The sequence below is a fragment of the Vibrio sp. LB10LO1 genome, assembly GCF_010092875.1.
GTDB classification, from domain to species: domain Bacteria; phylum Pseudomonadota; class Gammaproteobacteria; order Enterobacterales; family Vibrionaceae; genus Vibrio; species Vibrio campbellii.
Genome location: NZ_JAADJW010000019.1, coordinates 1 through 57,321, shown reverse-complemented (window position 1 = coordinate 57,321; position 57,321 = coordinate 1). Strand labels below are relative to the sequence as shown.

Genomic DNA, 57,321 nt, shown 5'->3' with positions numbered 1-57,321 from the left:
GATTGGTGGAAAGAGTCACAGTTGGTCCCTGAGTTCAGCCGTATCATCGCCCCATTCTTCGAGCATTTAAAAGCAACATCAAGTTTTCTGTCTGGCACTATCTAGTAGTGCCAGCTACTGTCGCAAATCGAGGATTAGGACATGTGTGGTATTGTTGGAATCGTGGGCACAACGCCTGTAAACCAGTCTATTTATGACGCGTTAACGGTGTTACAGCATCGTGGCCAAGATGCCGCTGGTATTTGTACCATAGAAAGCAATCGTTTTCGTCTGCGTAAGGCGAACGGTTTAGTGAAGGATGTGTTCGAAGCAAGACACATGCAACGCTTACAAGGTGAGGTAGGTATCGGCCATGTTCGTTACCCTACCGCTGGCAGCTCAAGTGCCTCAGAAGCTCAACCTTTCTACGTAAACTCTCCTTTCGGTATTACACTTGCCCACAACGGTAACCTGACTAACGCACACGAAGTTCGTCAGAAACTGTTTGAAAAAGATCGCCGCCACGTTAACACCACTTCAGATTCAGAAGTGCTGCTCAATGTATTGGCTCATGAAATTGACACAGTCAAAGGCAACGTCACTTCAGAAGATGTGTTCCGCGCTGTCACTAACGTGCATCGAACCATCCGTGGTGCATACGCGGTAACGGCAATGATCATCGGTCACGGTATGATTGCATTTCGCGACCCACACGGTATTCGTCCGCTTTGTCTTGGCAAGCGCGAAGTAAATGGCAAAACAGAATACATGGTTGCTTCTGAATCTGTTGCACTTGATGCGGTTGGTTTTGACTTCATGCGTGATGTGGCGCCTGGTGAAGCGATTTATGCGACATTTGACGGTGAGCTTTACACTAAGCAATGTGCAGACAACCCAAAACTGAACCCATGTATTTTTGAGTTCGTTTACTTTGCTCGTCCGGATTCATTCATCGATAAGATTTCGGTTTACAGTGCGCGCGTTGAAATGGGTAAGAAGCTTGGTGAGCGCATCAGTGAAGACTACGCCGATCTCGACATCGATGTGGTTATCCCAATTCCAGAAACCTCTTGCGATATTGCCCTGCAAATTGCTCAAGCGATCGATAAGCCATACCGCCAAGGTTTCGTGAAAAACCGCTACGTAGGCCGTACCTTCATCATGCCTGGTCAACAGCAGCGCAAGAAATCGGTACGTCGTAAGCTGAACGCGATTCGCTCAGAGTTCAAAGGTAAGAACGTACTGCTTGTCGATGACTCTATTGTTCGTGGCACCACATCTGAGCAGATCATCGAGATGGCTCGTGATTCAGGAGCGAACAAAGTGTTTATGGTTTCTGCTGCGCCAGAAGTTCGTTTCCCGAACGTCTACGGCATCGATATGCCGAGTGCGGCAGAGCTGATTGCACATGGTCGTGATAACGATACTATCTGTAAACAAATTGGTGCGGATGCTCTTATCTACCAGCGTCTCGATGACTTAGTTGAGGCAGTAGGTCTTGGCAACCAAGACATCACTCAGTTCGACACTTCGGTATTTAACGGTGAGTACGTAACGGGTGATATTGACCAACAATACCTTGATTTCCTAGACGGTCTTCGCAATGACGATGCGAAAGTACAGCGTGAGATCCAGCAAGACCTAGCGAACCTAGAGCTGCACAATGAAGGCGCTTAAATAGCACTTCTCAAAATATAAAAAACCAGAGCCAAGGCTCTGGTTTTTTGTTTCTATTCGCTTATGTTTCTCAGCTTAGTGAATGTTGTAAGCAATCACAAAGTCGATGAACAAGCGCACTTTCTCTGGTAAGTGATCTTTGTGGTTGTACAGCATGTAGATGTCGCGCGGGTTTGCGCTCCAATCAGGCAGTATACGCACTAGGTCACCACTTTCGATGTACTCTTTGATCATCACGTCAGGCATCAAAGTAATGCCAAGACCTTCTGAACAAGAGCTACGTACTACGTTCAATGCGTTAGCTTGGAAACGTCCGCGTTCTACGTTCACCACAGACTCGCCCTTGCTGTTGATCAGGGTCCACTTGATAAGTGGTGAGCCTTTTAGCAAAGAGTGGTTAGAAAGCTCTTCAGCATGATTTGGCGCTGGGTTTGCGTTCAAGTAATCAGGACTAGCAACCAGGATGTCTTTCACTTCACCGATTTTACGTGCAATCAAGCTTGAATCACGTTGTGGACCAACACGGAAGATCACATCCCACTCAGTAGGATCAAGTTGATCGGCATTGCTTTCCGTTGTCAGTTCGATGTTGATATCTGGGTACTGTTTCATGAACGCATTGAACATTGGCATCATCATGCGCTTTGTCAGGTTGTACGGGGCAGAGATTTTTATCTTGCCCGATGCCCCACGACAGTCATCCGTAATCTCTTCAGCGGTTGAGGTTAGGCGTTGCAACAGTGGTGAGCATTCATGGTAAAAGCGTTCTCCGGCTTCAGTCAGAGAAAGCTTACGCGCATGACGGTTCAGCAATCGAAGATTGACAGAGTCTTCTAGCGCTTGAATGCGTCGGGTGATGGTTGCCACCGGAATCATGGTTTTTCGCGAAGTTGCGGTATAGCTCCCATTTTCGACAACCAATCGAAATAGGTTTAGATCATCTAATTTCATATTTCCAGACACATTAAACTACCGTTTATGGCTAATTTATAATTAACTTTGTGATCAAAGTTTGCTTTAAGTCAACATGTTGCACCATTTGAACACAGCATAGCGCTTTTAGTAAACACTGATAAACCATGGAATATTTGTATAAACGTCAATTTAAGGCTACGGTTTATAACAAGGTGAAAGGGCCTGACGTCTTGCTGCATAACGTTTTGTAAGATGTAAATACAACAAAAATAATAACGTAGAAATTTGTTTTTTGACTGAGCTTTGTGAGGTGCAAAGGTATGTTTAAGACTCACAGTCAAACGGCAATGGTCTCGGCGCAAGAAATGGTCAATCAAAAACTCATCATGTTGGTGGACGATGACCCGATATTTCGTAAAGTGACTAGTGCTTATTTGGAAAGTCAGGGTTTTAAGGTAGTCGAAGCTGAGAATGGCCTTGAGGCGCTTCAACAACTAAGGGAATGCCACCCAGATCTTGTCTTGTGTGACTTATCTATGCCCGTGTTAGACGGGATCGAATTTGTCGAGGAAGTTAGTCTAGAGTATCCGTCGATGCCATTAATCGTCGTTTCTGGGACTGATGAGATGTCAGACGTTGCGAAAGCATTGCGTTTCGGCATCAAAGACTTTTTACCAAAACCAATCGGAAACTATGAACATTTGTCTCAAGCGATAGAAAACACGCTTGAGGATTCAGACTGTCATTTTGCGGAGCAACGCGACTTTTCAAGTCAGTGGTTTCGTGTTGATGACGGTGGGGAAATGCCAGATGAACAAGAACTGCATTGGCATTTAGAGTATTTACAACAAAACCCAAACGCAGCGCGGGACTTGCTTCATGCTCTGCTCCCTGAGAAAGACACGTCGCAGGGTGATTGGAAGTGCTCGTATCGTTTACTTCAATCTACCGATGTCATGCCTTTGGTGTTTGATTATCGATGGTTGATGAACGGTCAATTCGCTTTCTACTTGGTGGATTCAGCCTCGTTAGACAAAGACGGTGTGGCGACTACGCTATTAGTTCGTGCGTTGTTCGATGATTACTTACGTAACTTAAAAAGCTTTAGCGCCGATCTGAAAGACATGGTTGAAATCATCGAAAAGGGCATTCAGTGCTCTGAGTGTGCGGGCGCAGTAGATGCCGTTTTTGGTATTGCGGATCTAGCCTCGGCTTCGGTTTCGATTCTGCCTGCGGGGCTTGATAGTCAGTGGTCTGATGGCCATGAAAATCAACACATAGCAGCTGCAAATAAACTTGGTGATGGAAGTTTGAAAAATTTCATTACAAGAGATTTGCCTCTGAAAACGAACGGGCAACTCTCTATCGGTTGTCTTGGTTCATCGAGCTTTAGTCTTAACATCATTCGATTAAACCGCCTGATGTAACTAGCAATCGCAGCAGCTAATAATCACTGTAAACAAGCAGCTTTTTGAAGCTGCTTTTTTATTGCTTGCCGCAACCACTTAGCGAGCGCACTTTGCTCAATAACCTTACTTTTTACTGGTGTTTAGTATTTGTTGTTTAAGGTATAGTCAGCGCTTAAAACAATAATGACCCATTTATGCAACGATAATTTAACGATGCGTGGGTGGGAGAAGTAAAGTCAACAAGTGAGAAGAAGCAACATGGCAGACAAAGATTTTAAAGAACCTTATAATATTTTTTACTTTCTAGGTTTCATTGCAGTCCTTTTGATCCCAACTTTACCTGCAACGCTAACTTGGATTCGCGTAATGAACGGTTACGCAGGTTTTTAATCGAACGATTGTCTACTGGAGTCCACTATTCGTATTAAGCGTTACTTTTTCAATATTGCTGGTGGACTCTGCATGATGCTCGGCATTGCCGGTATCGTCCTTCCTCTATTACCCACAACACCGTTTATTCTTCTCGCTAGCGCTTGCTTTATGCGTGGTAGCCCTGCGTTTCATCGTTGGTTGCATGATCACAATACATTTGGCCCTATGCTGGAGAATTGGCACAAAAACCGCGCTGTCACGCGCAAGGTAAAACAACGTGGTGCGTTCTTCATCGTGCTGAGTTTCACTGTTTCTATCATTGTTACGCCCATTACTTGGGTGAAAATTGCGCTTTTAGTGATGCTAATCGTTTTACTGAGTTGGTTTATGCGTCTGCCTGTGACTGAGTTGGTTGCTGACAGGGAAGAAAATCACTAAGATTGTAGAGAATAGTGTGCCCGCTCTTCGAGTGGGCGTTTGTATTTTCAGCGTCTGAGACTTCAATTCAATTGAGCTCATAGCGGTGAAAACCTATTGTTTGTTGCCCTCATATATACTGCGATAAGAACAGAGGGTGATGAGCCAATCTAAGTAAATCGGTATTATGACTACAGAAACAATTTCACTGATCAGATCTAGCATCAAAAGCATTCAAGATTACCCAAAACCAGGCATTCTTTTCCGCGACGTAACTAGCCTTCTTGAAGACGCAAAAGCGTACCAAGCAACGATTAACCTATTGGTTGAGCGTTACAAAGACATGGGCTTTACAAAAGTGGTTGGTACAGAAGCGCGTGGTTTCCTATTTGGTGCACCTCTAGCACTTGAACTCGGTGTTGGCTTTGTTCCTGTGCGTAAGCCAGGCAAATTGCCTCGCCCTACAATCGCTCAATCTTACGAGCTTGAGTACGGTGTTGATACGCTAGAAATTCATACTGATGCAATCGTAGAAGGCGATAAAGTATTGGTTGTTGACGATCTGCTAGCAACTGGCGGCACAATTGAAGCAACAACAAAACTGATCCGCCAATTAGGTGGTGAGGTAGAGCACGCTGCATTCGTTATCAACCTACCAGAAATTGGTGGTGATAAGCGCCTAGAGGGTCTAGGTCTGAACGTATACAGCATTTGCGAGTTTGAAGGACACTAATACATTCAATGAGTTATTTAGCTTTAGCGCGAAAATGGCGTCCTAACAAGTTTGATCAAGTCGTCGGGCAGAACCATGTCCTGACGGCTCTAGAGAACGCGTTAGCGCAAAATCGCTTACACCATGCGTACCTATTTAGCGGCACGCGAGGCGTTGGTAAAACGTCGATTGGCCGACTGTTTGCTAAGGGCCTGAACTGTGAAACGGGGATTACTGCTAACCCTTGTGGTGAGTGTGATACCTGTCGTGAGATTGATGAAGGTCGCTTTGTTGACCTATTAGAGATCGATGCAGCTTCTCGTACTAAAGTTGAAGACACTCGTGAACTGTTAGACAACGTTCAATACAAACCTGCTCGTGGACGTTTTAAAGTGTACCTCATCGATGAGGTACACATGCTTTCGCGTCACTCTTTCAATGCGCTGTTAAAAACGTTGGAAGAGCCGCCAGAGTATGTGAAGTTCTTGTTGGCTACGACGGATCCACAAAAATTGCCAGTGACGATTTTGTCGCGCTGTTTGCAGTTTCACCTCAAGCCAATCAGTGTTGATGATATTCATCAGCAACTTGACCATATTCTGGAAAAAGAACAAGTTTCTGCAGAAGCAAGAGCACTTGGCATGATCTCGCACGCTGCAGATGGCAGTATGCGTGATGCACTTAGCCTTACTGACCAAGCTATCGCCCTAGGTAACGGTACGATTCAAACCGATATCGTGAGTCACATGCTTGGAACGATCGATACAGACCAAGCGATTCACTTGCTGGAATCGATCAGCAGTAAGCAGCCGCAACAGGCGATGGACAAAATCCAGCAACTTGCATCAAACGGTGTGGAGTGGGATGGGTTGTTACAACAATTGGCATCGCAGCTTCATCGTGTCGCGATGTACCAAGCTCTGCCATCGACCTTGGATCAGGCTCAACCTGATGCTGAAAAAATCGAATTATTGAGTAAAGCTCTAACGCCACAAGATGTTCAGCTTTACTACCAAATTGCTTTAAAAGGGCGTGAAGATCTGACGTTGTCACCTAATGGTCGCGTCGGCATGGAAATGATTGTATTGCGTATGATGGCATTTCGTCCATCAGCCAGTAACGGTGCAAACGTAATTTCGACATCATCACAGCCACAAGTCGCGCCAGCTGCGAGTACGAGTCAGCCAAAAGCGGCTCCACAGCAGTCATCTCAACAGACATCATCGCAACAGCAACCGGTGTCTCAAGCGCCTGCACAGCAAATGCAAAGTCGCCCGATGACATCGGCACCGCAACAACAAGCCGTATCTCAGCCAACGAGCCAGCCAGCGGCCCATAATCCAGCTACGATGAATGAAGCGCCACAGTACCAACCTGAATATCAGGGTGGCTACGATATGGCACCACAATACGATATGGCTCCGCCGATGAGTGAGAACCCTGTGCCAACGCAGCAAGCTCCTCAACAAGCTCAGCCACAAGAAAGTGCCCCGGCACCAGCTCGCAGTAACTTGAGTGGCCTGCGTCACCAATTGCGTTCACAGCGTCAGGGACAGCAACAGCAACAACAAGCACCTGGACAAAGTGCTGGCCCAAAAAAGTCTAACGCGACATCTGCACAAAAAGAATCGGTTATTGACCGTTTAGCGCAATTGCATGGCAATTCCGCGCAGGTGTCGCCTAAGTCTGCTCCTCAAGCTGAAAAACAAGCTCCAGAGGATGAAGCGTACCGTTGGCGACCAACCAAACCGGTTGAAAAGAAAGCCAATACGCAATTGACACCTACGCAGCTCAAGCAAGCGCTAGAGCACGAAAAGACGCCAGAAATGGCGCAAAAACTGGTTGATGAATCACTAGAGAAAAGCGAGTGGGCGAACCTGATTAGCAAGATGGATACGCCTAAGTTGGTTGAACAACTTGCATTAAACTCGCATTTCAACAAAGAAGGCTCGACAGTTTCGCTACAATTAAGAGGCAGTCAGGCACACTTGAACACCGACAGAGCGCAAAGTGAGCTGCACAGTGCACTGAACCATGTGTTGGGTGAAGAGTGTCATCTGAGTATTGATGTTAGCGAAAGTGGTGAGACGCCACTAGAGTTGAGAGATAGACTCTACCAAGAGAAATTACAGCAAGCGCTGAACAGTTTAGAAAACGATCCACACGTTCAGTTCATCGAACGTCGATTCGCTGCAGAGCTTGATAAAGATAGTGTACGCCCTATCTAAAAATTGAACGGAATGGGGTTGAAAACCCAAAGTGACAACCCCATTAACAGATGCAACACCTAATTAAACCAGAGAGATAAACATGTTTGGTAAAGGCGGTATGGGCAACCTAATGAAGCAAGCCCAGCAAATGCAAGATCGCATGCAAAAGCTTCAAGAAGAAATCGCGAATATGGAAGTAACTGGCGAGTCTGGTGCTGGTCTAGTTAAAGTTACAATCACTGGTAGTCACAGTGTGCGTCGTGTAGAAATCGATGAAAGTCTGATGGAAGACGACAAAGAGATGCTAGAAGATCTTATCGCTGCAGCATTCAACGATGCAGCACGTCGCGTTGAAGAAACTCAAAAAGAGAAAATGGCTTCAGTAACTGGCGGTATGCAACTACCACCAGGCATGAAAATGCCATTCTAATCTGCTGAATTCTAACTAAGCGGATTTTCAATGCGTACCAGTCATATGCTGGAACAATTGATGGAGGCCTTACGTTGTCTACCTGGGGTTGGCCCCAAGTCGGCGCAGCGTATGGCCTTTCATTTGTTACAGCGTGATAGAAAAGGCGGTCTGCAACTGGCAGACGCGCTTAGCCAAGCAATGACAGAAATTGGCCATTGCACCGAGTGTCGTACTTTCACTGAAGAAGAAGTTTGTCATATTTGTACTAACCCAAAACGCCAAGAAAATGGTCAGATTTGTGTGGTAGAAAGTCCGGCAGACATCGCAGCAGTAGAAGCAACGGGTCAATACTCGGGTCGATACTTTGTACTGATGGGACATTTATCGCCGCTGGACGGAATTGGTCCAAGTGATATTGGTCTAGATGTATTGGATTACCGTCTGCGCCGAGGAGATATCTCTGAAGTGATTCTCGCTACCAACCCAACGGTAGAAGGGGAAGCGACGGCTCATTACATCGCAGAACTTTGTAAAGAACACCAAGTGGAGGCAAGCCGCATTGCACACGGTGTACCAGTAGGCGGCGAGCTTGAGCTCGTGGACGGAACAACCTTGTCACACTCCCTTCTGGGTCGACACAAGATTTAATAAAAAAGCCGCTGAATTCAGCGGCTTTTTTGATCTTGAGGTTCGAGAATCAATTAATCGTTTGATTCTGTACCAAGCAGATTTTTGTAGATAAGTGCACCTAGAATACCACCAACGATTGGTGCTACCCAGAATAGCCAAAGCTGAGAAACCGCCCAGTCGCCAACAAATACCGCAACACCAGTACTACGTGCTGGGTTAACCGATGTGTTTGTCACAGGGATGCTGATTAGGTGAATCAGTGTCAAACATAGACCGATAGCGATAGGTGCAAAGCCTTGTGGTGCACGTTTGTCTGTCGCACCCATGATCACGATTAGGAACATCATCGTCATCACAACTTCAGTCACTAAAGCTGCAACCATTGAATATTGGCCTGGAGAATGCGCGCCGTAACCGTTCGCAGCAAAGCCAGAACCAACCACGTCAAAGCCCGCTTGACCAGTTGCGATTACGTAAAGTACGCCACCCGCAATCACACCACCAATCACTTGCGCGATGATGTAAGGCACAACGTCTTTAGTATCAAAGCGACCGCCGGCCCACAAACCGATGGTTACTGCTGGGTTTAGGTGACAACCTGAGATATGGCCAATAGCAAATGCCATTGTAAGTACGGTAAGACCGAACGCCAAAGAAACGCCCAACAGGCCAATGCCCACATCAGGGAAGCCAGCCGCTAACACTGCACTACCACAACCACCAAGCACTAACCAAAAAGTACCAAAAACCTCTGCCATGTATTTATTCATATTGTTTCCTATTGCGGATTTAGATTACCCGCTGAACATAGTAGAGAATTGTCAGAAAAGTGTGAGTTGAAGCACGGAAATTAACCTAAATATAGGTTTGGAGTGATTTTGTCTCAGATATGAAACGGAATGGGTAGGTAAATGAGTTAAAAGGAAAACCTCGGTCATCATCATAAAGATGGATAACCGAGGTGAGAGGAATTGTTCGACTAGTGATGCTAATCGTTAGCTAAATGCGATGAATGGTGAAATACAAAGTAGGATGCCCGTTGCGATGATCAGGTAAAGTGAAGCGCCTTTGTATTTATGTAAAGAAGGCACTTGGTATACCAAGTAAGCTGGGATTAAACAGCCGATCAAACCGAAGATAGGGCTACATACCGAAGTGAAGCTCAACACTGGTAAGTTGAGCACGATTGCTCCCCAAGCCATTAGGATGGCAAATAAGATGATGCCTTTGGTGACGAGTTCGCGATTGATTTGTTCTTCTGGCATCACTTTTTTCAGCGCTAGCATGGCAAGGCCTTGACAAGAATCACGGAAGCCAAGGTAAACACCAAAGAAGGCTGTCATTACAGAAAAGATGTTCAACATCAGGCTAAGCAGTTTAAGTGTGGTGCCGTCCATGCCTTGCGCGACCATCGCAAGCGCAGAGATGTTCTCGTTTGCTGCACGAACTGCTTGTTCATGAGACATCGCCAACGTGAAAGAAATCGCGTAGAAAAACACAGTCACAAATAAAATGCCAAAAGCGATATTCATGGCGCGCATCGCTTTAAAACGGGCAACTTCAATAGACTTCTCTTTTGAACGGTAAGAGATCACCATTGGGCTCAAGCTTTGGATAAACAAGATAGAAGTAAGGGTGAACGGCAGCAGTTCAATCGCATCTTTTAAGCCAGCACCAGCCGTTGGTACCGTACCGATATTAGCTAAATCCCACTTTTCTACCATCATGAAACCCAACAGGGCAACGGTACAAAGCTTAATTAGCACTAAGCCCGTACTGACTTTAAATAAGATCTTTTCGCCACGAGACGCGATCGCCACCAAAGCGCAAACCAATGCTAGACCATACAACGGGTTTTCCGACAACAGCCCCTCAGTGATACCAAAGCTGTGTAGGAAAGAGGCTGAGTCATTATTGATTGCTGTCGAGTATACGAATACCCAAATCACCAACATGATGAAGTAGAGTACGCCTAACAAAGCGCCCCATTTATTACCAAGGTAGCCTGAGATAACCCCCGCATAGTCTTGACACTTAGGAGAGGTGGAAAGCGTGTTAATAAATAGGCGTTGGAACAAGTACATCGCTGGATAACCAATCACCGCGGAGGCAAGAAATACCCAGATGCCAAGTACGCCCACTTTTACTGGAAGAAAAACAATACCAGCACCGATTGCCATGCCGATACTCATGATAACCCAGCCCCAGTCAGTGCTATCAAACTTAGTCGCCGCTTTCCATTCTGTGGCTGTCATTCCGGCTTTAATGTGAGGTGGTTCTTTAGTTATTGGAAGAGTTTGTGTAGGTACAGTAACGCTCATTGTCGTTTTCTCTTTGTTAGTATGAATTTTTCTCAAATCTATTTGAGAAAAAGATTAACAACAATTTTTTTGTGGAAAATTCAGATAAATTTGAGATCTCGGCAAAATTACTCAATAAAATCTGAATTTATATCGATTTGTGTGATCTGTAGTGGTTGTTTTGCTCACATATAGTTGAAATAATGGCTTTGAAACGAAAGCGAAAGCTGAGTTTTATGACTAAAACTAAAAACTATGTGAGGATTAACATGAAAGAATTGATCGCTTCAGAGCACGCTCCTGCCGCAATTGGCCCATATTCACACGGAACCACTTACGGGGATTTGATTTTTACTTCTGGTCAGCTCCCAGTTGATAGCGCGACAGGCAAAGTAGTAGAGGGAGGGATTACTGCTCAAAGTCATCAATCTCTGACGAACTTAAAACATGTGCTTGAAGCGGGTAACGGCAGTTTAGATACGGTTCTAAAAACGACGTGTTACTTGGCAAATATCAGCGACTTTGCGGAATTCAACAAAGTGTATGCCGAGTTTTTCCAAAAAGATTGCCCAGCACGAAGCTGCTTTGCGGTGAAAGATCTTCCGCTAGGTGTTTTGATTGAAGTTGAAGCGATTGCTAGTAAAAAGTAATACGGAGAAAAAGCATGAATCAGCAATGGAACCAATATATCCAAATCATTAAGCAAGTTGTAAAACCTGCCCTCGGATGTACAGAACCCATTGCTGCTGCATATGCGGCAGCAGTTGCAAAGCGTGAGCTTGGATGCCAAACCACGGATACGATTGAAGTTCGTGTCTCAGACAACTTATTTAAAAACTCAATGGGGGTTTACGTTCCCGGTACTGGGAAAATTGGCCTTAAGATCGCGGCGTCAGTTGGCGCGTTAGCGGGAGACCCAAACGCAGCACTGGAAGTTCTCGCTAAAATTAATCAAGACGATGTGACTGCTGCCCAGCAACTTATTGATGAAGAGCGAGTCAGTGTTGCTCGCATTGATACACAAGAATTTATCTTTTGCAGCGTGACCATGAGCGCTGGAGAAGACACAGTCTCGGTGACCATCAGCGGTGGGCACACTAACATCATTCAGATCACTCGAAATGGAGTGGTGACGTTTGATGCCCCGCAGCAGCAACGTGTTGCGACAGGATCGGTATGTGAAGGGGTTGATATCTCCATTAAGCAGATTTACGACTTTGCCCTTCAAGCGCCATTTGATGACATCAAATTCATTCTGCAAGCAGCGGAACTCAACTCTTCCTTAGCGCAAGAGGGTATCGACCGAGGTTACGGTTTAGAAATTGGCCGGACATTAAAAGGCAATATCGAACAAGGTTTACTTGGCAATGATCTGATGAGCAGAATCCAAATGATGACTTCTGCCGCATCAGATGCTCGAATGGGCGGCGCTACATTACCAGCCATGAGTAATTTCGGCAGTGGTAATCAAGGTATCGCGGCAACTATGCCAGTGGTGATTGCAGCTGAAGCCTTCCAAAGTAGTGAAGAGCAATTAGCAAGAGCTCTGATCATGAGCCATCTAGGCGCTATATACATAAAGTCTTACTACCCACCACTGTCTGCTTTTTGTGGCAACACGGTAACCAGTGCTGCAGCATCCATGGCGTTGGTATACCTAGCAGGTGGTTCGTTCGAGCAATCCTGTGATGCGATTCAAAACGTTATCAGTGATAGTTCGGGCATGGTGTGCGATGGCGCAAAATCCTCATGTGCGATGAAAGTCTGCACTTCTTCTACTACGGCAGTGCGCTCATATTTGATGGCGATGGGTAACCACAGTGTGAAGAATCAAGGTATAGTAGGCGACGAAGTTGAACAAACAATAAGAAACGTAGGCTCTATGGTTAGACTTGGTATGCCGTATACTGACAAATCTATTATCGATATCATGTCGGCCTAGCCTCAACGTTTTTGCTAAGGGAAGTAAATTGCAGCTTAAGAAACTCACCAAAAGTGATTTAGATATTTTGAATTCAATGAAGAACGTCGTCGATGGCATTGCCCGTATGTACGGTGAGCATACTGAAGTCGTTCTTCACAGCCTTGATGCAGAAGCACCAGAAATCATCAAAATTGCCAATGGCCATATCACTGAACGTGGAGAAGGCGCGCCAATTACCAACTTAGCAAGAATGAAGCTACTTGAGGGCAAGGACGTTTCAGACTCGTATCTGACTAAAACGGCGAGCGGAAAGACCTTGCACTCGATCACCACTATCGTCCGCAATCCAAAAAACAAGCCGATTGGCCTGCTTTGTATTAACGTGGATATGGATGTGCCAATGCAAGACTTCTTGCGTTCCATCATGCCACCACAGCAGAACCCATGTTGTACTGGGGCACAATCCCCAGAAACGTTTGCTCGTAATATTGATGAGACCATCATTAGTACGATTGAAACGGTTCAATCAGAAGTGTGGTCGAACGAAGCAATTAGCCCATCTAAACGCAATCGAGAGCTAGTGACACGCTTACAAGGTTTGGGGATTTTCAAATACAAAGATGCGGTATTAATGGTGGCCAACCACCTAGGTATCTCGCGTGATACGATTTACCTCTACCTAAGAGAATTGGGTAACGATTAAGTAAGCAGTTCTAGCTCAGTAATGTTGCTCAAAGCTTCCTGATTGGTTTTGCCACACACGATCGGACACGGTTTGAATTCGTGGCAAACTTTTGGTCGCTCAGCTTTTCCGAATAGCTTGCATAGGTTGTCGTCATTCAATTGAACGCAACGTTCGCCCGCTGGTTTGCCATTTGGCATGCCAGGAATAGGGGAAGAGATACTCGGTGCAATGCAGCATGCCCCACAACCCAATCGACAATCCATCTAAAAGCCCTCGTAAAAATGAAGGGGGCATTATGGACATTTCTCGCCAGATTGGAAGAGGTGCGCGTAAATTCCTATCCACAAGATCACTTGGCTAAATACGAACAAATCTTACTCAATGCTCCTATCACTCCAGTAAGGCCTTAAAACTTGAATTTTGCCGTTCAGAGGGGTATAAAACGCACCCAATTCAATCCCATTCAGTAATAAGTAGTAAGCGTATGAGCACTCCATTTTGGCAAAGTAAATCGTTAGAACACATGACAGAAGAAGAATGGGAATCGCTCTGTGATGGGTGCGGCAAGTGTTGTCTGCACAAGCTAATGGATGAAGATACGGATGAAATCTATTACACCAACGTGGCGTGTAGTTGGCTGAACAGCAAAACATGTTCGTGTAAAGACTACCCGAACCGTTTCACTTCAGGCGAAGAGTGCACCAAGCTGACGCGTGAAGATATTGATGACTTTACATGGCTGCCACACACTTGTGCATACCGCTTGTTGGCAGAAAACCAACCGCTGCCAGAGTGGCACCCATTAATCACTGGCTCTAAGTCTGCAATGCACGCAGCAGGAGAAAGTGTACGAAACAAAGTGGTGTATGAAATCGATGTGGTGGACTGGGAAGACCACATTTTGAATCACCCAAATCGCCCATAGCCTAACGTAAACAAGCCTTTCATTATGAAAGGCTTGTTTGTTTTTAAGGGACTGAAACTCGCTCAACCTTTAATAAAGCGGTTGTAGACAAACAATACAACGAAAGCACCTAACGTTGCGGTGATGATGCTGCCTATATTCACGCCGTCTGCACCGCCAAGGCCAACAAAGCTTCCTAAGAAGCCACCAACGAAAGCGCCCACGATACCCAGTACCATAGTGGCAATCCAACCGCCGCCATCATTACCTGGCATCAACCATTTAGCTAATGCACCTGCAATCAAACCAAGAATAATCCAAGATAGAAAGCCCATGATTTCTCCTTAATCTTTAATCAATTAGCGTTCAGTTCGCTTAAATGATAGTTCATTGTGGGTAATGTGCAGATTCTTCATCAACTAATGACCATTGCAATGTAGCCCAAAATCAACACTAAGACAGAAGTCAGGGCGTAAGGGACAGGGTAGCCGATGGCTGGCATATCACTTTGACTCGCATCTTGAGCCCCTTTCATTGCGGGCGTGCTATTTCGGCCTCCGGCGCAGGCGCCTGCCAAAATTGCCGGGTTCATTTTACGGAAGTACAAACCATACAACCAAGCCAGCAACGGAGGCACCAAAGCTGCTGTGACACCAAGTAACGCTATTTTTATGACGATAATGCCTTGGAACGAGGCGAGGATTTTTGGACCGACTGTAGCGGCAAGCACAGCAACAAACAGGTTAAGACCAATATCTTGTAAGAAACTTCTTGCGCCTTCGCTCATTGGTCCGCCAAAGGCAGGGTTTCGTGTTCGTAGGAAGGAGAACACAATACCAGTCAACATGCAGCCTGCAGAGGTACCAAGTGCAAATGGAATCCCCGCTAACGTGACGCTAAAGTGACCGAAAATGTAGCCAACAAGCAATGATAGGGCGAGATAAAAAGTCTCTGTCACCGTGCTCTCAACAATGGCAACACTGTTCAGTTGTGACGCGGTTTTTTCTACACACCATTTGGAGCCAGCGATACGAATGACATCCCCAACTTCGACTTTGGTTTGAGGCAATAAAGGCTGCTGATGGCCTTGTCGGAATATCGCTTTGAAATAAACACCAAAACCCACTTCAGCATGTAATTGTGCAATGGTTTTACCAGCATGCTCTGACTTACCGACGTGGATGTCGGCGACTTCAATATCGACATTTCTCGCACGCGGCTCATCAACCTCGTTCCCAATATCGGCCTCACCTTCCGCAATCAACACGCGATATTCACCACGAATACCAATCACGTCATTAAGAGCTAGAGTTGGATTCTGTGAAGCGTCGATCACTTCATCGCCTCGTACGACTTTTAGGACCGCTGCGTCAGGGAAGGACTGGTATAGCTCCTGGACTGAACGCCCGACGAGTTCTTGATGTGTCACTTTATAGGCACGAACATCAATTGGAAGGACGCCAACATCTGAAAATCCAAACGTACTTGGTAGCTTCTCATCGTCGTCACCCGTCGAGAATTCCGCCTCGGCGTCTTTACCTGCTTTCACAGGGTCGATACCAAACAGAGAAGGAAGGTACTTGATAAATAGGATAATGAGTACGGTCGATAAGACGTAGCTAATCGCGTAGCCTGCGGCAATGTTCGCGCTAACATGGTCGATACTCATGCCTTCTGGTGGTGTAAATGCCCCGGAGCTGATGGCTGATTGTGCGACCCCCATCACTGCGGTCACTGTGTAACTACCGGAGATGATTCCGGCGGCATATCCGGGCTCTAACCCCATCAGTTTGGCGCCGATGACCACAATTGCGAAATTGCTGAACACAACAATTAAGCCAATTACGACAAAGTCGATGCCACCGCGAGCCAACCCAGAGAAGAATTGAGGGCCAACTTTCATCCCGATGGCATACATAAACATCATTAGGAAGATGTCTGAGACCAGCCCGGGTTCTTCAATTTTTAATCCATAGACAGAGAACGAAGTCAGCGCTAGAGCAACGCCCACCACCAATGTGCCTGCAGTTGTGCCTAAGCTCACCCCTTTAAAAGTTAACCGGCCAAGCGGGTAACCAATAGCGAGTGATAAAAACAGAAATACGAATGGGTTTTCGGACAAGTAACTAAAAAGAAAAGACATACTGTCACCTGTGATTTTAAACGTTAAAAAGCAAGGAGCGCACGAGGCTCCCTGCTCTATGTGGAAGGGGACAATTAGCCGTGATTGAAGTTACTAGACTCGTCTGCATCGCTGCCGTTTACGACTGGGTGCTTGTCGAAGAAGTCCACGCAGTGCTGCAAATCCGTGATCAGTAGGTCAGCCAAATCACGGCTGAAACCGTGACGGACTAAAATTCGCATGATGACCAAGTCTTCACGTTCTGCCGGCATCGCATACGCTGCGATCTGCCAACCACGAGATCGGATACGATCAGAAAGATCGTAAAGATTAAACCCTGGATTTGCCCCTTCTTTTATTGACCAACTCAGTGCAGGAATACCACCGTGTCCATCATAGATAATGTGGAACATACCCATTTTCTCGATCTCTTGAGCAAGGTAGCGGGCAGTGTCATAACAGGCTTCATGGATTTTGCGGTAACCCTCTCGGCCAAGGCGAAGGAAGTTATAGTACTGAGCTACGATTTGCCCACCAGGACGAGAGAAGTTGAGGGCGAAGGTTGGCATGTTGCCACCAAGGTAGTTGACGTTGAAGATCAGGTCTTCGTGCAAAGCGTCCGCATCGCGCCATACAACCCATCCAACGCCAAGCGGTGAGAGCCCAAACTTATGCCCAGATGCGTTGATCGATTTCACGCGAGGTAATCGGAAGTCCCAGACTAAATCAGGGTCGCAGAATGGAGCGAGAAACGCGCCGCTTGCACCATCGACGTGAATGGGGATATCTAAGCCTGTTTCTTCTTGGAGCCTATCCAGTGCATCATGCACCTCTTTTACAGGCTCGTATTGGCACGTAAAAGTCACACCAAGTGTTGGCACCACACCGATCGTATTTTCATCACAGCGCTTGATCACTTCCTCTGGTGTCATGATTAAGCGATCGCCTTGCATTGGTATTTCGCGTAATTCAATATCCCAATAGCGAGCAAACTTATGCCAACACACTTGTACCGGACCACAGATGAGATTAGGGCGGTCAGTCGGTTTGCCTTGCTTCTTCATTTTTTCGCGCCACGCCCACTTGAGCGCCATTCCGCCTAGCATTGCTGCTTCACTCGATCCTGTTGTCGAGCAACCCATTGGGTTTTCTGCATGAGGAGCATGCCAAAGGTCAGCCAACATGTGCACACAACGAGACTCGATCTCTGCTGTTTGTGGATACTCATCTTTATCGATCATATTTTTATCGATGCACTCGTCCATCAGCTTGTGAACTTCGTCTTCCGCCCAGGTCTGGCAGAACGTCGCTAGGTTTTGGCGGGAGTTTCCATCTAACATGAGTTCATCGTGGACGACTTGATAAGCGTGAGAGGCCGCATGCTCATTTTCAGGAATGCGATACTTGGGCATCACAATAGAGAGATCTTTAGAACAGTAGACGTCGTCGAGAATTGAGCCCTTCAAGGCCGATTTTTTATGGAGTGGCATCTTCTAATCCTTTATCTTATTGAATTTGTTGTTTTTATTGTTAGTTTTATTGGTTGTTCGACTAACAACGCCGGCAGCAAAATTGATATAGCAGGCATTTATAAAATAGCCTCATTTATGTGTCATGATGCGTATTGTTGGTGATGTTTTGTTCTGTTTTGTGTCCTAAAGAACAGATATCGTAAAAGTATGGTGTTTGGTGTTAGAAAAAGGTTGCTATAAAGGTGCTTTTATGAAGAGTGAGGCATGTTATTTAAAGAAGGCGCTCTAATTTATGTTCAGTGTTGTAAACTTAGAGCATATAATTTCAAGGCTTTATATCCCGATTCTTGATCGCTTAGATCGAGTAGTGTCTCTTACGAGGTAAAAATGACGTTACTATCTCCCCTAAAAGTGCGTTTTACACCGCTGGTGGTTTTATTTACGGTGTTGGCGTTAACGATGAGCTCTTTCATTGTGCGTGCGACAGAAAGTTCGGAAGCGCCTGCTGAGGCTCCGACAGTGTCTGCTGCTGAACAAGCGATTGATAATATCAATAAAGATATCATTGACTTATCTGAAACGTTAAAACTAGCCAGTGGCGATGAGCGTGACGCGCTTCAGCTTCAACTGTTTCAAAAAAATGAAGAGCTGAGAAGTCGCCTTTCAACCGCGATCAGTAATAAATCGATTCCTCATGAACAGCTTATTAAGCTAGTACAAACTCAAGAGAAGTACTCAGAAGGCGCTGTTGCGTACCTTGATGACAAGATCAAAACGCTGAACGGTGAGCTTAATTCTGCAAAAGACGAAGATAAGCTTTCACTGGTTAACGAGTACCGTGAACTTCAGCAATACCTTGATGTGAGTTACGAGTCGAGCTGGCAAAACCTGAATTGGTTGAAGATGCTGGGCGTGCAAGATGAAGATGCGGACGTTGACTTTAAAGACAGCGTTGATAAGCGCATGCGTCTGCTATCTGCATCGATTCAATACTTAAAGCAGCAAAGTGAGATCATCAGTTCACAAGTTTCTTCTAGTCCAGAGTCAGAAAAAGCGTCGTTGCAACTGAGCCAACTGATTCTTAAGCAGCGTTTAAACATTGCCACTGACAGCCTACGTACGCTGATTTCAATTGGCGATAAAGTAGGTATTGAGACGTCTGAATACAAACGTCAGATCTTTGAGGTGACAGGTAGCATCACTCATGACTTGCTCAATACAAAAGTTATTCTGTCTATCCTAAGTCATTGGTCAAATTCAGCCGTCGACTGGTTTGCAGAAAATGCTCCGCAGCACATCTTCCAGCTGTTTGTGTTTGCTCTGATTCTTTTGATCGCCCGCGCTTTAGCGAAATTAACCCGCAAAGTGGTGAGTAAGACGGTTGCATCGAAGAACCTCAAAATGTCGCATTTGATGCAAGACTTCTTTATCTCGATGTCGGGTAAAGCAGTGTGGATCATCGGTATCATGGTTGGCCTGTCACAAATCGGTCTTAACCTTGCTCCAATCCTTACCGGTTTCGGTATTGCCGGTGTGATCATCGGTTTTGCATTGCAAGATACGCTATCGAACTTTGCTGCGGGTATGATGCTGCTTATTTACCGTCCATTCGATGTCGGTGATTTTGTTTATGCGGGTGGTGTCGATGGTAAAGTTAGCCACATGAGCTTGGTAAACACTACAATCCGAACGTTCGACAACCAAATCATCATCGTGCCAAACAGCAAGATCTGGGGTGATGTGATCAAGAACGTGACGCACGAGCGTATTCGTCGTGTTGATATGGTATTTGGTATTGGTTACGCGGATGACCTGTTAAAAGCTGAAGAAGTGTTGAACGATATTCTTACTTCACACCCATCAGTACTGCGTTCACCAGAGCCAAACATTAAGGTGCACACGCTAAATACTTCATCAGTGGACTTTATTGTTCGTCCTTGGGTGAAGACTGACGATTACTGGGATGTGTACTGGGATGTGACTAAAGAAGTGAAACTGCGTTTCGATCGCGAAGGCATTTCGATTCCATTCCCACAACAAGATGTGCATCTACATATGGTAGAAAAGAAAGGGGCGTAAGCTTTTTCTGTTATCTATCCAATAAATAAGGCGCTCAACATGAGCGCCTTATTTGTTGGTTTATTGATAGGGCTTCGAGATTAGATCTCGTTGAAGAAAGTGATCGTAGGTTCATTGACAAGCAAGCCATCAATCTCAGCCAGAAGCGATTGAAAATGTGCCGTGTTGCAATGTGCGTCAAACGCAGCTTGGTCTGCAAACTGCTCTTGGAACAAGAATTGGCTTGGATCGTTTTTATCTTGGAACAGTTGGTAGCGTAGGCAGCCGGTCTCGTTTCGAGTCGGTTCTAGCATGGCTTCTAGCGCTTGCTTAAGTTGTGTAATGGTGTCTGTTTTTGCGTGAAATGCAGCAGTTAAATGAATCATAGTTGTATTTACTTCTTTGTTGTTATGGAAGGTATCTTTATGACTGATACCGTTACTAAAGGTACCGACCTTGACGCTGCAAGAACTCAATCTTGTAGCCGTCCGGATCAGTAATGAAGAAAAATGTCGCTAAGTGTCTTTCCTGATGATCAAAGACTTTTATGTCACTGGCTTCAATACCCAGCGAGGTGAGGCGTCGGTGAGTTGCGGCAATGTCTTCTACGCTGACAGCAAGATGGCCATAGCCATTGCCGTGTGTGTAAGGCTCGCTTTGATCGTGATTATGGGTGAGCTCTAGCTCGAAGTCTGTTTCAGGATTGGCTAGATAAGTAAGAGAAAAGCCGTCGAATACGTATTGGTCTTTGATTTCTAGCTCAAGTGCGTCGCGGTAAAACTTAAGGGAACGCTCCAGATCGCTTACGCGGATCATGGTATGAATCATTTTTGTCATGAGTACTCCTTAATATTGCGCTAAGACTAATCAGTTTTAGCGTGCAATAGGTAGTACTCGGGTACGACAATAAAATCAGGGCTTAGCTGAGCTCGTTAAGGGCTTGAGAAAGGGTCGCTTGTGGCTGACGCGCGTAAGTAAGGCAAGCACAGCGTAGTAGTGATGCGAAGTTATTGACTTCACCATTGTGTTCTAACGCTTCTTGGTAAACCGTACTGATAAACTTAGGCACTGTCATTTCTTGAGCAGAAGCAATTTCTTCAAGAATTAGCCAAAAGCTCGATTCTAATTTGACGCTGGTGACATGGCCATCAATGCGGATAGAGCGGGTGATAAATTGATAGTTTTCCTGAGGTTGTTTAGCAAATATTTCGCACATATGATGTTGTTTGTTTTATAAATGACCCGCAGATATTGGCGTTTGAGACGCAGAGCGTCAACTATTTTGAGTATAAAAACGCCCTCAAATGAGGGCGTGAAAGTGCACCAGTATAGTCAGTGCGGAGCATGGATTATTTGATTTGCTCGATAAGGTATTCGCCAAGTTGCGAGTGATGCATGATTTTTGAAACCGGAAGAATGGTACCAGCAGGCCCCCATGCGAAGACGTTCACAGGCGTATGGGTGTGCGTTCCTGTGCCCCAAACGGTGTTTTGTTTGGTTGCCTGTTCACGCGCTAATAAATTGCCTCTGTCGTTGTATGGGAAGAAGGCATCAAAGTCGTTGATGGCAGGAACATTCTCTTCACTCAAGTATTTGTGGCTCGCTAAACGGTAAGGATTTGGTTTGCTGGCCAATACGCGTTCCGCTTGTTCTGGTGTGATTGAAAAGTCGCTGTTGGCGTTCACAATTTCAGCCAGCTTTTCTGGGGTTTGTTTCGCTTTATCAAGCTTTTGGAACTCGCTGATCATACCGTAGTAGCTTTGCTTTTGATTGTAGAGGCCATCCAGAATATCAAATTTACCGAAGTTGAAATTTGGTGCGAAATCGCGTTTGGCAAATGCTTCTCCGCTGCGTTTCTCTGGCTTCGGCACATCAGATGAGGAATAGCTAAAGCCAAAAGAGCCGGTTTCATGATCGGCGGTGACGATCACAAGAGTATCTTCGCGGCCTTTTGCCCATTCATAAACGGAATTTACCGCTTCATCGAATTTGATCAGTTCATGCAGCATGGTACCCGCATCATTGCTGTGGCCTGCCCAGTCAATCTGTCCACCTTCAACCATTAGGAAGAAGCCGTCTTTGTCTTTTGAAAGCACATCTAACGCTTTCTCGGTCATCTCTTTTAGAGAAGGTTGGGTGCGCTTTGGATCGTCTTTGCTTTGGCTGTAAGCGATGCCATCATTCATACCAGAGTAGGCAAATAGGCCCAGAACTTTGTCGCCCTTCGCCTCTTCAAGCATATTTCGGTTGAACGCTAAGCTATACCCTTGTTGTTGAGCTTCAGTCAGCAGGTTACGCTCATCTTTACGCTTTGATTTTAGGTAAACATCACCTTGAGTGAGTTGCTCAAGTTGCTTGTATGTATCGCCTTTGTCGTTGGTTGACTTTGGAATCCAATGACGAAGGCCACCAGATAGCATCACATCGACGCCAGTTTCTAGCATGTCTACAGCGATGCTGTTTTCGAGTGAACGATGTGGTTGGTGCGAGGCAAAAGCTGCAGGTGTCGCGTGCGTCATTCGGGTGTCTGATACTAAGCCTGTTGCTTTCCCTTTTGCTTTCGCTTTTTCCAAAATAGTTTCAACATGGTTGCCTTGGCTGTCTATACCAATCACTTCAGAAGCCGTTGGAATGCCTGTCGCTAACATTGTCGCAGAGCAGGCTGAATCGACAACAATCGCGTCTTCAGGGTTTGTCAAAGAGGAACCGATCACACCTTCTTGTGCCAGCTTATATATCGCGGTTGTTTCACCTTTGTAAATTGAGTGCGGTGCATGGTTCGCGTAGGTTTCTAGCAGGCCAACTTGTTGTGGGCCCATGCCATCGCCAATCATTAAAATAACGTTTTTGATTTCTGCCGATAGGGCATTGAAAGAGAGCGTCGAAGCCGCCACTGCGGTTACGATTGGGGTCACTAAGTGCTTCATTGTGTATTCCTTATTTATAAAAGCGGTCGCATTAAAACAAGGATTTATGACGGAAATACTACAGTCATAAAAGATTCATATGAAAGCCATGGTTCTGTTCTAAGCCTAATACAAAAAAAGCTCACCGAAGTGAGCTTTGAACTAGGTTTAGGAGTTGAAAGTCATGAGCTAAAGTTACACCGCGTACGCAGTACTTTGGGCCACGATTTGATTAAACTCGGCTCTAGACTGCTGAGCAGTTTCGGATAACTCGAGTTTTCTTTCTTTTGCTTTTACCACGTTATCCAGTAGGTTTTGCAACTCCTCTTGCATCTCCTGAGGTAAGTGATGGTCTGCAAAATCGTTGTCGTCGCTGTGCTCAAGAGCAAAAGCGCGAATACGTTTACGAAGCTTCATCAACTCAGCCAGTGCGTCACGTTCATCTTCTGCTGCTTCTTGGGCTGCATCACGCGCACGCTCAAACCTTGCCATCGCCATCCCTTCGGTTGACCAAGGATCGAACTCTGGCAGTTCTTCGATGTTGATGGTTGGCTCTACATAATCTTCTTGATGGCGAATGTCCAACGTTGTGGCACGAACGGCTGACACCATCAACATGATGGAAATACCAAGCAATGGTAAACCACCAACGATCGCTGCGGTTTGTAAGGTGCTTAGGCCACCCATGAACATGAGTACTGTCGGTAGGAAAGACAGCGTAAATGCCCAGAACATGCGGTTCCAGCGCATCGGTTCTTCGGTCACGTTATTTTGTACCACAGACGCAAGAATGTAAGAGATTGAGTCGAACGTGGTTGCGGTAAAGATAATACACAGCAATGTAAAGACCGCGATGACCAAGTAGCTCATTGGCAGTGCATCAAGCATTGAGAAGATGGCAGCGGTTGCCCCTTCAGCATTCAAGATGCCAACGACGTCCAATTCCCCAGATAGCTGCAGAGACAAGCCATAGTTGCCCAGAATCATGAAGAATAGGAAACAACCTAGAGAGCCGAAGAAGATGGAGCCAGAGACCATTTGTTTGATTGTGCGCCCGCGAGATATACGCGCTACAAATAGACCCATACTTGGCGCGAACACGAGCCACCATGCCCAGTAGAAAATCGTCCAATCCTGTGGGAAGTGGGTGTTGTCGAACGTACCGTATCCGCCGAATGGTTCCGCCCATGTTGCCATCACAAAGAAGTTCGACAGCATACGACCAATCGAGTCTAAGCCCGTTTCAAGCATGAAGATGGTTGGGCCAACGGCAAGTACAAAGGCAAGCAGTCCCATTGCACCCCAGAAGTTAATGTTACTGAGAACTTTAATACCTTTTTCCATACCCGCGTAAGAGGAGTAAGCAAAAATCGCCGTACAGATAAGCAGTACCAGTACTTGGCTGTAGGTGTTCTTAGGCATGCCAAACAAGTAATGTAGGCCTTCACCAATCAGAGGTGCTGCCAAGCCCAAGCTGGTCGCCGCGCCGCCAAGTAGACCAAAGATAAACAGTACATCAACAATTTTACCTGCAGAACCTTTACTGCGTTCTTCACCAAGGACGGGCATCAAGGCACTGGAGACTTTCAGGACAGGCTGTTTACGTACGTAGAAGAAGTACGCAATCGGTAGAGCAGGAATCAGGTAGATAGACCAAGCGATTGGTCCCCAGTGGAAAAGACCGTAGGTTGCAGCCCAACGGACCGCTTCTTCGCTGCCAGGCTCAAGCTGGAAAGGAGGTGATTGGTAGTAGTAAGCCCATTCGATACAGCCCCAATAAAGGATGCTGGCACCGATACCGCCACAGAAAAGCATGGCCGCCCATGATGCGGTGGTAAATTCTGGTTTTTCGTCTGGATCACCTAGCTTGATTTGCCCCATGTCGCTGAACACAACGTAAATCATGAAGATAAAGGCAGCAAGGCCAAGCGCAAGGTAGAGGAAACCGAGCTTGTCGGTCATAAAGGTCTTAGCAACCGCAATCCATTCTGCACCTTCTGTTGGAAATAAAATTAGAGGGAAAACAATCGAAAGGAGAAGCGCAATTGCGCCAAAAAAAGTGGGTTTGTCTATAAGAGAAAATGCGTTTTTCACAGTTCATCATCCGTTAATGAATAGTGATCCATTATGGACTTGGATAAAAAACGCGTTCAAATGAGGTTCGTTGTCGTAACGAAAGAAACTCTTGTTTAATCAATTGATTATTGGTTGAATTTTAAACTCTATTCGCACGAAAGCTAGACTAGAGCCAAGATGATTCCACCCACAGTCAACGCGGCTGAAAGGTATTGGCCAGCAGAGTATGAGCCATCTTCCTCTTCTTCAATGGTGTCAGGATGATCCATCCCCAATGCTCCATGAGCAAAAGACTCTACTTGGTCACCGACGGTTTTATTTTCCGCTTCGACTTTTTTACTTTCGTGATCGATTTGCTTTAGCGCCGCAAGCAACGCTTTTCCTTCTGGGGAGAGCGTGACTTTGTTTTGCTCCACTTTTAATGGGGCTGCGTCGGCAACGTTTTCTGTCGTTTTGGCTTGGTCTACTTTGTTTTGCTGCGCCGCGTATGTATTGACTGAATTGCTTCCTACTGGATTCATCTGTTACCCCTTCGAACAACGACACTCGCTCATTGAGTGCAGGTAAAAAGCAGTTATTTTTATATCGACGGCGACAGACATTTCTTGAATCAATCAAATAAAAAATAGGTCTGTTTTTGCCGCTTTCTATGTGTAAACAAAGTTGCTAGCAAAAAGCAGACCTATTTTTCTTCATCCTTTGTCAGACGATTCTGATCACTTACATTGTAGGTCGCTGTTACGTGTCGCTAAGTGTTTGTACGCAGCCATGCGATTTGCGTCTTGTACATAGCGCACGGGCGGTTCGAGCACCTCAAGCTGATAATCGGAGCCATCTAAAGTGATGTTTTCCGTTGGGGTAATCACCAGCACTTTTAAGCTTGGATTGCGATTCAAGATAGAAGCTGCTGTGCCTAAGCCACCTTCAGTATGGAATTTTCCGGCAACGTGAACCACTTGAGTACCTGGATGCTTTTCCAAGTATTTGACGATGGATTCCGCCATGGTTTCATCCCATGTTACCTGAGCTGCGTATTGTTTTTCGGTCTGCTCAGGCTTGCCATGGTGCATAGATGCCATGAACTTTTCTTTGTACGGGCTGTTCGCAGTGTTGACGTCATCTGCAATAAAACTACGCTCATCGCTATCGAGTTTATCTAGGTAATCGACACCTTGGCGGCCAATACAACGAACAATGTTTTTCGGTGCGTTTGAGGCGATGACTGGAATTTCAGCCTGCTTGGCAAACTCAACTAATGGGCGGTAATCACTTTCGTAATTTGGCCATGCATTACTTTGTTTCATGAAGTACTGCTCACCAATTTCACCGTTTAAGTAGGCATCTAATATCGCTTGCTTGTCGCGTGTCACTTGCTCCATTGAAATGGCAAGAGGGCGATTTGCAGAAGATAACTGTTTTAACATGTCGGTCTGAAAACGGTGGATGCCAGCGTGCGTGTGCCATTCACCAATCAGAATCACATCGGCTTGTTGTATCTCAGGGGTTAATTGATTGACTGAGATAGCTTCACCAGAAGGGGCATGAAGTTGGTAGTCATAGAAACTGGTCACGTTGTCAGCAATGGTGCCGGGAGCGGTCGGTGCGTTTGACGCACAACCTGTCAGTAAGCCCGTAAAAATCAGGCCTAGGGTAGAAAAGCGCATTAAAAAGCCTCCAAAAATGTCTGAATGATATTAATGGAGGCTGACAAATGAATCAATAGTAATGAGAATAATTAGCGTTACAGTTTATTCTTCATTCTCAGATTGAGCTGATTTCTTACGATAAACTCGTAACATAAAATCAGCCTCACATTGGAAAAGTGTAGATGACTTTAGCTCTTCACGAAGTTCATCGCTGGCTTTCCATGCAAATGGGGTCATTTGCAGTAAATCGAATGCGACGCCATCTTTTAAATCCATGACGTAGTTAAGCTTTTGTTGATGCTCAAGTTCGAATCCTTCGATACTTTCTGGTTCTTCGTTATGCAAACGAATTTCCTGATAGATACGCTCGCGGAATTGATATAGGTGACGACCTGCTGGCGTTACCGTAATAACCACACCGTTATCTCTAATTACACGTTGTAGCTCTTCCGCTTTGCATGGTGCGTAGATGCGTAAAATCGCATCCAGAGATTGCTCTGCAAAAGGCAGGCGATGACTTGATGCCACGCTGAAATCGCAGTTAGGGTAGCGCTTAGAGGCGTAACGAATAGCGACTTTAGAGATGTCCAAGCCGTAAACATTTGCCGCTTCATTTTGAGTATGCAGAGACTGCTGAACTTGATCGGTGTAGTAGCCTTCACCACAACCAATGTCCAATAGCTGATGGCTTGTGCCTTCGGTGTACTTCGCACACAGGCGAGCAACTTCTTGGCGCATTGGATCGTAATGGTTGCCTTCTAGGAAACGACGACGAGCTTGCATCATTTCTTTATTGTCACCTGGATCTTTTGAGCGTTTGTGATGTGCAGGCATCAAGTTGACGTAGCCTTCTTTCGCAAAGTCGAATTGATGATTGTTTTCACACTTAAACGTCTTAGCTGTGAGCTCAAGAGGTTGGTGACATAGAGGACATTGATAGTTCATGACGATCTCTGGACTGGAAGTAGGGCGGCAAATTCTATCAAAAAGGAATGCGGCAAGCGAAACAAAAAAGCGCTTCGAGTCGTTGCGCTTTGAGTGCTGTATGAGCGGCATACTGGAGGAAAAATCATACCTTAGGTTTAGGTCACGTTTATCGCTGTTTTTTCTGGGTATGGTTGAGGCTCTCCTAGCGTTTGATAGAAGCCGATATGACAAAGAAAATTATCTTAGACACAGATCCTGGCATTGACGATGCGATGGCGATTCTTTTTGCAGAAGCGCATCCAGCCATTGAGCTAATGGGCATTACGACAGTTTATGGCAATGCGACCATAGACAATGCCACACAGAATGCTCTTTACCTAAAACAGAAGTTTGGTATGAAAGCGCAGGTTGCGAAAGGAGCGGATAAACCTTTAGTAAAAGCGCCGGTCGGAGCAACGGTTGTTGTGCATGGTGAAGCCGGCTTTGGTGATGTGAAAGCGCCAAGTTTACTGAATGTGAGTGCCATTGATACGCCTGCCTATCGTTACATCATTGATAGCGTTAGAGCGGAGCCGGGAGAAATTACCTTGGTGGCCGTAGGCCCTTTAACGAACCTTGCGCTTGCTTTGGAAGCGGACCCAGAAATCGTTAACTTGGTTAAAGAAGTGGTTGTGATGGGCGGCGCTTTCGGAGAGAACGACCATCGAGGCAATGTCACGCCATTTGCGGAAGCAAATATCCATGATGACCCTCATGCTGCCGATAAAGTATTCACTGCGTCTTGGCCTGTGGTGATTATTGGTTTGGATGTAACGGAAGAGAGTTTCTTTACTGGGCAATACCTAGACCAACTGCGAGAAGAGGCGGGTGAAGTTGGGCAATTTATTTGGGATGTCAGCCGCTACTATTTGAAGTTTTACTCAGAGAAGGTTGGAATGAATGGTTGCCATGTCCACGATCCTTCCGCGATTGCCTATGTGATTGAACCTGAGCTATTCACCTTACGCAGTGGTTCCGTCAGGGTGGTTACCGATGGACCCGCAGAGGGGATGACGATTCAGAAAACGGATCAACGCAAATACATGCACGATGAGTGGCGTGCTTTCTCCGCGCAAAACGTTGGGGTTGGTGTGAAAAGCGATACACTGCTTTCACTGTATCGAGAGTCGATTATTCGTTATTCAAAGCGATAATGGAGTGGGGTTATCGGTAATAGTCGATGACTTGCACGGATATCCACTCGCTGTCTTGCTGTAAGGGAAGAGTAAAAGCATTCGACGTTGGATATTGATTTTGATTGTCGTAGGTTAGGCCTTCAATCTTCTTGAATGGTTTGTTCTCGGTATAGAACATCTCAATGCTTACTGCCGTTTTCTGGTTTGCGGAAACTTGGAAACAGCAAATACCCGTAGGGCAATACACATGATATTGATTTGGCGACAACTGCTTGTATTCGGCGACGTTCTTCGTGGGTTGTAACGAGACCTCAGTGTTGGCACAGCCAAACAATAAGCCCGTAAGAAGTGATATTGAATAAATGCGGTATTTCATGGTTATGCCATCATCTCGACTCATTTTGGCTGGTCTTAGTATGGCATGAGTAGCTCGTGTGTTGTGCTTTGGCGTTGTAAAAAAGGCCGGATGAGCCGGCCTTTAAACTGGATTACTGTGCTGAAATCACAGTGATAAGTTCGTGTGTCTCGCCTGGTTGTAACGTCTTGCCTTGCTCGATACTTGGCGCATGCACTGTCGACTCAACACACAGCATGGTTGCGTAGCCGTTGTCTGCCATGTCACCCATGCCTTGTGCGCCTTCTGCCCAAGGGTTCCACAGCACTGCTGAGTTATGGCCTTGGTTTTCTACACTAAGAGTGCGACCCAATACTGGATCTTTCACCCAAATTTGCGCTTCTGGCTGAGTGTAAACACGGTCGATAGTATCGGTTAGCTGAAGAACTTCGCCACCTTGGCAGACTTCGCCTGCTTTTAGACTGTCGATGTATTCAGGGCCCATACCCGTCGTTTGTGCTTGTTTAATATCACCAACGTTTAGGTAAGTGTGCAGTGCACCAGAGAATGTCCACTCTTCATCATCAATGTTCATGACTTTCAATGTCACTTTTAGCTCATCGCTGATTTCAACGACAAGACGAGCATCGAACATGTGTGGCCAAATGTTATGAATCTCTTCAGTTGGGAAGAGAGCGAGTTCAACGATCACACCATTGTCGTTTTCACGGTGTTCAACCAATTCCCATTCTGCCGTGCGCGCAAAACCATGAGCTGGTGCTGCGATACGGCCAAACCAAGGCCAACAAACCGGAATACCGCCGCGAAGTGCTGCTTTACCATCGAAGATAGCTTTTTCGCTCATCCAGATCAGATCTTGCTTTCCGGCAGGAGCGAACGATACGACATGACCACCATGTAGTGCGATACCTGCTGTTGCTTTCTCATGAATAACGCGGACGATTTTAATCTGATCAACTTCGACGATAGTGACGTTATCAGATAGTACGGTTAGGGCTGGGAGAGTTTTTAAATCCATGTATAGTTTCCTATCGCTGGGGGGAGAGCTTTTCGACACGCTTCGCATATTGAATGCAACGTCGAGTCTTCATTCTCTCAAATTCCAGATACAAAAAAGGCGACTCTAGAGCCGCCTTTTCTTTAACGAAGTTATTCGCTAATTGCTAACTGTCTAATTACTTAGAGATGTGAGCGATTAGGTCTAGAACTTTGTTTGAGTAACCGATTTCGTTGTCGTACCAAGATACAACTTTAACGAAGTTATCAGTTAGAGCGATACCAGCTTTAGCATCGAATACTGAAGTTTGAACTTCACCGATGAAGTCTTGAGAAACAACTTGGTCTTCAGTGTAGCCTAGAACGCCTTTTAGTTCGCCTTCAGAAGCTTCTTTCATTGCTGCACAGATAGCTTCGTAAGATGCGCCTTTCTCTAGGTTAACTGTTAGGTCAACTACAGAAACGTTAGCTGTTGGTACGCGGAAAGCCATACCAGTTAGTTTGCCGTTTAGTTCTGGAAGAACAACGCCTACAGCTTTAGCAGCACCAGTTGATGATGGGATGATGTTCTGAGAAGCACCACGACCACCGCGCCAGTCTTTAGCAGAAGGACCGTCTACAGTTTTTTGAGTAGCTGTAGTAGCGTGAACTGTAGTCATAAGACCAGATACGATACCGAACTTGTCGTTAAGAACTTTAGCGATAGGCGCTAGACAGTTAGTAGTACAAGAAGCGTTAGAAACGATGTCTTGACCTGCGTAAGTTGAATCGTTTACGCCCATAACGAACATTGGAGTTGCGTCTTTAGAAGGACCAGTTAGAACAACTTTCTTCGCGCCAGCAGTGATGTGCTTACGTGCAGTCTCGTCAGTTAGGAAAAGACCAGTTGCTTCAGCTACTACGTCAACGTCGATAGCATCCCATTTTAGGTCTTCTGGGTTGCGCTCTGCAGTTACACGTACAGTTTTACCGTTAACGATTAGGTTACCGCCTTCAACTTCAACAGTACCGTTGAAACGGCCGTGAGTTGAGTCGTACTTAAGCATGTATGCCATGTAATCTACGTCGATAAGGTCGTTAATACCTACAACTTCGATGTCGTTGCGCTCTTGCGCTGCACGGAATACGAAACGACCGATACGGCCAAAACCGTTAATACCTACTTTGATAGTCATTATAGTTGCTCCACAACTTAATTTCTGATTAAAGATAACTGGTAGTAAAATTACAAAATCCAGTAAACATCTGCAACAGATAATCGGACTTAACTTGTTTAAAGTCAAAAAAAAGCGACGCTTTTTTTAACAATTCTTCGCAAATGCTCGTTTTTTAAACTTTTAACTGGTTATTCTACATCCCAGTTGGCGTAATATAACTTTCGAGATAAGAACTCGTATCAAATTAATTACACATGGTGTCCTGGTGAGAAAGTATGTGCTACAACTGTTACGAGAAGCAAGTTTTTTGCTAAAAAAGTCATTGCCAAAAATAAGAAATAAGGAACAGAAATTGGTAGAACAAAGCGGAAGAAAAGTAACGAAGTCCGATGAACATTGGCGTGAACAGCTCTCTGATGAAGAGTTTCGCGTTTGTCGTGAGCAAGGAACAGAGCCTCCGTTCTCCGGTAAACTGCTTCATAATAAGGAGACGGGTGTCTATGCTTGCACATGCTGTAATGCCCCTCTATTTGTCTCCGATAACAAGTACGATTCTGGCTGTGGATGGCCAAGTTTTGATGCGCCAATTAACGACACTGCGGTGCGTTATCTTAAAGATCTGAGCCACGGAATGGTGCGAACTGAGATTCGATGCGCGGCTTGTGATAGCCATTTAGGTCACGTTTTTGAAGATGGGCCACAAACGACAGGCGAACGCTATTGTGTAAACTCGGTGTCGTTAATTTTCAACAAATCCGACCAATAACGCCATTTTAGGCTGAAAGAATGTTTCATCCTTTCAATTAATAAAATACTAAGCGGTTACCGTGCAAATAAAAAAACTCCCTATATGAACGGGAGTTTTTTATTTTATAAATCGACAGGAATCATCTTTGGTGAATAATTCCCTCTATCGATTGCCTTCGATATAGATTTAGCCAGATCATCTAACTGTTCATATTGCCCTTGATCGGAAAAGTTGAACATGCGCTTTAACTGTTGTTCATCCGCGAGGGGAACATCAAAGCGTTTAGCAACCATCGCCCATAAGTAAGCTTGCTCTTTGTTACCCATACCTTGGTTAATGCTCGCTAATGATTTCAAGATCGCAGGGTTTAAGGTTTTCTCATTCGACATCGAGAGCGAGTTATGCAGCAATGTTAGTGTCTTTTGCGGATCGCGGTTCGTGTAGAACGTCGCGAGCGCATATTGCATTTCGGCAGTATTTAACTCTTGTTTCCCTTCCATTTGTAAAAACTGGCGACGTGCTTGATTATCGCCGGTTTGAGACCACAAGAAATACAGCGTGGCTGGATCTTTCGACCCTTTCAGTTCCGCAACGATACGATCCAACTCATCAATACTGTGTACCAAAGCATCAAAGCGTTTACGTTTTAACGCACTTTGGTCGATAGGTGTGATTTGCGAAGCGAGTTCTAGGCATTTGCGATACTCAGCAACCAAGCCATATTCGATTACTTGATTGGCTTCTGATGGATCTTTGAGAAGTTCAAAGCGATGCCAAACCAAATTCGTTCGTGGAATACGACATTGACCGTCGTCCATATTGAGGTTCTCACAACGAAGCTGTGGATTTTTCTCGCACAATTCTTCGGTGGTGACGTTGCCTTCGAAGCAACCTGTTAATGTCAGGCTGGCAAGCCCTGCTAGTAACCAGTATGTTCGTTTCATGGTTTTGCTTGTGATCCGTTACACCAATTCATTTTCGGGTTCTTGACTCTGCTTTCTATACCGTTATGTTCTGTAGATAGAATGTAATAAGAAGGTACATTATGGACGCAGAACAATTATTAAATGCGATAACTCCAGAAGTCTATGATCGATTGGTTTACGCAGTAGAGACAGGAAGATGGCCTGAGGGTACACCACTTTCTCAAGAGCAGCGAGACTCATGTATGCAAGCTGTGATGTTGTATCAATCAAAACACAACACAGATGCACAGCACATGACGGTTGCCGCTGGTGGCGAAATTAGCTTTAAATCTAAGCAAGAATTGAAGAAACAGTTCAGCCAAGAAGAGCAAGACATCGTTCGCGTGAACCCAAACCTGAACTAAACGGTGCATCTCTATTCACCGGATAACTTCTTTAAAGCAAAAAGCCCAATTCACGTGAATTGGGCTTTTTCGTATCTTGTTGCTGGGCTATGGATCTACTTGTTGTGCATTGGAATCACTTATTGTGCTATGGCGTCATTCTTTGCACTGTGAACCTGGTTATAGGCTCATTTCACCACGTAGGACTTCTTGCATCTTCTGTTTAATTTCTTCGTAAGACAAATCTTGGCTCAGAAGGTAGTGAAGTTTTGCCAATGCCGCTTCTGGTGTCATGTCGAAACCACTGATTACGCCAGAGTCAGCCAGAGCACAGCCCGTCGCGTAGCCACCCATATTTACCTTACCGGCTAGGCACTGAGTCAGGTTCACTACGATAACGCCACGCTCAGATGCTTCTTTAAGGTGACCAAGTAGTTCTGGGTTTTGCGGAGCGTTACCCACGCCAAACGTCAGTAGAATCATTGCGTTCACTGGCTGGCGAAGCGTGTTGCGAATCACTTCGTGCGAAATCCCTGGGTACATGGTGATCACACCGATTGGTTGCGGCGTGATGTTGTGTACTTTGAAGTCACCTTCAGGTTTTGCGCCCACAGTAATGTTGCTGCTGATCTGAATGTTGATACCTGCTTCCAGAAGTGGAGGTAGGTTTGGTGAAGTGAAGGCATTAAAACCATCGGCATGAGACTTGGTACTGCGGTTACCGCGCATCAACTGGTTGTTGAAGAACAACGTCACTTCATTGATAGGGTAGTTTGCCGCAATGTGCAGTGCGTTAAGAAGGTTTGCTTGACCGTCTGAGCGCAATTCTGCCAGTGGAATTTGTGAGCCTGTTACGATGACTGGCTTACCTAGGTTCTCCAACATGAAAGACAAAGCAGAAGCTGTGTATGCCATGGTGTCGGTACCATGCAGAATCACAAAGCCATCGTATTTGTCGTAGTTGTCACGGATGTCGTCTGCGATTTGCTGCCAGTCAGCTGGCGTCATATCTGATGAGTCGATCAGAGGCTCGTACTCATGGATAGTGTATTCCGGCATTTCTGGACGGTGGAACTCGGGCATACTGGCTAATTGCTTTTCCATAAAGCCAGCCACAGGCACGTAGCCGTGATCCGATTTTTGCATACCGATGGTGCCACCGGTGTAAGCGATGTAGATATGTTTTCTAGTCATCGTTCTACTTTACTTCATGTAGGGGAACAGTGGCGGGGATTATAGCGAAATGACACCTAATAAAAAGGGGCATCTCGCACAGAGATGCCCCTTTTTGACTAAGCTAGGAAAGCTATTGCACTTGGCAGTTCAAACAGAAGGCGTATTGGCCTTTTGGATCGTTGAAGCTCTGCATCATGCTTGCATCTTGCTCAAGCTGTTGAGCCACAGGCTGTAAGCTCTTTGGTAAGAAGCTCGTCGCATCGATGCCCAAAGACACTTTCACTTGGTTCATGAACTCTTGGACGAACTGTTCTGTTGGTGATAATGGTTCTTCAACCCAGTAGAGCTCATAGTTTTCTACTTCAGCCAGTTTCGCTGCCAATTTCACTGCGTCATCAAAGTCACCCATTTGGTCTACAAGACCGAATGACATTGCATCTTGACCTGTCCAAACTCGACCTTGAGCGACTTTATCTACTTCGTCTAGTGACATATCTCGGTTTGAGCCAACCAGAGCGATAAAGCGCTTGTAGCCATGTTCGATACCGAGCTGGAATGCTTGAGATGCACCATCTGAAAGACCCGTTGTGATGCCATCACCAGAGAATGGTGATGTGCCAACACCATCGGTACTGATACCAAGTTTGGTAAAGCCTTTTTCAAATGTCGTGATAACACTGAAGATGCCAATCGAGCCAGTTAGCGTGGTTGGCTGAGCAACAATTTTATCTGCACTCATTGAGATCCAGTAACCGCCGGAAGCCGCTAAGCTAGACATCGAAACCACAACCGGTTTACCTGCTTCTTTTAACGCTTCCACTTCGTTACGAATTACTTCAGAGGCAAAAGCGCTGCCTCCTGGGCTGTCGACACGCAGGACAACCGCTTTAACTTTGTCGTCGTTTCGAGCTTGACGAAGTAGGCTTGCCACCGTATCACCGCCAACGGTACCGCGCGGTTGTTGGCCATCCATAATAGCGCCGCTTGCTACGACAACTGCAATGTCATTTTCAGACGGCGTTAGATTAGGGCGCATGGTCGCTAGGTAATCGTAGTAGCCAATTGCGTTGTAGCTGTCTTTACCGTCACTGCCGAACTCTTTTGCGAACAGTTTGCGTACGTCTTGGCGCGTTGCTAGCTCATCGACTAGGCCCATTTTAACGGCCAGTTGCGCAAGGTCACCATCGACTGATTTAATCTCGGCAAGCAATTCATCCATGGTTGGATTTAGTGCTTTGGCATCGATATTACGGTTGGTTGCTACGTCATCAACAAAGGCACTCCAAAGCTGAGTGATCCAGCGCGTCGCCGACTCTTTTGCCGCATCAGACATGTCATCACGAATAAATGGCTCAATTGCAGACTTGTAAGTACCCACGCGGAACACGTGCGTCGATACGTCTAACTTCTCTAGCAATGTTTTGTAGTACATCGAGTAAGAGCTGTAGCCCTTAATCAACACACCACCATCCGGAGCGAGGAAGACTTTATCTGCGTAGCTCGCTAGGTAGTATTGACTTTGGTTGTAGAAATCGCCGACTGCGTAAACAGGTTTGCCAGACGTTTTAAATTCATTCAGCGCTTTGGCGATATAACGAAGTTTGGTCAGGTTAGTCTCAGGCATATCGCGCAGAGCCAGAACTAGGCCAGATACCTTAGGATCGTCTTTCGCGTAGCGAATGGTATCGACGATGTCGAATAATACGTTCTCTTTCGGCATCTCGTTACCAAGCACAGAGCCAGCTATCGAATCCATCGGGTTTACATAACGGCGCTGCTCAACGATAGGACCAGAAAGGTTCATTACCAGCGCGGATTCTTTTTCTACGGTTGGCTGACCTTCGCCAGTGTAGGTAAAGGCAAAGTAGAAGACGGCAATCATCACCAGGAAGATCAAGTTTGCCAGAGCAAGTCTGACAAAGGTGATGGCTTTCCATATCCCCTTAAATATCAGACCAATAAATTTGAAGAGTTTTTTCATCTTGTCTCCATAACGAGATAGTCATTCCCTAATCTTACAAAGTATGGGTTCTTATCTCTAAGATCTCAAAAGATAACAATTTTTTTAGCTTATCACGGCAATTCAACAATTGGCATATTTTAACGTGAGATTGACGCGTGTTGCAAAAATGTAAACGGCTGTTTGATCTTTTGGTTTTTGCGGCGTACTGTGGTCAGACCACAACAATAAAAATGGATGTTTAGTGATGTCTGCCATGTACCCGAATTTGTTAAAGCCACTGGACTTAGGTTTTACACAACTACGAAACCGTGTCCTGATGGGATCAATGCACACAGGCCTAGAAGAGCATAAAGAAGGTCTACAGAAGCTTGCGGCGTTTTACGAAGAACGTGCAAAAGGTGGTGTAGGTCTTATCGTGACAGGCGGCTTCTCCCCTAATCTACGTGGTCGATTACATCCTTTGAGTGCAGAATTTAGTAAGCCAAAACATGCTAAAGTACACAAGGTAGTGACAGAAGCAGTACATAAACACGGCGGTAAAATTGCCCTACAAATCCTTCATGCTGGACGCTACGCGATGCACCCATTCGCGCAAAGTGCGTCGGGCATGAAAGCACCGATTGCTAAGTTCGCACCGAGCGAAATGAGCGATCGTCAAATCAAGAAAACCATCGACGCTTTTGCTAACAGCGCTGAGCTTGCGCAACTGGCTGGGTACGATGGTATCGAACTGATGGGTTCAGAAGGCTACTTGATTAACCAATTCCTTTGTAAACGCACCAATATGCGTTATGACGAATGGGGCGGTAGCTATAAGAAACGCATGCGCTTCCCAGTTGAAATCGTCAAAGCCGTACGCAAGGCCGTGGGTGAGAAGTTCATTATCATCTTCCGCCTTTCGATGCTTGATTTGGTTGAGCAAGGCAGCACATTTGAAGATGTTATCGAGTTAGCGAAAGCGCTAGAAGAAGCAGGCGTGACCATCATTAACACGGGTATCGGTTGGCATGAAGCACGAATTCCAACTATCGCTACTCAGGTTCCTCGTGGTGCGTTCACGTGGGTAACAGAGAAAGTCAAACCTCATGTGTCAGTGCCAATTATCACCTGTAACCGTATCAACACTCCAGATGAAGCCGAGCGAATTCTTTCTTCAGGTCACGCAGATATGGTGTCGATGGCACGTCCGTTTCTGGCAGACCCATATTTTGTCGCTAAGGCAGAGCAAGAAAAGTCGCAGCTTATTAACACCTGTATTGGCTGTAATCAAGCGTGTCTGGACAATGTATTTAAAGGTAAGCGCGCAAGCTGTTTGGTTAACCCGCTTGCATGTTACGAAACGGAAATCGTTGTTGAAGACGCTTTTAAGAAGAAGAACATCGCCGTTGTTGGCGCTGGCCCTGCTGGTTTAGCGTGTGCGACGACGCTGGCAGAACGCGGACACAAAGTGGATCTGTTTGAGAAGAACGATCGCATTGGCGGTCAGTTCCGCTTAGCGATGCAGATCCCGGGTAAAGAAGAGTTCCGTGAGACCATTCGTTACTTTGCTAACCGCATTGAAGAAACAGGGGTGAACCTTCACCTAGAGACAGAAGCCAATTACGACTTGTTGACCGAATACGATGAAGTCGTTATGGCATCGGGTGTTGAACCACGCAAAGTGAAAATCGATGGTATCGATAATCCTGAAAAAGTGATCGATTACCAAACACTGATTCGAGATAAAACGCCTGTGGGCGAGAAAGTCGCAATCGTCGGTGCTGGTGGTATCGGTGTTGATGTCGCTACCATGCTCACTGAGCCTGTCGGTCAAACGCTGGACGATTGGTTGCATGAATGGGGCATCGACAAAGAAATGTCTCAACCGGGTGGCCTGTATCCTTATCCAGATGCCGTTAGCGATAAAGAAGTATGGGTGCTTCAGCGTCGTAAAGGTCGTGTCGGTAAAGGGCCAGGTAAAACTACGGGGTGGATCCACAAGCGCACGCTAGAGAAGCGCGGTGTGCATCTATATGGCGGAGTGTCTTACGATAAGATTGATGAAGAGGGTTTGCACATCCATGTGAATGGTAAAGAGCAGCTGCTAGAAGCCGACAAAGTGGTGATTTGTGCAGGGCAAGAATCGGTTCGCCCGTTTGAAGACAAATGGCATGAGTTGGGCGAGAAGCTACATATCATTGGTGGTGCAGACCATGCGGGTGAGCTTGATGCTGTGCGAGCGATTCGCCAAGGTGTAAAGCTTGCCGTGAAACTCTAAATCATAACCTTAACGCTTAGTCTTTTTCGTTCTTAACTTTTTATAGCTGCGCCAAGTGCGCAGCTTTTTTTGTTTTGAAGTCCCTATAAAACAGAGTGTTATTTGCCAATGTGGATTATGCTAAAGTGAGCTGCGTAAAAAATAATAATTCAATTTAATAAGGACCTTTTCATGGAAGCTCTCGATCTTTTGCTCAATCGTCGTTCTATTGCTAAGTTGTCTGAGCCTGCACCAGAAGGTAAAGCGCTTGAAAACATCATTCGCGCGGGCCTACGTGCACCGGATCATGCAGGTTTGACACCTTGGCGCTTTGTCATTGCACAAGGTGACGGTTTAAAGAAATTATCAGACATTCTTGTGAAAGCGGCTGAAGCAGAAAACAGCGAAGAGGCCGTGATCGAAAAAGTGAAAAACGCCCCTTTCCGCGCGCCAATGGTGATTACGGTTATTGCCAAAGTAACGCAACATGAGAAAGTCCCTGCGCTAGAGCAATACCTTTCGGCTGGTTGCGCTGCTCAAGCGATGCAAATGGCCGCAGTCGCACAGGGTTTCCAAGGTTTTTGGCGTTCAGGCAAGTGGATGTTCCACCCAGAAGTACACCAAGCTTTTGGCCTTAAAGGCGAAGACCAAATTGTAGGCTTCTTATACCTAGGCACGCCAGGGTGTACGCCGATGAAGGTGCCAGAGCGCGACTTATCCAAATTTGTCGAGTTCCAATAAGAGCGATGGGTGACTCATTTACTGTTTATCTGTACAGTTTTTCTTGATTTGTTAGGGCTACATTAGATAATGTGGCCCTAATTATTATGATTTCCAAAACGTTATGTCTCGTCTGTTTATTGCTGAAAAACCAAGTTTAGGCCGTGCGATTGCGGCTGCACTGCCAAATCCCCAAAAGAAAGATCAAGGCTTTATCCGCTGTGGTAATGGCGATGTGGTGACTTGGTGTATTGGCCACTTGTTGGAGCAAGTCGAACCAGATGCTTACGACGAACGCTACAAAAAATGGAATATGGCAGACTTGCCGATTGTCCCACAGCAGTGGCAGCTGAGACCGCGAAAAAGCGCCAGCAAACAGCTCACGGTAATACGTAAACTCCTCAAAGATGCGACAGAAGTTATCCACGCAGGAGACCCCGACCGAGAGGGACAATTGTTGGTGGATGAGGTATTGGATTACTGCAAGCTTTCCAAAACCAAAAAAGAAGCCACACAACGCCTACTGATCTCTGACTTGAACTTACCTGCGGTCAAGCGTGCCTTGAGCTCGATGCGCAGTAATCGCGACTTCATACCTCTTTCTGTTTCAGCTCTGGCGCGTTCTCGCGCTGATTGGCTTTATGGAATGAACATGTCTCGCGCCTATACCTTGTTGGGCCAAAAAGCGGGCTATCAAGGTGTCTTATCAGTAGGGCGAGTTCAAACTCCGGTACTTGGTTTGGTGGTTCGCCGCGATGAAGAAATCGAAAACTTTGTACCGAAAGATTACTTCACTCTGCATGCTTTAATTCCTTATCAAGATCAAAATGGCGCATTTGATATTCGCGCTCGTTGGAAACCAAGTGAAGCTTGTAAGCCTTGGCAGGACGAAGAAGGACGGGTATTGAGCAGAAAGTTGGTTGAGAACGTAGCAAACCGCATAGCCAATCAACCTGCCAAAGTGACCGAGTCTGAACAGAAGCAAACCAAGCAATCAGCACCGCTTCCGTATTCGTTATCCGCACTGCAGATTGATGCGGCAAAACGCTATGGCATGAGTGCTCAGCAGGTATTGGATACTTGTCAGGCGCTGTATGAAAAGCATAAGCTCATTACGTACCCACGTTCGGACTGTCGTTACTTACCATTGGAGCATTACTCGCAAGCAGGCTCTGTTACATCGGCTATCGCTAACAATGCCAAAGAACTACAAAGCGCAGTGCAAGGTGCAGACTTATCGATTAAGTCCAAGGCGTGGAACGACAAGAAAGTCGATGCCCACCATGCGATCATTCCAACGCCGAAGCAGGCAAATGTGAATGCGTTATCTGGCAATGAGATGAAGGTTTATCAACTGATTGCTCGTCAATACTTGATGCAATTTTATCCAGCGGCGGTATATGCCGAGGCTAAATTGGTGTTTGATATTGCTGGTGGTACATTTATCGCCAAAGGTCGCCAACTGGTTTCTCCAGGCTGGAAAGCGTTAATGGGAAAAACGGATAAAGAAGACGATGGCATTGATGCTGTCCCGCCGCTCGCAGAAGGCACGGTGTTGACCTGCCGAGAAGGTGAAATCAAAGACCGTAAGACTGAACCGCCAAAGCACTTTACAGAAGCAACACTGCTTCAGGCCATGACGGGTATTGCTCGTTATGTTGCAGACAAAGAACTGAAGAAGATCCTGCGCGACACCGATGGCTTAGGAACAGAAGCGACTCGAGCCGGTATTCTGGATACGCTTTTTAAGCGTCAGTTGCTGACTCGTCAGGGTAAATCAATTTTGAGCTCACCAGCGGGGCGAGGCTTGATTCATGCCCTACCAATGGATGCGACCTATCCTGATATGACGGCGCACTGGGAACACCAGTTGCAAGGAATGGCAGAACGAAATCAAGCGTATCAGCCTTTCATGCAAGCGTTAGAGCAGCGCATTGATGGATTAATGGGCGAAGTGAAATCGGGCCCGATTCCTGATTCGTTACGTCATTTGCCTAAAGTCGAGCGTCCGGCATTCAAACGTAAAAAACGCAGCTATTCGAAGGGCGGCGCATCGAAATCAAGCTCAGGTAAGCGGAAGTCTTCATAACAGCTGAATGTAGCAAAAGCGGCAATCTAATGTGTATAAGCTCAAAGAATGCCGCCTTGTATTTCAATGTAATGACCTATCTGCATTCAAACAGCTCTAATCAAACAAGTCATCATTGTTTTGGATTGCACCACGCACGTCGTCTTGCGTTAAGACACGCTTCCCTAAATTCTGTTTTACTTGTCTTCCCAAGTCGACAAGCGCATCTCTGTTCTCTTGAGTCTGACGTTTCCCTGCACTTCTTAAGCAGTAATTGAGCTCATGATCTTCACTGAAATTGACCAGGTCTTTATCTGCAGCCATAGTTACTCTCCTTAATGGTGGATGTCCTCACTAAGTCTGGTTTGAAAGTGGTGAAAATCAAGCTAAGTCATGGGAGTAAGGCTGGCAGGGTATAGTGATGAAACAATATGCTTCTCATTCATGTTTCATAAGCTATTGATTTGTAAAATCTACCAAGGCAGTTGAGTTCCGTCGTAATTAATAAACTGACCGGAGTTTTTTTGGGTACTTTGCGCAATCACTTTTGCTAACCCTGCCGCAGAGGTTTGGGTTTCGATAAGGGCGTTAGGCCCTCCCATTGCAGTGCGTACCCAACCCGGGTGTAGCGCAAGTACGGAGAAACCTTCACTTGTTAAGTCATTAGATAAGCTTTTCACAACAGAGTTGAGCGCCGCTTTAGAAGAACGATAGATATAACCACCGCCGGAGGTGTTTTCTGTCATGCTGCCGACTTTAGATGAGATACAGGCAATCTTCTTCGTGCTACCGGCTTGTAAAAGCGGATAAAAAGCCTCAACCAACTTTAGTGGTGCGATGGTGTTTATCTCGAAGACCTTTCGCCATTCCTCAATATCAGTATTACCAAAGCCATAGCCTTTAGGCCCGTAGTAACCAGCATTGTTGATCAAAAGATCGATGGCTGGGAGTTCGCTTGCGAGTTGGGCGACTCGTTGGTAATCCGTCACGTCCAATTCATGTAGCACCAAGGTATTATAAAGCGATGCTAATGCTTGTAGTTCTTTACTGTCTGCTAGGTTACGGCTTGTCGCGTGAACTTGAGCGCCTTGTTGCAAATACAGTTCAGTTAAACTTAAGCCGATCCCACGGTTTGCACCAGTAATAAAGACTGTTTGACTCATGTTCGTACCTATCTATTTGACTCAGTGAGGTTAATTTAATACAGGACCATTGTGTTAGCTCAAAGCGATAAAATCAACCAACCACCACGCGCTGAACATCATCGACATAAACAGGGACATCGCACAGAAAGAGCCAAAGAAAGCACCAAGAATCGTGTATAGGGTTTTATTCATAGCAAAAGGAAATTAATTGATATTGAAAATCATTATCAATTAATTTCCTTTTTAATCAACGCTTGGAGTTGGTACTATTTCACAACGATTTATGAAAAGAATGTCTCATGCTGCCTCTGATTTATCATCCCATTTACTCACAACTTGATCTGCCGGAAGGCCATCGCTACCCAATCATGAAATATCACCACCTGCATCAAGCGGTGTTGGAGAAGTTAGCGAACGAAAGTTGGGGGGAGCAAGTTGAATTCTTCCAGCCAACGTCTTTGAGTGTGCATGAGGTGAAACGTGTTCACAGTGAAGAGTATGTAGACCTATTAGTGACTGGTGCAATGCCCGCAGCAAAAATGCGTCGGATCGGTTTTCCGTGGAGTGAAGCTTTGATAACACGAACGCTAACATCAACAGCGGGTTCAGTGTTAACAGCAGAGAAAGCACTAGAGCATGGTATCGCCATTCATCTCAGTGGTGGTTATCACCATGCGCATAAAGACTTTGGCAGTGGCTTTTGTCTTTTCAATGATCTTGCTATCGCGGCGAAGCACATGTTTGATCATGAGCATGTCGACAAAGTGATGATTATTGACAGCGATGTACATCATGGTGACGGCACTGCCACCTTGTGTAAGGATGAGGCAGATATCATCACGTTATCGTTTCATTGTGATAAGAACTTTCCTGCGAGGAAACCAGACTCCGATCTTGATGTTCCTTTGCGTCGTGATACTGACGATGAAACCTTCCTGATGACGTTTAAAGAAGTCGTCCAAATGGCAATCAACTTACACCGTCCCGATATGGTCATCTATGACGCTGGCGTGGATATCCATACCGACGATGAACTGGGCTATTTCAACGTGTCAACAGAAGGGGTATATGAGCGAGACCGCTTCTTAATGCAGTTGATGAAAGACCGAAGCATTCCTGTTGCCGCAGTTGTTGGTGGTGGTTACCGAAGCGAGCACGCGGATTTGGTGCCTATTCATATGCAGCTTATCGATGCAGCAGAACAGGTTTATAAACATCGATAAAAACCCTGCAATAGTGGAAAGGCGAGACTCAGAAGTCTCGCCTTTTTTATTGGGTGACGATCAGAACCTATACTTAAAGTGGGCAAGGTCAAAAGTGAGGTTGCTGCATATGGACTTTACGGAAAAGTTACGACTACGGGAAAAAGCAATCGAAGATCTATATTTTGCTGAGGTTGATCGGAAGCTGATAGAAGCGTTGCATGAAAAACAGAATCAACCAGTGTTACCTGTACCGTCGGAGCGCGATGAAGACGATATTAGCCAGTAATGGCTTTGAATATTCGAATGGGATTTAGAGCTGGGAATCCTTTCCCAATTTTATTTTCCTAGCCTTTGACGTTGTCTAAAACAACAAATGGATGGATTTAGCTTATGCAGTAAGATGCTTCTGCGATATGCCGAGGAGAATAATAGGCCGTCTGGTAACTCTTCGGTAGTTACAAACACTTTATAATTCACCTGACAGAAAATGTAATCAGCAACTAACCTGTTGATTGGTAAGGTGACGCCTCAGGTTTTGAGTTTTTTAGTTATAATGAACTATTGTTGATTAAATTCACTGAATAGATGGTTTTTATCACTTTAACTGCTTTCATTTGCGCGAAATTGGCTATTAAATTATTTTTCAGGTGAATTATAGGGTGTGGTTAATATGTGTTTTATAGATAAATGACGTTTAGTTTGCTTATGGCAGTCAAGTTTATCAATTTATGAATGAGATAGGATAATGCCTTTAAATTCATAAAATTAAATAAACTATTCGGACTGTATATGAACCATCAACGCATTTCCAATACCATCTCATTTAAAGGACGAGGGGGAGAGTTTTTTGGCATCTGGATTGTCAATGTTCTACTTTCTATCGTTACACTTGGAATTTACTCTGCTTGGGCCAAAGTAAGAACAAAACGCTACTTCTACGGTAACACGTACATCGACGGTGATAACTTTGAGTATCATGCCGAGCCAATGCAAATCTTAAAGGGGCGTTTAGTCGCGCTGGCGATTATATTGGTGTGGGGTATCGCAAACTCATTTATTCCCCAACTTGCACTTGTGCTATTACTTCTGTTTTATGTTGCTCTTCCTTGGTTGTTATGGAGCAACGCAAGATTTGATTCTGCAATGACGAGTTACCGCAATGTTCACTTCTCTTTTAATTCGTCACTGAAAGATGCATACATCACCATACTTGGCCGAGGCTTCGGTGCAGCGCTGGCGGTCATGGTTTTCATTGTTATCTGTGTAGCGGTTGCGAGCGTTTCGCAAGCTGCGTCGGTTATTTTAGGACTTTGTTCAGTCGTCGTTATGGCCGCACTTTATGGTTGGGTTGTGGTTGGCGTTCAACGCTACTTTGTTAATGGCTACCGTTATGGTGATTGGCAGTTTAGTGGTGAACTTGAAACCAGTTTCTTTGTAAAAACCTACCTGAAAGCCGCAGCAATTGGTCTTAGCACGGCTGTCGCGATTGCGATTGTGGCGGTCATTGTAATGGTTGGGAGCTCAGGGCTCATGGAAGCTGCAGCGGGCGACTTGGCTTCACTGAATAAATCTAGCCCTGTCATTACGATGGTTGTCATGTACCTTGGTATGATTGGCCTAACCATCGGCTTGACGGCATACACAGCAACAAGAACTCGTAACTACTTGTTCTCTCAAATGAAGCTAGAAAAAGAAGGACAAGAAGAAAATAACTTTACGTTTAAGTCTACCTATACAGTTGATGGCTACATGTGGCTGATTATCTCAAACTTCTTATTACAAGTTGTGACCTTGAGTATTGCGAGACCATGGGTAATGGTTCGTACTTCTCGCTATGTTGCTGATAAGACGGTTGTCGTTGGAGACATGAGCCAACTTAAAGCAGCAGACCAAGATTCAAAAGTGAAATCAGCGATTTCTGATGAAGTGGCACAAGCCTTCGATCTTGGAGTTGGGATCGGTTAATGCAGTTTAAAGGGACCGCGTTTCCACCCAAAAGCTCTGAGCGACATCAAGCCATATTGAATGTCGCTCAAACCAACTCGCTGAGCTTGATTGTTGCTGACAATATCTTCAGCTGTGATCAGCAGCATGCAGAGGTTACTGCTCCAGTTGGTAACTTACCCGTCAGATTTAAGCTGCCCAATGGTTGGGTTTTTGTTACCGAACGGACTGATGAAGTGTCTCGATGGCTACAGGCAAATAAAAGATCGAGCTTCGTTGACAAAATAGAATCAAACTGGCTTGCGTGGGTAGTGTCTGTGATGGCATGTATTGCCGTTGTGCTCGGGGGGTATTATTACGCGCTTCCTTGGGTGAGCGACAAAGTCGCATACGCGATTCCTGACAGTGTCTCAGTTGTACTTGCTGAAAAGGTACTCGAAAGTTTGGATTCCCGTTGGGAACCGAGCGAGCTGAGTAAGGCCGAACAAGAAGCCATTCGAAGTAGGGTAGAGCAGCACTTAACACAGTTAGAGGCTCTGCCTTACCAAGTAGAGATTGTTTTTCGATCTTCTGAGCTAGGAGCGAATGCGTTTGCCTTACCCGGTGGAAAGATTGTGTTGCTCGATGAATTAGTTTCGCTGTCTAAAAACCAGCAACAACTGGACAGTATTATTCTTCACGAGCTTGGTCATATTCATCATCGCCACATGCTAAAGAGGTTGGTGTATTCGAGTGTCCTTTCTGTTGGTGTCGCTCTTTTAACTGGTGAAAGCTCTGGCATCGTGGACAATCTTGCCGGCGTAAGTGTGTTTGTGTTGTCCAGTGGTTACTCCAGAGATGCCGAAATACAAGCCGATGCATTTGCAAGAGAGGCGATGCTCAAGATTTATGGCGACACAAAGCCGATGGCTGAGATGTTTGAACTGTTCCGTAACCAAAGTTATGAAGAGTTGCCTGAATGGTTGAGTACCCACCCAGACCTTGATAAAAGGATTAAAGCAGCAAAAGGAAACTAACCTTTCCATTCGAATACCTAACGATTAAAGCTCACTAAATATTAGTGGGCTTTTTTCTTGCGTATTGAAAAGTGCTTCGAGGATTAGACAGGTTTTTCTGGAAGTGGCTGAGTTCGGTGACGCTTGGTCTAAACTTGGCTGAGATTCGGGGTTGCGCTTAACTAGGGATTGAGAGGTCCCGTAATTTTCCAAGCGCTAAAACGACGAAAGCCCGTTGATTTCTCAACGAGCTTTCTGAATGTGGCGGAGAGATAGGGATTTGAACCCTAGATACGCTATTAACGTATGCCGGTTTTCAAGACCGGTGCTTTCAACCACTCAGCCATCTCTCCGTTGTTGAGGCGCATAATATAAGGCTTTGAAAATCTTGTAAACCCCAAAATGAATCGTTTGGATGATTACTGCTCGATTTTGTGTTGTTTGCAGAGAAAAGATTCAAAAAAGCTCTCCTAATGGAGAGCTTTTGTTCAATTAATTACTTTTCGAATAGAAGCGTTGAAGTTCTGTCAAACCTTGCATTAGCACAGGAAGCTTAGGTGATGTTTCACGTAAGCGCTTGTAATTGCTGTCATACAGCTTGTAGTTACCGAATTTGTCGATAACCGTGGTTTGAGAACCGGTAATCAGCGCTATTTCACGAGTATCGCCCGCTAGGATCCAGCGACGGCGGCTTTCATCAAATAAATTGCGACCACTGCTGTAATCGTATGGGTTTGAAGAAACGCCCAGCATGTCTTGCAGAAGGGTCACAGACAAGTCTAGGTGGCTAGTACTGTGTGTAAACTCTGCAGGTAGCATACCTGGCCAATGAATAACCATAGGAACTTGCAGTTGGTAACGGCTGTAGTTGCTGTTTGCCCCCCAGCTGTTGGTATTGGTTTCGTTGAACTCGCTGCCGTGGTTAGAGGTAATGACCACAATCGTGTTTGCCAGCAACTCTTTTGCTTCCAAATCGGCGATGATCTCTGCAACCGTTTTATCTGCCGACTTCACCGATTGCTCGTAAGCTTTCTTGAATCGTTCGCTAGCAGGCATTTCTTCATTCGCCGCCATTGGTTCTGATTCAAAGTTATCGACGGTAGTGACTTCGATGTAACTAAACCAAGGCTGTTTCGCTTGTTCGGTCAGCCATAAGTTCCAAGCCGCGATAGACTGCTTGTCGGTATGAGCTTGTGTGCCATCGAGATCATTAGCCAGATTCAAGCCACGGAAGATGACCTCTGAATACAGGTCGTCTTCAAAACCATTACCGCTGAATAGACCAAAGCTGTAATCCTGATCTTTTAATACATCTAATAACACTGGTGCACTGCCTTGCGCTTTGATGCTGCTCGCGTAGCTGCTTGGTAAGCCATAGAACAAACCAAACGCACCATAAGTGTCGTTGCTTGAGCTGTAATGATTAGTGAAGTTTTGATTATCTTGCGCAAACTTGTACAAGTTCGGCATTTCGTCTTGGTTCAGTGCGTCTGCACGCAAGTTATTCACGCTGATCATCAGCACGTTTAACTTGTTACCACGACGGTTGAATTCTAGTTTCTCAAGCGGGTAGCTGACTAAGTCGATGTTACCTTGGTTTTCTGCCAAACGCTTAAGGTACTCTTCACGGTCAAGAAGACCATGTTTTTCCATAAAGCTCTTCGCTGTCATTGGGTATGATAGTGGGAAGTTAGAGCGCTGGCTAGTAATTGGGTTATAGAAGTAAGCATCAGCCCAGATGTAAACCAAGTGGCTGGTCATAAAGCTTAAAAAGAACACGGCAGCCAATGGACGACCAACGTGTTTGTGAGACAGTTTACGTTGTTTGCGCCAAACCCACTCAGACAGAGCAAGTTGAACGAGGAAAATAAGCGGCATTACCACGAAAAGGTGCTGAAGATCAGAACTGATCGCGCTTTTATCTTCGCTAAACAACAGCTCCCAAACCACAGGGTTCAGGTGCAAATTAATCGACTGATACGCTTGAGTATCAATCAGAAGGACGGTCTGGCCGACCGTTGCGAATATCACTGCCACCAAGCGGAATAACTTCCGAGATGGCAGGACAAACGTCAGCGGAAATAGAACCAGTAAGTACAGGGCGAAAACAAGGAAGCCAAAATGACCAACCCAAGACACAGCCAGATAGAATTGCCCCATTAGGGTCTCTGGCCAAGGGGATTGAACGATATAGCGTGTACCAATCAACATCGAAGCGACGATGTTGAAGAATGCAAACCAGTGACCCCAACCAACTAGTCGGGATACGCGTTCGCCGTATGAGTTTCCGCTGTCTACCATGTACTTGTTCTATTATCCGTTATTAGTGTGCTTTTGGCACTTCAAGAGAAGAGATTAATGCCTGAGCAAATTTTTCAGCAATAACTTTGCGTTGTGAAGCAGCAACTTGTTGATTTAAGACATTCGTTGCGATATTTCCCGCAATCATTAGCGTCAACTCAGGAGAGGCAGCGTGTTTCTCAAGAACAGCGCCCACTTCAGCAAGAATTTTCTCTACTTGTTCGTCAGTATATTTAGATGTAATCGGCATAAAGACTCTAATAATGATAGTAAAAGCGGCTTATGATAACCTACAATGCCCAACAACTTAAACCTTGTAGCAAGATAAAATCACTATGAGCCTTCATCTTTCAAACGTTATTCTGCATCAATTGTGCAAAAACGATCAGGACGAACTGGTTGTTAAACTTCGCCCGGCGTCGTTAGAAAACGATACCTCTACTGAAAACCTTGTCGCGGAACTGCATCGCGTATTCCACTCTAAAGCAGGTAAAGGTTTCGGCTCTTTCCAATCTGACAGCGAATTTCAATTTTGGCTTCAAGAAATGCGCAAAGGAGAGAGAGATTTCTATGATTTCTCACAAATTAGTGCAAATCGCCTGAAAGAAGAGCTGATTAAGTACCCATTTGCTGACGAAGGTATCTTAGTGTTTGCTGAGTACCAAAGCTTAGCTACGGACTATCTGTTTATCGGTATCTTACCAATGAATCAAAGCCTGAAAGTCACAGAAGGCTTAGATATTGATGCAACGGATTACCTAGACATTACTAAGATGGACATCGCTGCACGTATCGACCTTTCAAGCTACGATACTGACCGTGAGTCAAACCGTTACCTTTCTTACATTAAAGGTCGTGTTGGTCGTAAGGTGGCAGACTTCTTCCTAGATTTTTTGCAGGCGGATGTTGGTTTAGACACTAAACAGCAAAACCAAGTACTGATGCAGGCGGTGGAAGACTTCTGCGCAGACTCAAAATTAGAGAAGCAAGAAGCGAACGAGTACAAAAAGCAGGTTTACAACTACTGTAACGAGCAAATCAAATCGGGCGACGAAGTACAAATTTCTGAACTGTCTGGAGAGCTGCCTCCGAGCCAAGATGGCACCAGCTTTATGGACTTTACCAAAGAGCAAGGATACGAGTTGGAAGAATCTTTCCCTGGTGACCGCTCAACGGTACGCAAGTTAACGAAGTACGTTGGTGCCGGCGGTGGTTTGAACATCAGCTTTGATAGCCTGTTGCTTGGCGAGCGTGTTTTCTACGATCCAGAGACAGACACGCTGACGATCAAAGGGACGCCACCAAACCTAAAAGATCAGTTAAGCCGTAACTAATTTAAGAAAGAGAGCGTGATGCTCTCTTTTTTTCTGTGAAGTGCGCACAGTTATGGTGTAATTCATGGTATATGCTTGTGATTAAAAACAAAGAGTTGAGGGATAAGCGTTGCTGCAATTCAAAGAGGGAATAAGACGATCTGCTTGGTTTTTATTTGCCGCGTGGTGCGTATTCGCGGTGGGTATTTGGTTACAAGCGCAGCAGACCATTCGCACAATCTCTACGGTTGATGAACTCAGCAGTAAAATTGATGAAGTTCGTAATATTTTTAACTTTGAGCTTCCTTATCGTGCTCAACATGTCGATGAAGTGTCCCTCAAACTTCAGCTTGTGTATGCTGTGCGCTTACAATTAGAAAGTGAGTACTCCCATCGGTTGGGGGCTCCAGACTTAACGCAACTCTTCTACTTAACCGACCGTTTTCTTGAAGGTGCAAGAACCTTTATTGGCAGTGATAGTGAATTGGTTGCGTTGGCCGATCAGCTACATAACAGTCGTGAATCAGGCAGCAACTCGCTTGAGCTGCGTACAATGTATTACCGGTTGGGCGCCATGGTATTGGAAGCGATGTTTAGCGATGCTGCGACCAGTACAGATACCTACCAAGAATTAGATTTGTTGTTCACGGCTTCCCAAGGTCTCGATGTAAAAGAGCAAGCTTTATTTCAACGCCGATTAGACCAAACTTCCAGTGTGCTTGCTGCTCATGCGCAAGGCAGCCATTTGTCGAATCAACTGCTTAATCCTGAACTACCAAATCAATTGGCTTCTGTCATTGGCTCTCTTGAACGCAAGTTGACGTTTTATATTACTTTTTTAACGTTAGTCAGTGGTTCCTTACTCGCTGCTTATTCGTGGGCAGTGTTTGCTAAAAAAGTGCCCACCTCGCAATCAGCCTTAACCTCAGTTCAGGAGAAAGGGGAGCCTCCTCATCCATCTCCTGTTGAATCCGGCTCCGAAGAAAGGAAACCTGCGTTTGTTGGGCAAAATGAACAAGAAACTCATGCTGATTTCCTTTGCCCGAAAGAACAAAACGTGATGCAACCTTCCGTTGAGAGCGTCAACACTGAGGATGATGCTCCCTCAGTCAAAGAGCCATATATTGATATCGAGAAAATGTTGGATTCTTTATCTGATGACGAAGATTCGGTACGCATGCTGCTAGAGGTCTTTATCCAAGACCACACAGAAGATGGTGCGAAGCTTCGAGTATTGGTCACAGAAGGGAAAGACAAAGACCAGGCGCAGAGAATCGCTCATAGCTTGAAAGGGGTATCTGGCAGTATAGGCGCTATGCCTCTGCACTATATTTCTTGTGATATTGAATCGTTGATAAAGCAGGGAGAGCGGGTTACGGATGACAAGCTTGATTTGCTAGAACAGGTATTGCAGGAAACGACACTTTTTGCAGATAAAGTTCTCAATAGTGAAAACATTCGAGAAGTACTAACAGGTTGATATTCCTCTGACTTAAAATACCAAAGACTAAGGTATCACGTTGCGCGTGCGAACCTGATGCCTTGGTTCGTTACTGTTCCTGTTCTACATATTTTGACCATAGGTAATTTCATGTCCATCCGCCGACTGTCCTCATTGATGGTGGCTTGTTTAGTTTTGAGTCTTTCAGGGTGTTCTCTGTTAGAGGTGAAGATCGACAGCCAAACTGTACCGCTAACCAAGCAAGAGCTGAATATGCGCATTATGACGCGTGAATATGCTCAGCAATTCTTTGCTCAAGTTGAGCAAGCCGCCGACGTGCTGCACGAAAACTACGAACCAAGCGATAAAGTAAACCAATCTTATATCTTGCTTTGGAAAATCAATGCGGAAGAGGGGCTTCAAGCTGCGGCTTACCAAGTGTCGCCAATGGCTGCGCTGATCGATACGTGGGTGTTCACTCACCAGATGAACCAGTTCTACAGTGAAGGAGCAGGCAAAGACTTATTCACGACAGGTGAAGCCAAACAAGTGTCTGTACACCTAGCTAAAGAAGTCGACAAGTTAGCCAAATCGCTATTGAAGAAAGACGTATACGAAAACACCAAAGTGTTTGTCGCTGGCTTTGTTGAGAAGTATCCATTTGCGGATCTAAGCATGATTCGTACGCCTGCATATCGTGCTTGGTTAGAAGCTAACCAAATTAGTGAAGAAGAGGCGGTAACAACTCTAGGTACGATGCCAGAGGCCATCGGTGACGTGTCTGACCGTTTGAGCTTAGTCTCTGAGCAAACACCAAAGATCATGACGTGGAAAGCTCAGTTGTTGGCGCTCAACAGCTCAGCAAGCATTGAACAAGTAAACGCAGCACTAAACAGTTTGAAGGTGACTTCTGAGTCTTTGAAAGACTTTATCGATAACAACCCTGAGTACATGCGCAACTTAGCGGAGCAGATGGCCGTGCAACTTCAACCTCTAGTGGAAGATATCGACCAAAAAACAGAAGAACGTTTGTCTCAGTTGAGTGAAGAACGTCAGGCTTTAGAGCAAATGGTAGCAAGAGAGCGCCAAGAGATAGCTCAAATCATCACAAACGAGCGCGAGAAGTTTGCTCAGGACCTAGACCATGTTTCGCAAGAAGTGGTGAATCTGGCAATGGACAAATTGATTGAGCTAGTAAAGAGCACCATCATCTACTTTATTCTGTTTATCCTAGTGATCTTCTTTGCTCCTCTCGTACTTGGTTATGCCTTGGGTAAGCGCTCTGCGGTAAGAGCCAGCACTAAATCGGCGTAATCGTCTAGAAGTCACAACACCAAATAGCAGACACAAAAAAGGACCGAATCATCGGTCCTTTTTATTTATGGAAGGTTTCTATCTATGGAAAGCTGAAGCCTTAAGCTGTTTGTTGCTTGAGTTCAGCTTCTGTTTGTTCTTCTGTTGCTGGAGCTGTTGGTTCGCATTTATCAACAAACCAGCCCATATAAGAAGTAAAGATGGTCACGATGATACACACGAAGCTCAGCCACATGAACGGCGCATACGACAATGTTGCCACACCCAAGATGCTCGCCATGTAGATACCATTATCACTCCAAGGCACCATACCAGATGTTAATGTGCCGCCGAACTCTGCGTTACGAGATAGATTCTTGCGTTTGTAGCCAAGGCGGTCGTAGTTCTTCGCACAGATCTTAGGAGTAAGAATCAGTGATACGTACATCGCAGAGCCGAATACGTTACCCATGAAGGCCGTACCAATTGTGCTGGTTGCCAATGAGCCTGCGCTTTGAACACGTCGTTCGAACAGCTTTGCAATCGTTTCTAGTACGCCAACCTTATCTAGTAGGCCGCCAAAACCTAGGCCAAACACGATCACCGCAACAGAACCTAGCATAGAAGACATACCGCCACGGTTTAGAATCGAGTCAATGAAATCCACGCCTGAAGAAATCGCAAATGGTGCCCAAGCTGTGTTGAATGCTGTCAGGAAGTCTACATCCTGGATCATAACTGCCCAGATAATACCTAGCAGAGAACCAAAGCTAATCACAGGGAAAGAAGGCATACGCATCGCAAGTAAAGCCAATACGATGATCACAGGGACAAAGGAGTAAGGCGTAATGAAAAATTGTTGTTCCATTGCCTGAATAACCGAATCCACTTGGCTCATGTCAACTTTACCAGCGAAGTGGAAGCCAAATGCGGTAAACATAATGCCAGTGATGATGTAGCTGATCAGCGCGATAGGCAGCATACCTTTGATGTGCTCAACCACTTCTACATTCGACATAGAAGAAGCAAGGATCACTGAATCTGAAAGTGGAGACATCTTGTCACCAAAGTAACAGCCCGATAGCACCGCACCTGCTGTGATTGGTGCTGGAACACCAAGACCTTGACCAATACCCATCATCGCAATACCAGCTGTACCAGCTGCACCCCAAGATGTGCCAGTCGCTAGTGCTGTCAAAGAACAGATGATCATTGTTGCTAGCAAGAAGATAGAAGGGTGAATCGCTTTCAAACCGTAATAGATGATAGTCGGTACGATACCGCCTGAGATCCAAGTACCGACCAAGGCACCAACAGCAAGAAGAATAAGCACGGCACCAAGGCCATTAGAAATGCCATTTAAGGCTGCTTTTTCAAGGTCTTTGTATTGGTGACCTAATCTTAGGCCCAATAGCATAATAATGAACCAACCGATGTACAGCGCGAGCTGAATTGGAAGGTCTAATTTGGCAGTAAATGAAAATGCCAAAAGAAGAAACAAACCTAGCGAGATAAATACCTGTATCAGACTAGGAAGACGTGTTGTAACTTGCTTCATATGTGCCTCTGTCGTTCATGGAGCAATAGAGGAAGGCCGCTCCCTGTTTTAATCGGGCATAACATACATTAACAAAAATTATATTTCGAACATTTGGTGCTTTATCTTGACTTTCATCCGCAAAAACGTTTACTTGTGAAATTAATAACTAAAAAACTTTAATGTTAATGGTTGGAAATGTTTTGTAATGTAAAAAATATGTGCTGCAAATGTTGTTTTCTCATTGAGTGGTAAGACCTTATTGTGGGGAGTTAGCACTTTTCCAGGCAGGATCAGGCGAATAATCAAGAAGAAAAGAGAAGAAAATAACTTGGATTATAAAAAATCGCGGCAAACGTTAAAAAAGTTGCGTTTATTTGCAAATTAGGGCTTGAGATTTTGTGTCGAAAATTGAACTATGGAGAAAGTTTCAAAAATATACATGGAGAGTTAATGCGATGAGAGTAGGTTTAGTTGGTTGGCGCGGCATGGTCGGTTCGGTACTGATGCAGCGTATGGTCGAAGAGAAAGATTTCGACTTAATTGAGCCAGTTTTCTACAGCACGTCTCAAATAGGTATCCCAGCTCCAAACCTAGGTAAAGAAGCTGGTCTACTTCAAGATGCGTTCGATATTGACAGCTTAAAACAGCTTGATGCAGTGATTACGTGTCAAGGTGGTGGTTATACAGAGAAAGTTTACCCAGCACTACGCCAGGCTGGCTGGAAAGGCTACTGGATTGATGCAGCATCTACACTGCGTATGGCAGAAGATTCTATCATCACTCTAGACCCGGTAAACTTAGCGCAAATTCAACAAGGCATTCACGGTGGTACCAATACGTTTGTTGGTGGTAACTGTACAGTAAGTTTGATGCTAATGGGCCTTGGTGGTCTGTTCGAGAAAGGCTTAGTTGAGTGGACAAGTGCAATGACGTACCAAGCTGCGTCTGGCGCAGGTGCACAAAACATGCGTGAGCTGATCTCTCAGATGGGCGTAATCAACGACTCTGTAAGCTCTGAATTGGCAAACCCAGCAAGTTCTATTCTGGATATCGATAAAAAAGTTGCGGATACAATGCGCAGCTCTTCATTCCCAACGGATAAGTTTGGTGTGCCACTAGCGGGCTCTTTGATTCCTTGGATCGACGTTAAACGCGACAACGGTCAGAGCAAGGAAGAATGGAAAGCAGGTGTAGAAGCGAACAAGATCCTTGGCTTCCAAGATGCGCCAGTGCCAATCGATGGCACTTGTGTCCGTATCGGTGCGATGCGTTGTCACTCTCAAGCATTGACTATCAAGCTTAAGCAAAACGTGCCAATGGATGAAATCGAAGAAATCATCGCGACGCACAACGACTGGGTGAAAGTGATTCCAAATGATCGTGACATCACCGCTCAAGAGCTAACGCCGGCAAAAGTAACTGGCACGCTTTCTATTCCTGTTGGTCGTCTACGTAAGATGGCAATGGGTGATGATTTCCTAAACGCGTTCACTGTAGGTGACCAGCTTCTATGGGGTGCTGCAGAGCCACTACGTCGTACTCTACGAATCATCCTTGCTGAGAAAGCATAATTTGTCTCAAGTTTGAGATGCCAATTTTGAAAGCGCCCAATCGGGCGCTTTTTTATATTTCAATGACAGTAAGTTGACTTTGATTGCATAACGTTGCCGCGAATTCAATCTATTGGAGTACGGTAATGAAACAAAATACAAAAGGTTTTACTCTTATCGAGTTAGTGGTTGTCATTGTAATTCTCGGTATTCTAGCCGCTGTTGCCGCTCCGAAGTTTCTAAATCTTCAACATGACGCGAGAGCTTCTTCCATTCAAGGTATGGCGGCTTCTGTTCATAACGCTGCTGAAATAGCATATGGGAAAGCGGCTGTTGAAGGAGAAGAGAATTCACCGTCGTATCATGTAGTAGGAGCGGGTAATGTCCACTTTGGTTATCCCGCAGTGGAAAATAATGGCTTGGAAGATTTCCTAGATGCGGATCTGGGTTACAAAGACGGTACAAAAGACTGGGTTTGGGATGCGTATAATACTGGTGGTAGCTTAGCAGACCCAGACTATAAAGTTATTACCCAATCAGAATGGGTTCAAAAGTATGACCGCGAAGCAATCAAAGCGAGTAACTGCTACGTGAAGTACACCGCGGCAATGGAGCCGGGTGATGAATACAAAGTGGAAGTGTTTACTGACGGTTGTTAAATCGAGAATAGACCTCGCCCACAGGAAATGTTTGTTTCTTGAGAGCCAAACGTTATGTAGAAGCCGATGTGAATTCATCGGCTTTTTTGATCGTGGAGTTGGAATACAAAGGCGTTCAGAATGCAGCGCTCCAATAACCGGAAGCGCTGCGTTGGAAGGCAAGCGAAAGAAACTAAGTTCTAAAACGCGTTGACAGAATCTATCCCCAGAAAGACAAAATATAGCCGATTCCCGATTCCCGATTCCCGATTCCCGATTCCCGATTCCCGATTCCCGATT

General features: G+C 45.5%; 55 protein-coding genes and 1 tRNA gene (1 of these 56 only partly in view). 29 read left to right on the top strand and 27 right to left on the bottom strand.

Annotation, left to right across the window (positions count from 1 at the left end; genetic code table 11):
* Together GXP65_RS14935 and purF are read left to right on the top strand one after the other, a co-directional pair.
* On the top strand, window positions 1–105 hold the final stretch of the coding sequence (locus GXP65_RS14935; protein ID WP_005432921.1) for a CvpA family protein. It extends 387 nt beyond the left edge of the window; 105 of the gene's 492 nt are visible here — the last part of the coding sequence; the start codon falls outside the window, past its left edge; its stop codon occupies window positions 103–105.
* A 36-nt stretch (window positions 106–141) separates the two neighbouring features.
* Window positions 142–1,656, top strand: a complete 1,515-nt coding sequence (purF, locus tag GXP65_RS14930; RefSeq protein ID WP_012128598.1) for an amidophosphoribosyltransferase — start codon at window positions 142–144, stop codon at window positions 1,654–1,656.
* A 75-nt stretch (window positions 1,657–1,731) separates the two neighbouring features.
* On the opposite strand, the gene GXP65_RS14925 is transcribed toward purF, so the two are convergent.
* Complete coding sequence (locus GXP65_RS14925; RefSeq protein ID WP_005432984.1) at window positions 1,732–2,607, bottom strand: LysR family transcriptional regulator; 876 nt, start codon at window positions 2,605–2,607, stop codon at window positions 1,732–1,734.
* 284 nt (window positions 2,608–2,891) lie between these two features.
* Between GXP65_RS14925 and GXP65_RS14920 the strand changes: the two genes are divergently transcribed.
* From GXP65_RS14920 to recR, 7 genes are all read left to right on the top strand, one after another.
* Complete coding sequence (locus GXP65_RS14920) at window positions 2,892–3,998, top strand: response regulator (protein ID WP_005432976.1); 1,107 nt, start codon at window positions 2,892–2,894, stop codon at window positions 3,996–3,998.
* 240 nt (window positions 3,999–4,238) lie between these two features.
* Window positions 4,239–4,370: a hypothetical protein gene (locus GXP65_RS25415; protein WP_005432936.1), complete on the top strand. Its 132-nt coding sequence runs from the start codon at window positions 4,239–4,241 to the stop codon at window positions 4,368–4,370.
* Window positions 4,371–4,385: 15 nt separating this feature from the next.
* Window positions 4,386–4,790 (top strand): YbaN family protein, encoded by a 405-nt coding sequence (locus tag GXP65_RS14915; protein WP_205455550.1) that lies wholly within the window; start codon window positions 4,386–4,388, stop codon window positions 4,788–4,790.
* A gap of 166 nt (window positions 4,791–4,956) precedes the next feature.
* On the top strand, window positions 4,957–5,502 hold the full coding sequence (gene apt / locus GXP65_RS14910) for an adenine phosphoribosyltransferase (protein ID WP_005432901.1): 546 nt from the start codon (window positions 4,957–4,959) through the stop codon (window positions 5,500–5,502).
* A gap of 8 nt (window positions 5,503–5,510) precedes the next feature.
* Window positions 5,511–7,709, top strand: coding sequence for a DNA polymerase III subunit gamma/tau (gene dnaX, locus GXP65_RS14905; protein ID WP_162093146.1), 2,199 nt, complete (start codon window positions 5,511–5,513; stop codon window positions 7,707–7,709).
* An 82-nt stretch (window positions 7,710–7,791) separates the two neighbouring features.
* Window positions 7,792–8,121, top strand: coding sequence for a YbaB/EbfC family nucleoid-associated protein (locus GXP65_RS14900; protein WP_005432961.1), 330 nt, complete (start codon window positions 7,792–7,794; stop codon window positions 8,119–8,121).
* A gap of 30 nt (window positions 8,122–8,151) precedes the next feature.
* Window positions 8,152–8,751, top strand: a complete 600-nt coding sequence (recR, locus tag GXP65_RS14895; protein WP_005432989.1) for a recombination mediator RecR — start codon at window positions 8,152–8,154, stop codon at window positions 8,749–8,751.
* Between the two features lie 53 nt (window positions 8,752–8,804).
* Here the strand turns inward: recR and aqpZ are convergent, their stop codons facing one another.
* Together aqpZ and GXP65_RS14885 are read right to left on the bottom strand one after the other, a co-directional pair.
* A complete protein-coding gene (gene aqpZ / locus GXP65_RS14890) occupies window positions 8,805–9,503 on the bottom strand; it encodes an aquaporin Z (RefSeq protein WP_162093145.1) in 699 nt (232 codons plus the stop codon).
* A gap of 225 nt (window positions 9,504–9,728) precedes the next feature.
* Entirely contained in the window at window positions 9,729–10,988 is a 1,260-nt protein-coding gene (locus GXP65_RS14885; protein ID WP_050918965.1) for an amino acid permease, read from the bottom strand.
* 314 nt (window positions 10,989–11,302) lie between these two features.
* Between GXP65_RS14885 and GXP65_RS14880 the strand changes: the two genes are divergently transcribed.
* Genes GXP65_RS14880 through GXP65_RS14870 form a run of 3 tightly spaced genes read left to right on the top strand, consistent with a single transcriptional unit; the run spans window position 11,303 to window position 13,660 of the window.
* Window positions 11,303–11,683: a RidA family protein gene (locus GXP65_RS14880; protein WP_005432926.1), complete on the top strand. Its 381-nt coding sequence runs from the start codon at window positions 11,303–11,305 to the stop codon at window positions 11,681–11,683.
* 14 nt (window positions 11,684–11,697) lie between these two features.
* Window positions 11,698–12,975, top strand: coding sequence for an L-serine ammonia-lyase, iron-sulfur-dependent, subunit alpha (locus tag GXP65_RS14875; protein WP_162093144.1), 1,278 nt, complete (start codon window positions 11,698–11,700; stop codon window positions 12,973–12,975).
* 28 nt (window positions 12,976–13,003) lie between these two features.
* Window positions 13,004–13,660 (top strand): PAS domain-containing protein, encoded by a 657-nt coding sequence (locus tag GXP65_RS14870; RefSeq protein ID WP_005432985.1) that lies wholly within the window; start codon window positions 13,004–13,006, stop codon window positions 13,658–13,660.
* On the opposite strand, the gene GXP65_RS14865 is transcribed toward GXP65_RS14870, so the two are convergent.
* The gene (locus tag GXP65_RS14865; protein WP_005432895.1) at window positions 13,657–13,905 is read right to left on the bottom strand and encodes a YkgJ family cysteine cluster protein; all 249 of its coding nucleotides are present in this window, start codon (window positions 13,903–13,905) and stop codon (window positions 13,657–13,659) included. The genes GXP65_RS14870 and GXP65_RS14865 overlap by 4 nt on opposite strands.
* Before the next feature lie 221 nt (window positions 13,906–14,126).
* Here GXP65_RS14865 and GXP65_RS14860 point away from each other — a divergent pair, with 221 nt between their 5' ends.
* On the top strand, window positions 14,127–14,567 hold the full coding sequence (locus tag GXP65_RS14860; protein ID WP_005432911.1) for a YcgN family cysteine cluster protein: 441 nt from the start codon (window positions 14,127–14,129) through the stop codon (window positions 14,565–14,567).
* Between the two features lie 62 nt (window positions 14,568–14,629).
* Here the strand turns inward: GXP65_RS14860 and GXP65_RS14855 are convergent, their stop codons facing one another.
* The 3 genes from GXP65_RS14855 to GXP65_RS14845 form a co-directional block, all read right to left on the bottom strand.
* Complete coding sequence (locus GXP65_RS14855; protein ID WP_038891447.1) at window positions 14,630–14,881, bottom strand: GlsB/YeaQ/YmgE family stress response membrane protein; 252 nt, start codon at window positions 14,879–14,881, stop codon at window positions 14,630–14,632.
* Between the two features lie 80 nt (window positions 14,882–14,961).
* Window positions 14,962–16,689 (bottom strand): transporter, encoded by a 1,728-nt coding sequence (locus GXP65_RS14850; protein WP_045377365.1) that lies wholly within the window; start codon window positions 16,687–16,689, stop codon window positions 14,962–14,964.
* Window positions 16,690–16,763: 74 nt separating this feature from the next.
* Window positions 16,764–18,158, bottom strand: a complete 1,395-nt coding sequence (locus GXP65_RS14845) for a glutamate decarboxylase (RefSeq protein ID WP_012128575.1) — start codon at window positions 18,156–18,158, stop codon at window positions 16,764–16,766.
* 369 nt (window positions 18,159–18,527) lie between these two features.
* On the opposite strand from GXP65_RS14845, the gene GXP65_RS14840 reads away from it, so the two are divergent.
* Window positions 18,528–20,219 carry a mechanosensitive ion channel family protein gene (locus GXP65_RS14840; RefSeq protein ID WP_162093143.1) on the top strand — a complete coding sequence of 564 codons (1,692 nt, stop codon included), beginning with the start codon at window positions 18,528–18,530 and terminating at the stop codon, window positions 20,217–20,219.
* 80 nt (window positions 20,220–20,299) lie between these two features.
* On the opposite strand, the gene GXP65_RS14835 is transcribed toward GXP65_RS14840, so the two are convergent.
* The 8 genes from GXP65_RS14835 to rlmA all read right to left on the bottom strand — a co-directional run bounded on the left by GXP65_RS14835 (window position 20,300) and on the right by rlmA (window position 27,771).
* Window positions 20,300–20,584 carry a putative quinol monooxygenase gene (locus tag GXP65_RS14835; protein WP_050912809.1) on the bottom strand — a complete coding sequence of 95 codons (285 nt, stop codon included), beginning with the start codon at window positions 20,582–20,584 and terminating at the stop codon, window positions 20,300–20,302.
* 55 nt (window positions 20,585–20,639) lie between these two features.
* Window positions 20,640–21,035 carry a VOC family protein gene (locus tag GXP65_RS14830; RefSeq protein ID WP_045377359.1) on the bottom strand — a complete coding sequence of 132 codons (396 nt, stop codon included), beginning with the start codon at window positions 21,033–21,035 and terminating at the stop codon, window positions 20,640–20,642.
* An 82-nt stretch (window positions 21,036–21,117) separates the two neighbouring features.
* Window positions 21,118–21,414 (bottom strand): ribbon-helix-helix domain-containing protein, encoded by a 297-nt coding sequence (locus tag GXP65_RS14825; protein WP_051118465.1) that lies wholly within the window; start codon window positions 21,412–21,414, stop codon window positions 21,118–21,120.
* Window positions 21,415–21,547: 133 nt separating this feature from the next.
* Window positions 21,548–23,125: an alkaline phosphatase gene (locus GXP65_RS14820; RefSeq protein WP_162093142.1), complete on the bottom strand. Its 1,578-nt coding sequence runs from the start codon at window positions 23,123–23,125 to the stop codon at window positions 21,548–21,550.
* A gap of 174 nt (window positions 23,126–23,299) precedes the next feature.
* A complete protein-coding gene (locus GXP65_RS14815) occupies window positions 23,300–25,198 on the bottom strand; it encodes a BCCT family transporter (protein ID WP_005432991.1) in 1,899 nt (632 codons plus the stop codon).
* Between the two features lie 143 nt (window positions 25,199–25,341).
* On the bottom strand, window positions 25,342–25,701 hold the full coding sequence (locus GXP65_RS14810) for a hypothetical protein (RefSeq protein ID WP_162093141.1): 360 nt from the start codon (window positions 25,699–25,701) through the stop codon (window positions 25,342–25,344).
* 195 nt (window positions 25,702–25,896) lie between these two features.
* Complete coding sequence (locus GXP65_RS14805; RefSeq protein ID WP_162093140.1) at window positions 25,897–26,844, bottom strand: ChaN family lipoprotein; 948 nt, start codon at window positions 26,842–26,844, stop codon at window positions 25,897–25,899.
* Window positions 26,845–26,928: 84 nt separating this feature from the next.
* Window positions 26,929–27,771 carry a 23S rRNA (guanine(745)-N(1))-methyltransferase gene (gene rlmA / locus GXP65_RS14800; protein WP_162093139.1) on the bottom strand — a complete coding sequence of 281 codons (843 nt, stop codon included), beginning with the start codon at window positions 27,769–27,771 and terminating at the stop codon, window positions 26,929–26,931.
* A 206-nt stretch (window positions 27,772–27,977) separates the two neighbouring features.
* On the opposite strand from rlmA, the gene GXP65_RS14795 reads away from it, so the two are divergent.
* Window positions 27,978–28,946: a nucleoside hydrolase gene (locus tag GXP65_RS14795; RefSeq protein WP_162093138.1), complete on the top strand. Its 969-nt coding sequence runs from the start codon at window positions 27,978–27,980 to the stop codon at window positions 28,944–28,946.
* A gap of 10 nt (window positions 28,947–28,956) precedes the next feature.
* Here GXP65_RS14795 and GXP65_RS14790 read toward each other — a convergent pair whose 3' ends face one another.
* The 3 genes from GXP65_RS14790 to gap all read right to left on the bottom strand — a co-directional run bounded on the left by GXP65_RS14790 (window position 28,957) and on the right by gap (window position 31,454).
* Window positions 28,957–29,328, bottom strand: coding sequence for a spore gernimation protein (locus tag GXP65_RS14790; RefSeq protein WP_162093137.1), 372 nt, complete (start codon window positions 29,326–29,328; stop codon window positions 28,957–28,959).
* Between the two features lie 88 nt (window positions 29,329–29,416).
* A complete protein-coding gene (locus GXP65_RS14785) occupies window positions 29,417–30,301 on the bottom strand; it encodes a D-hexose-6-phosphate mutarotase (RefSeq protein ID WP_162093136.1) in 885 nt (294 codons plus the stop codon).
* Between the two features lie 157 nt (window positions 30,302–30,458).
* The gene (gene gap, locus GXP65_RS14780; RefSeq protein WP_038871258.1) at window positions 30,459–31,454 is read right to left on the bottom strand and encodes a type I glyceraldehyde-3-phosphate dehydrogenase; all 996 of its coding nucleotides are present in this window, start codon (window positions 31,452–31,454) and stop codon (window positions 30,459–30,461) included.
* A gap of 334 nt (window positions 31,455–31,788) precedes the next feature.
* On the opposite strand from gap, the gene msrB reads away from it, so the two are divergent.
* The gene (gene msrB / locus GXP65_RS14775) at window positions 31,789–32,202 is read left to right on the top strand and encodes a peptide-methionine (R)-S-oxide reductase MsrB (RefSeq protein ID WP_005432972.1); all 414 of its coding nucleotides are present in this window, start codon (window positions 31,789–31,791) and stop codon (window positions 32,200–32,202) included.
* A 104-nt stretch (window positions 32,203–32,306) separates the two neighbouring features.
* Here msrB and GXP65_RS14770 read toward each other — a convergent pair whose 3' ends face one another.
* Window positions 32,307–33,128 (bottom strand): DUF2989 domain-containing protein, encoded by an 822-nt coding sequence (locus tag GXP65_RS14770; protein WP_162093135.1) that lies wholly within the window; start codon window positions 33,126–33,128, stop codon window positions 32,307–32,309.
* A gap of 101 nt (window positions 33,129–33,229) precedes the next feature.
* On the opposite strand from GXP65_RS14770, the gene GXP65_RS14765 reads away from it, so the two are divergent.
* Window positions 33,230–33,514, top strand: a complete 285-nt coding sequence (locus GXP65_RS14765; protein ID WP_005432903.1) for a DUF1315 family protein — start codon at window positions 33,230–33,232, stop codon at window positions 33,512–33,514.
* Window positions 33,515–33,673: 159 nt separating this feature from the next.
* On the opposite strand, the gene ansA is transcribed toward GXP65_RS14765, so the two are convergent.
* Window positions 33,674–34,687, bottom strand: coding sequence for an asparaginase (gene ansA, locus GXP65_RS14760; protein WP_005432970.1), 1,014 nt, complete (start codon window positions 34,685–34,687; stop codon window positions 33,674–33,676).
* Window positions 34,688–34,799: 112 nt separating this feature from the next.
* Window positions 34,800–36,650, bottom strand: a complete 1,851-nt coding sequence (gene sppA, locus GXP65_RS14755) for a signal peptide peptidase SppA (RefSeq protein WP_162093134.1) — start codon at window positions 36,648–36,650, stop codon at window positions 34,800–34,802.
* A 226-nt stretch (window positions 36,651–36,876) separates the two neighbouring features.
* On the opposite strand from sppA, the gene GXP65_RS14750 reads away from it, so the two are divergent.
* The 3 genes from GXP65_RS14750 (at window position 36,877) to GXP65_RS14740 (ending at window position 41,677) form a co-directional block, all read left to right on the top strand.
* On the top strand, window positions 36,877–38,889 hold the full coding sequence (locus tag GXP65_RS14750; RefSeq protein ID WP_162860264.1) for an NADPH-dependent 2,4-dienoyl-CoA reductase: 2,013 nt from the start codon (window positions 36,877–36,879) through the stop codon (window positions 38,887–38,889).
* A 171-nt stretch (window positions 38,890–39,060) separates the two neighbouring features.
* Window positions 39,061–39,609: an NAD(P)H nitroreductase gene (locus tag GXP65_RS14745; protein ID WP_005432980.1), complete on the top strand. Its 549-nt coding sequence runs from the start codon at window positions 39,061–39,063 to the stop codon at window positions 39,607–39,609.
* A gap of 103 nt (window positions 39,610–39,712) precedes the next feature.
* A complete protein-coding gene (locus tag GXP65_RS14740) occupies window positions 39,713–41,677 on the top strand; it encodes a DNA topoisomerase III (protein ID WP_038891461.1) in 1,965 nt (654 codons plus the stop codon).
* A gap of 96 nt (window positions 41,678–41,773) precedes the next feature.
* On the opposite strand, the gene GXP65_RS14735 is transcribed toward GXP65_RS14740, so the two are convergent.
* Window positions 41,774–41,980 (bottom strand): hypothetical protein, encoded by a 207-nt coding sequence (locus GXP65_RS14735; RefSeq protein ID WP_005432950.1) that lies wholly within the window; start codon window positions 41,978–41,980, stop codon window positions 41,774–41,776.
* Between the two features lie 149 nt (window positions 41,981–42,129).
* On the bottom strand, window positions 42,130–42,819 hold the full coding sequence (locus GXP65_RS14730; RefSeq protein ID WP_162093133.1) for an SDR family oxidoreductase: 690 nt from the start codon (window positions 42,817–42,819) through the stop codon (window positions 42,130–42,132).
* A 281-nt stretch (window positions 42,820–43,100) separates the two neighbouring features.
* Here GXP65_RS14730 and GXP65_RS14725 point away from each other — a divergent pair, with 281 nt between their 5' ends.
* The 4 genes from GXP65_RS14725 to GXP65_RS14715 all read left to right on the top strand — a co-directional run bounded on the left by GXP65_RS14725 (window position 43,101) and on the right by GXP65_RS14715 (window position 46,966).
* Window positions 43,101–44,024, top strand: a complete 924-nt coding sequence (locus tag GXP65_RS14725; protein ID WP_162093132.1) for a histone deacetylase — start codon at window positions 43,101–43,103, stop codon at window positions 44,022–44,024.
* 109 nt (window positions 44,025–44,133) lie between these two features.
* A complete protein-coding gene (locus tag GXP65_RS25075) occupies window positions 44,134–44,292 on the top strand; it encodes a hypothetical protein (protein ID WP_005432909.1) in 159 nt (52 codons plus the stop codon).
* 503 nt (window positions 44,293–44,795) lie between these two features.
* A complete protein-coding gene (locus tag GXP65_RS14720; protein WP_038891467.1) occupies window positions 44,796–45,971 on the top strand; it encodes a YjgN family protein in 1,176 nt (391 codons plus the stop codon).
* Window positions 45,971–46,966, top strand: a complete 996-nt coding sequence (locus GXP65_RS14715) for a M48 family metallopeptidase (protein WP_162093131.1) — start codon at window positions 45,971–45,973, stop codon at window positions 46,964–46,966. Before GXP65_RS14720 ends, GXP65_RS14715 begins: the two co-directional genes overlap by 1 nt.
* A gap of 241 nt (window positions 46,967–47,207) precedes the next feature.
* On the opposite strand, the gene GXP65_RS14710 is transcribed toward GXP65_RS14715, so the two are convergent.
* From GXP65_RS14710 to GXP65_RS14700, 3 genes are all read right to left on the bottom strand, one after another.
* Window positions 47,208–47,298 (bottom strand) — tRNA-Ser (locus GXP65_RS14710).
* 139 nt (window positions 47,299–47,437) lie between these two features.
* Window positions 47,438–49,246, bottom strand: coding sequence for a DUF3413 domain-containing protein (locus tag GXP65_RS14705; RefSeq protein ID WP_045377315.1), 1,809 nt, complete (start codon window positions 49,244–49,246; stop codon window positions 47,438–47,440).
* 22 nt (window positions 49,247–49,268) lie between these two features.
* On the bottom strand, window positions 49,269–49,496 hold the full coding sequence (locus GXP65_RS14700; protein WP_005432983.1) for a YejL family protein: 228 nt from the start codon (window positions 49,494–49,496) through the stop codon (window positions 49,269–49,271).
* An 85-nt stretch (window positions 49,497–49,581) separates the two neighbouring features.
* Here GXP65_RS14700 and yejK point away from each other — a divergent pair, with 85 nt between their 5' ends.
* The 3 genes from yejK (at window position 49,582) to GXP65_RS14685 (ending at window position 53,314) form a co-directional block, all read left to right on the top strand.
* On the top strand, window positions 49,582–50,580 hold the full coding sequence (gene yejK, locus GXP65_RS14695; RefSeq protein WP_162093130.1) for a nucleoid-associated protein YejK: 999 nt from the start codon (window positions 49,582–49,584) through the stop codon (window positions 50,578–50,580).
* Between the two features lie 109 nt (window positions 50,581–50,689).
* Window positions 50,690–52,039: an Hpt domain-containing protein gene (locus tag GXP65_RS14690; protein ID WP_162860263.1), complete on the top strand. Its 1,350-nt coding sequence runs from the start codon at window positions 50,690–50,692 to the stop codon at window positions 52,037–52,039.
* 111 nt (window positions 52,040–52,150) lie between these two features.
* Entirely contained in the window at window positions 52,151–53,314 is a 1,164-nt protein-coding gene (locus GXP65_RS14685) for a hypothetical protein (protein WP_047481123.1), read from the top strand.
* Window positions 53,315–53,414: 100 nt separating this feature from the next.
* On the opposite strand, the gene nhaC is transcribed toward GXP65_RS14685, so the two are convergent.
* Complete coding sequence (nhaC, locus tag GXP65_RS14680) at window positions 53,415–54,851, bottom strand: Na+/H+ antiporter NhaC (protein WP_005439709.1); 1,437 nt, start codon at window positions 54,849–54,851, stop codon at window positions 53,415–53,417.
* A gap of 437 nt (window positions 54,852–55,288) precedes the next feature.
* Here nhaC and asd point away from each other — a divergent pair, with 437 nt between their 5' ends.
* Together asd and GXP65_RS14670 are read left to right on the top strand one after the other, a co-directional pair.
* Window positions 55,289–56,404, top strand: a complete 1,116-nt coding sequence (gene asd / locus GXP65_RS14675) for an aspartate-semialdehyde dehydrogenase (RefSeq protein WP_009707295.1) — start codon at window positions 55,289–55,291, stop codon at window positions 56,402–56,404.
* 125 nt (window positions 56,405–56,529) lie between these two features.
* A complete protein-coding gene (locus GXP65_RS14670) occupies window positions 56,530–57,042 on the top strand; it encodes a type II secretion system protein (RefSeq protein ID WP_038892815.1) in 513 nt (170 codons plus the stop codon).
* Window positions 57,043–57,321: the final 279 nt, after the last annotated feature.

What these genes read in the sequence shown, in the direction of transcription:
- GXP65_RS14865 (WP_005432895.1), bottom strand. Translation starts at nt 13,905, where the DNA reads ATGGATTGTCGATTGGGTTGTGGGGCATGCTGCATTGCACCGAGTATC.
- GXP65_RS14920 (WP_005432976.1), top strand. Translation starts at nt 2,892, where the DNA reads ATGTTTAAGACTCACAGTCAAACGGCAATGGTCTCGGCGCAAGAAATG.
- GXP65_RS14785 (WP_162093136.1), bottom strand. Translation starts at nt 30,301, where the DNA reads ATGGATTTAAAAACTCTCCCAGCCCTAACCGTACTATCTGATAACGTC.
- GXP65_RS14715 (WP_162093131.1), top strand. Translation starts at nt 45,971, where the DNA reads ATGCAGTTTAAAGGGACCGCGTTTCCACCCAAAAGCTCTGAGCGACAT.
- GXP65_RS14735 (WP_005432950.1), bottom strand. Translation starts at nt 41,980, where the DNA reads ATGGCTGCAGATAAAGACCTGGTCAATTTCAGTGAAGATCATGAGCTC.
- GXP65_RS25075 (WP_005432909.1), top strand. Translation starts at nt 44,134, where the DNA reads ATGGACTTTACGGAAAAGTTACGACTACGGGAAAAAGCAATCGAAGAT.
- rlmA (WP_162093139.1), bottom strand. Translation starts at nt 27,771, where the DNA reads ATGAACTATCAATGTCCTCTATGTCACCAACCTCTTGAGCTCACAGCT.
- apt (WP_005432901.1), top strand. Translation starts at nt 4,957, where the DNA reads ATGACTACAGAAACAATTTCACTGATCAGATCTAGCATCAAAAGCATT.
- aqpZ (WP_162093145.1), bottom strand. Translation starts at nt 9,503, where the DNA reads ATGAATAAATACATGGCAGAGGTTTTTGGTACTTTTTGGTTAGTGCTT.
- GXP65_RS14730 (WP_162093133.1), bottom strand. Translation starts at nt 42,819, where the DNA reads ATGAGTCAAACAGTCTTTATTACTGGTGCAAACCGTGGGATCGGCTTA.
- GXP65_RS14705 (WP_045377315.1), bottom strand. Translation starts at nt 49,246, where the DNA reads ATGGTAGACAGCGGAAACTCATACGGCGAACGCGTATCCCGACTAGTT.
- GXP65_RS14740 (WP_038891461.1), top strand. Translation starts at nt 39,713, where the DNA reads ATGTCTCGTCTGTTTATTGCTGAAAAACCAAGTTTAGGCCGTGCGATT.
- ansA (WP_005432970.1), bottom strand. Translation starts at nt 34,687, where the DNA reads ATGACTAGAAAACATATCTACATCGCTTACACCGGTGGCACCATCGGT.
- GXP65_RS14810 (WP_162093141.1), bottom strand. Translation starts at nt 25,701, where the DNA reads ATGAATCCAGTAGGAAGCAATTCAGTCAATACATACGCGGCGCAGCAA.
- GXP65_RS14685 (WP_047481123.1), top strand. Translation starts at nt 52,151, where the DNA reads ATGTCCATCCGCCGACTGTCCTCATTGATGGTGGCTTGTTTAGTTTTG.
- GXP65_RS14720 (WP_038891467.1), top strand. Translation starts at nt 44,796, where the DNA reads ATGAACCATCAACGCATTTCCAATACCATCTCATTTAAAGGACGAGGG.
- GXP65_RS14745 (WP_005432980.1), top strand. Translation starts at nt 39,061, where the DNA reads ATGGAAGCTCTCGATCTTTTGCTCAATCGTCGTTCTATTGCTAAGTTG.
- GXP65_RS14875 (WP_162093144.1), top strand. Translation starts at nt 11,698, where the DNA reads ATGAATCAGCAATGGAACCAATATATCCAAATCATTAAGCAAGTTGTA.
- GXP65_RS14770 (WP_162093135.1), bottom strand. Translation starts at nt 33,128, where the DNA reads ATGAAACGAACATACTGGTTACTAGCAGGGCTTGCCAGCCTGACATTA.
- GXP65_RS14825 (WP_051118465.1), bottom strand. Translation starts at nt 21,414, where the DNA reads ATGTGCGAAATATTTGCTAAACAACCTCAGGAAAACTATCAATTTATC.
- GXP65_RS25415 (WP_005432936.1), top strand. Translation starts at nt 4,239, where the DNA reads ATGGCAGACAAAGATTTTAAAGAACCTTATAATATTTTTTACTTTCTA.
- GXP65_RS14845 (WP_012128575.1), bottom strand. Translation starts at nt 18,158, where the DNA reads ATGCCACTCCATAAAAAATCGGCCTTGAAGGGCTCAATTCTCGACGAC.
- asd (WP_009707295.1), top strand. Translation starts at nt 55,289, where the DNA reads ATGAGAGTAGGTTTAGTTGGTTGGCGCGGCATGGTCGGTTCGGTACTG.
- GXP65_RS14860 (WP_005432911.1), top strand. Translation starts at nt 14,127, where the DNA reads ATGAGCACTCCATTTTGGCAAAGTAAATCGTTAGAACACATGACAGAA.
- GXP65_RS14725 (WP_162093132.1), top strand. Translation starts at nt 43,101, where the DNA reads ATGCTGCCTCTGATTTATCATCCCATTTACTCACAACTTGATCTGCCG.
- GXP65_RS14840 (WP_162093143.1), top strand. Translation starts at nt 18,528, where the DNA reads ATGACGTTACTATCTCCCCTAAAAGTGCGTTTTACACCGCTGGTGGTT.
- GXP65_RS14855 (WP_038891447.1), bottom strand. Translation starts at nt 14,881, where the DNA reads ATGGGCTTTCTATCTTGGATTATTCTTGGTTTGATTGCAGGTGCATTA.
- GXP65_RS14805 (WP_162093140.1), bottom strand. Translation starts at nt 26,844, where the DNA reads ATGCGCTTTTCTACCCTAGGCCTGATTTTTACGGGCTTACTGACAGGT.
- recR (WP_005432989.1), top strand. Translation starts at nt 8,152, where the DNA reads ATGCGTACCAGTCATATGCTGGAACAATTGATGGAGGCCTTACGTTGT.
- yejK (WP_162093130.1), top strand. Translation starts at nt 49,582, where the DNA reads ATGAGCCTTCATCTTTCAAACGTTATTCTGCATCAATTGTGCAAAAAC.
- GXP65_RS14670 (WP_038892815.1), top strand. Translation starts at nt 56,530, where the DNA reads ATGAAACAAAATACAAAAGGTTTTACTCTTATCGAGTTAGTGGTTGTC.
- GXP65_RS14790 (WP_162093137.1), bottom strand. Translation starts at nt 29,328, where the DNA reads ATGAGTCGAGATGATGGCATAACCATGAAATACCGCATTTATTCAATA.
- GXP65_RS14850 (WP_045377365.1), bottom strand. Translation starts at nt 16,689, where the DNA reads ATGTCTTTTCTTTTTAGTTACTTGTCCGAAAACCCATTCGTATTTCTG.
- purF (WP_012128598.1), top strand. Translation starts at nt 142, where the DNA reads ATGTGTGGTATTGTTGGAATCGTGGGCACAACGCCTGTAAACCAGTCT.
- gap (WP_038871258.1), bottom strand. Translation starts at nt 31,454, where the DNA reads ATGACTATCAAAGTAGGTATTAACGGTTTTGGCCGTATCGGTCGTTTC.
- GXP65_RS14830 (WP_045377359.1), bottom strand. Translation starts at nt 21,035, where the DNA reads ATGACAAAAATGATTCATACCATGATCCGCGTAAGCGATCTGGAGCGT.
- GXP65_RS14700 (WP_005432983.1), bottom strand. Translation starts at nt 49,496, where the DNA reads ATGCCGATTACATCTAAATATACTGACGAACAAGTAGAGAAAATTCTT.
- sppA (WP_162093134.1), bottom strand. Translation starts at nt 36,650, where the DNA reads ATGAAAAAACTCTTCAAATTTATTGGTCTGATATTTAAGGGGATATGG.
- GXP65_RS14880 (WP_005432926.1), top strand. Translation starts at nt 11,303, where the DNA reads ATGAAAGAATTGATCGCTTCAGAGCACGCTCCTGCCGCAATTGGCCCA.
- GXP65_RS14925 (WP_005432984.1), bottom strand. Translation starts at nt 2,607, where the DNA reads ATGAAATTAGATGATCTAAACCTATTTCGATTGGTTGTCGAAAATGGG.
- GXP65_RS14820 (WP_162093142.1), bottom strand. Translation starts at nt 23,125, where the DNA reads ATGAAGCACTTAGTGACCCCAATCGTAACCGCAGTGGCGGCTTCGACG.
- nhaC (WP_005439709.1), bottom strand. Translation starts at nt 54,851, where the DNA reads ATGAAGCAAGTTACAACACGTCTTCCTAGTCTGATACAGGTATTTATC.
- GXP65_RS14750 (WP_162860264.1), top strand. Translation starts at nt 36,877, where the DNA reads ATGTCTGCCATGTACCCGAATTTGTTAAAGCCACTGGACTTAGGTTTT.
- GXP65_RS14795 (WP_162093138.1), top strand. Translation starts at nt 27,978, where the DNA reads ATGACAAAGAAAATTATCTTAGACACAGATCCTGGCATTGACGATGCG.
- GXP65_RS14885 (WP_050918965.1), bottom strand. Translation starts at nt 10,988, where the DNA reads ATGACAGCCACAGAATGGAAAGCGGCGACTAAGTTTGATAGCACTGAC.
- GXP65_RS14765 (WP_005432903.1), top strand. Translation starts at nt 33,230, where the DNA reads ATGGACGCAGAACAATTATTAAATGCGATAACTCCAGAAGTCTATGAT.
- GXP65_RS14835 (WP_050912809.1), bottom strand. Translation starts at nt 20,584, where the DNA reads ATGATTCATTTAACTGCTGCATTTCACGCAAAAACAGACACCATTACA.
- dnaX (WP_162093146.1), top strand. Translation starts at nt 5,511, where the DNA reads ATGAGTTATTTAGCTTTAGCGCGAAAATGGCGTCCTAACAAGTTTGAT.
- GXP65_RS14900 (WP_005432961.1), top strand. Translation starts at nt 7,792, where the DNA reads ATGTTTGGTAAAGGCGGTATGGGCAACCTAATGAAGCAAGCCCAGCAA.